The following is a 57,671-nucleotide window of genomic DNA, read 5'->3' as shown; positions in this document are numbered from 1 at the left end:
TTTACGCGAGTTGCTGACGGACTTTCATGCGCGTGCAGCGGCGTCCAAGATGCGCACGGTGATCGCCACCACGCCGATGCTCGCCGCCGTCGTACTGCCGCAACTCATCCAGTCGTTCCGCCAGGCGTATCCGTCGATCCAGATCCAGGTTCGCGACCTGCAATACGAGGCCGTGCTCGCGACGCTCGAAGCCGGACAGGCGGACCTGGCCGTCAGCGCGTTCGATGGCGATTCCAGCAAGCTGCACTTCGAACCGCTCGCCCGCGAACCGATGCTCGTCGTGCTGCCCAAGGCGCATCCGCTGGCGGGCGCGCAGGACATCACGCTGGAGCAACTCGCCGATCTGCCGCTGATGCTGCTCGACCGTTACGCGTTGCTCCAGACGCGTCTCTCGGCCGAACTCGCCCGACGCGGCCTCACGCTCTCGACCATCCAGCACGCGACCAATGTCGGCACGGTGCTGGGGCTCGTCGATGCCGGGCTCGGCGCGACCTTCCTGCCGCGCTACATGGCGCAGCGCTACTCGCTCGAATCTCGTGCGACGCTGAACGTGCCGGAGATCGACCTGTCGCGCAACTTCGGCATTCTGGTGCGCGAGAAAGCCGATCTCAACCTGGCCTCGACGCTGTTCCTCGATCATCTGCGCGCCCACTTCGCCACGACGCTGCACGCCGGACAGACGTGACTACCTCGCGCCGGCCTTCGACTTCTTCGGCGCGCGCGGCGGCTCGGTCATCGACGTCATCGCCTCGGGCACGGGAAGGCCCAGCGAGCGAAAAGTCGTGTCGGTGATGATGCTGCGGAAGGTCTGCTCGGCGAAGTCGGGATCGCCGGACTTGAGCGCTTCGACGAACTCGTGATGATGATGCACGACGCTTTCGCTGCGCACCTCGTAGCTCGTATTGCCCTGCTGATAGAGCCGCACGAGCGAACTGATGGAATGCCAGGTGGTTTGCAGCAGATCGTTGTCGGCGAGCGTGCAGACGAGTTCGTGAAACTCCCAGTCCACCGCACGCAGCACGGCGGCATCATGGCCCGCTTCCGCGCGCTCCAGTTCCGCGAGCGACTGCTCCAGCTGCACGACGACATCCGGCTCATGACGGCAACGCGCCGCCACGAGCCGCGCGGCGAAGCCTTCGAGCACGGCGCGAATGCCGGTCATGCGCACGAAGTCGTCGTGCGAGACCTCGGCCACGTAGGTGCCCTTGCCGCGCACGGTGAAGACCAGCCCGTTGGCTTCGAGCGACTTGAGCGCCTCGCGCAACGGCCCGCGGCTCACGTTGAGCTGCCGGGCCAATTGCGTTTCGACGATGCGCTCACCCGCCTTGAGATCGCCTGAACGGATGGCGCTGACCAGCCGCGCCTCGACGAGTTGCGGCAACGAATGCTGCGGCGGCAGGGCCCATTTCTGATCGTCTGCGCTCATGGCGGTGGGCTGTTTCGTGATGACCCGAAGCGCGGCGCGAGGCTCGTCTGTCAACACGCCAGGGCCGCCGAAAAAGGATGCGCGATCATATCAGATGGCCCCTTCTTCCCTGAGCGTCGCGAGCTGCTCGGTATCGAGTCCGAGCAAGCCGCGATAGATGTCGTCGTTATGTTGGCCGAGGTCCGGTCCGAGCCAGTCGATGCCGCCCGGCGTCGCAGAGAGACGCGGCACGACATTCGGCACCGCCAGTTCGCCGATGCGCGCGTCCTGCATGGTCTTGATGTTCTCGCGCGCCGCGTATTGCGGATCTTCGAAGATCTCGTCGATGCCGTACACCGGCCCGCACGGCACCTGGAACTGTTCGCAGCGCGCGAGCACTTCGTCGCGCGTGAACTGCGTGGTCCATTCGCCGACAGTGCGGTCCACGTCGGCACGATCGCGCTCGCGACCCGAAATGTGCCCCCACTTGCCTTCGCCCGCGAGTTCCGGCGTGCCCATCGCTTCAGCGAGACGCGCGAAGATCTTGTCGCTGGTGCAGGCAATGGCGATCCAGCGGCCGTCGCTGGTCGGATAGTGGCTGTGCGGCACCACGTTCACCGTGCCCGGACCCATGCGCTGCCGCACGAAGCCGTTCTTCTGGAACGACGGCGCGAGTTCATCGAGGATGCGGAAGATCGGTTCGTACAAGCCGATATCGACGAACTGCCCTTCACCCGTGCGTTCGCGCGCCTGAATGGCCAGCAGCGCGCCGAGCGCGCCGTAGAGGCCCGCCATGTAGTCGGGAATGGTCGCGGAGCCGGGCGTGACCGGCGGCCGGTCCGGATAGCCCGCGAGGAACGACAGCCCGCCGAACGCATTGCCGATGCGCCCGAAGCCCGGCCGGTCGCGATACGGCCCGGTCTGGCCGAAGCCCGAGATGCGCACCATGATGAGCCGCGGATTCACTTCATGCAGCACGTCCCAGCCGAGGCCCCACTTTTCGAGCGTGCCCGGCTGAAAGTTCTCGACAAGGATGTCGGCGTCCGCGACCAGCTTCTTCAGCAACTCGGCGCCACCGGGCTTGCGCAAGTCGAGCGTGATCGACTTCTTGTTGCGGCATTCGGACAGCCACGGCAGCGTGACGCCCGCCTCCGTCATCGAGCCGAAGCGGCGCAATGCATCGCCCACGTCGGGCAGCTCCGCCTTGATGACCTCGGCGCCGAATTCGCCGAGCTGCGTCGAGCAGAACGGTCCCGCCAGGAAACTCGACACGTCGATCACGCGAATGCCGTCGAGCGGACGAACGTTGCGGGTGTCAGCCGATGTTGCAGTCATTGCCGTTTCTCCGATGGATGAAATGTTCTCAGCGCGCGTCGATCTGCGCGGCGAAGTCGAGCACGCGTTGCGCGCGATACGCGACCGGGTAATCGATGAAGGCGCCGTCGAGCCGGATCGACGCAACGCCTTCCGCTTCGGCGCGCTTGAACGCCTCGACGACGGCGCGCGCCTGAGTGATCTCGGCTTCGGTCGGCGAGAACGCGCGGTTCACCGCGTCGCATTGCGCCGGGTGGATGCACAACTTGCCCTGGAAGCCCATGCCGCGCGCACGGACCGCCGAGCGCGCGAGACCGTCGGCGTCGTCGAGGCGCACCCATACGGTATCGACGGGCGCCTGCAGTCCTGCCGCGCGCGACGCCAGCACCAGCGCGCTGCGGTACGCATGCAGTTCCGACTCGTCGCCGCTCCATATGAGGTTCATGTCGAGGCAGAAGTCGCCTGCACCAAAAGCGAAGCGCTTGAGACGCCGCACACGCTGCGCCGCCGACGTGCACAGCGCCTGAATCGCCGCGAAGCCCGCGCCGGTTTCGATGATCGGCATCAGCTCGATGGAATCCGCGTCAAGGCCACGCTCGCGCTCGAGCTGGCTCATGATCCAGTCGGCGGTATGCAGCTGTTCCACCGACTCGAGTTTCGGCAGCACGATGCCGTCCACGCCGCGCGCGATCACCGCGTGCAGGTCGCCGAACGCGTACTCCGTGTCCAATGCGTTGATGCGGATATAGCCGCGCGCGCGATGCGGTGCTTGCAACGCTTCGACGACCGCCGCGCGCGTCGCAACCTTTTCGCTGGCCGCGACGGCGTCTTCGAGATCGAGGATTGCCGCATCGACATCGGCGTTCAGCGCCTTCTCGACGCGGCGCGCATGATTGCCGGGGACGAACAGAAAGGTGCGGGACAGCGCCATCGAACATCTCCTCAAGGTTTGGGGTCCAGTCCGGATTCGAGACTTTCGAGCGTCCGGCCGCGCACGTTCGGACCGAGCACGGCGAGCAGCAGCGCCATCACGACATAGGCGACGCCGACGGACGACACGACATAGAACGGGTTCTTCAACGTGAGCAACGCGGCCGCGACGGCGAACGGCGTGGCCGCCGACGCCAGCCGGCCGATCAGCGCGGCAGTGCCGAGGCCGCGCAGCCGCACGCCGGTCGGCAGGATCTCGGGGATATAGGTCGCAAAGCCGACCGACGATATAAAAAATATCGCCGTGACGAGGATCAGGCCGGTGATCATCAGTCCCTGCGGCGATGTCTGTCCCGCATAGGCGACGCCCGCGCACGCAGCGACCAGCGCGGCCGCCACCAGCGACCAGCGCCGCTCGATGCGGTCCGCCACCACGATGCCCAGCAGCGGCCCGAGGAAGCCGCCCATGAAGCTCACCGCAGCGAACGTGAAGGTGGAGCCGAGCGTGAGGCCGCGCGAGACGAACAGCGTCGGCAGCCAGCTGATGAGCACGAACAGGCCCGTCAGATGACAGATGTTGAACACGACGGCCAGCGCGAACCGTCCGCGCACGAGCGGCGAGAACAGCGCATCCCAGCCGAGATGCCGCGCCGGTTCGCGGGCGAGTTCGGCATCGGGCAACGTCTTGCCTTCGCGCTGCACGATGCCGGCCTCGATCGAATCGACCACGCGAGCCGCTTCCTCGTCGCGACCGACCGACGCAAGCCAGCGCGGCGACTCCGGCAACAGGCGCTTGTTTGCGAAGACCAGCAGCGCCGGAATCACCGACAGCAGGAACAGCACGCGCCAGCCGACGTTCACGTCGGTGTTCGGCACGATGAGCCGTGCCATCAGGGCGCCGAACGGCAGGCCGCCGTTCAGCAGCAACGCCACCGCCGACTGGAAGCGCCCGCGATAACGCCGCGGCGTGAACTCGTTCAGATACGCATACCCGGTGACGGTGACCGTGCCGATCGCGAAGAGGTTGATCGTGCGGAACGTGAGCAGCATGCCGTAGCTCGTCGCGAAGCCGCAGCCGAGGCTCGACAGGCTGTAGACCAGCACCGTCGCCTGGAACAGACGTCGGCGGCCGATGCGGTCACCGAGCAGTCCCGCCGCGATCGAGCCGAATGCGGCAGCGATGAGCGGCACCGAGATGAAGGTGGCCGTGGTCGCCGGCGTGAGCCAGCCGTGCTTGTGCAACGCCGGGATGACGAAGCCGGTGACGGTGAGATCGTAGCCGTCGAAGAACATCGCGACGCCCAGGATCGCGAACAAGGTCCAGTGAAAGCGCGACAGCGGCAGGCGCTCCATGCGCCCGGCGATGTTCAGCGCGGAGACATGCGCGTCGGTCCGCGCACGCACGTCGGCATCGTCGTACGAGGTCAGCGTGGCCTGCTTCATGACGTTCTCCCTTGCGCGTAGGCGGCGATGTCGAGCAGCCGCTGCATGCGCGGCACCAGATCGATGGCGACGAATTCGCCGTCGACGATGGCCGTGCCCTCGCCGCTCGCCTTCACCGCCTCGAACGCGTCGACGATGCGTCGGGCTCGCGCGGTTTGCGCTTCGGTCGGCGTGAACGCGCCGTTGACCGCATCTACCTGAGCGGGATGGAACACCACCTTGCCGCTGAAGCCCAGTTCCAGCGCGCGCAACGCGTCTTCATGCGTGCCTTGCGGATCGCGCAGGCCGTGCAGATAAGGCGCGTCGATGGCGTCGCAAGCAGCGGCGCCCGCTGCCGCGACGATCGTCGAACGCGCCCACAACAAGGCGGTCGGCGTGATCTCGGCGCCGGTTTCCATCGTGTAGTCGCCCGAGCCGAAGAAGAACGCGCAAAGGCGCGGCGAGGCGTCGGCGATGCTCAGTGCGTTCAGCACGCCGCGCGGCGTCTCCAGCGTGGCGATCAGCCTGACCGGCGCATCGCGACGTGTGAGTTCGGTGTCGAGCCAGCGCAGTTGCTCGGCGGATTCGACCTTGGGCACGAGCAAGGCGTCGCAGTGCGTCAGCGGCACGGCGTCGAGATCGCGCACGCAATCCGCCGTGCCCACCGCGTTGATCCGCACCACGCGCTCGCGGCCGCCGAAGTCCAGCGTCGGCATCAGCTTCGCGAGATTGGCGCGCGCTTCGTCACGGCGCACGGGCGGCACGCCGTCTTCGAGATCGAAGACAAAGGAATCGACTGCCAGCTTCATCGCGCCCGCCATGCGGTCGGGGCGATGCGCGGGCGTGATGAGCATCGAGCGGCGGATACGCATCATTGCGGCCTCCGCGTCGAAGCTCGATGAAACAGCGCCGGAAGGCGCGGAGAGAGCATGCACGTACGCATTCGGTCGTCTCCTGAAGAAGCCCGCCGGGTCACTGCCGGCGGGTCTGCAATTCATTCTGTCAAGCTGTCGACAGTCGGACGATAGGGGTAAACGCGCCGCATCCTGCTTTTCCCGCAGTACGGCACGTTTCGCTGCAAGCCTTGCACCACAAGGGTTTGCGCGCCATGAACACCCGTGCGCTATGCGGATCCTGCATAACAGGTATTCGAGCGTTTGCGTCGGGCTATCAATACGCTCCACCGAAACAACCCGCCATTGACGAACCATCCGGGAGGAGATACCCATGAGCATCGACGCAATCGACGGCGCCGCCGCGCAGTCCGTCGACGAAGGCAAGCTGTACAAGAAGCTGTTGTGGCGCATCGCGCCGATCCTGTTCCTCTGCCACACGTTTTCGTTTCTCGACCGCGTCAACATCGGCTTCGCGAAGCTGCAGATGCTCGGCGATCTCAAGATCGGCGACTCGGCCTTCGCATTGGGCGCGAGCATGTTCTTCATCGGCTATATCGCGCTGGAGATTCCGAGCAATATCGTGCTGCACCGCGTGGGCGCGCGACGCTGGATCGCGCGCATCATGCTGACCTGGGGCCTGATTTCCGCCGCCACGATGTTCACCGCCGAACTCGCGAAACTGTTCGGCGTCGAGAACGCGACGATGTTCTACATCCTGCGGCTGCTGCTCGGCTGTTGCGAAGCGGGCTTCTATCCCGGCGTGCTGCTGTACATCAATTACTGGTTCCCCTCCGACCGTCAGACCAAGGTGACCTTCGGCCTGTTGCTCGCGCTGCCTACCAGCCTCGTGCTCGGCGGCCCGCTGTCCGGCTGGCTGATGCAGCATTCGCACGGCTGGATGGGTTATAGCGGCTGGCAATGGATGCTGCTGATCGAAGGCGTCCCGGCGATGGCGCTCGCGTTCCTCGTCTACTTCGGTCTCGCCGACAAGATCCATCAGGCCAAGTGGCTCACCGATGCCGAGAAGCGTCTGCTCGACAAGAACGTCGTCACCGAGAACGCGCACAAGGAATACAAGTTCGGTCCCGCGCTGCGTGACTATCGCGTGTGGCTCTGCGCGGGGATCATCTTCACCTACGCGACCGGCTGGTACGGGCTGTCGTTCTGGCTGCCGTCCATCGTGCGCGAGTCGGGCGTGAAGGACACGTTCCACATCGGCCTGCTCACGGCGCTGCCCTTCGTCTGCGCCGCCGCGACGATGCTCTTCAACGCATGGCATTCGAGCAAGACCGGCGAGCGCCGCTGGCACGCCGCGATTCCCGCGTTCGTCGGCGGCACGGCGCTCATCTTGAGCGCGGCGTTCGCGAGCAATCTGCCGGTTGCGATGATCTGCCTGTGTGTCGCTGCATCGGGCGTGCTCGGACTCACGCCGGTCGTGTGGACCTATCCGGGCAGTCTGCTGTCCGGCACGGCGGCCGCCGCCGGCTTCGCGATGATCAATTCGTTCGGCAGCCTCTCGGGCATCGCGGGATCGTGGATCACCAGCCTCATGAAGCAGGTGACCGGCAACATCAACAACGGCACCTATGCGCTCGGCTGCGTGCTCCTCTGCACCGGCGTCCTCGTGCTGTGCATGCCCGCGGCGACCTTCGTGCGCGGCGGGGCCAGGAAAGCGCCTGCCGGGCCGAATGTCGCGAACGATGCCCTGACCGATTCGCCGGCCTGAGGTGCACTAAGCCCGTTCGTCGATCGCGCGCCAGACGCCGTTTCGCACCAGCGACTCGGTTTCCTGGCGCACGATGCGATACAGCGCCTTCATCGCGAGCGTGGCTTCCTTCTTCGGCGAGAACGCAATCGACAGCACGCCGGACAGCGACGGCTCGCGAAGGCGCCGTGCCTTCAGCGTGCCGCGTTCGAGGCGTTTCTCGATGGCGGCGAACGGCGCGATGCTGAAGCCCAGCCCTGCTTGGACGAGATCGAAGATGCCCGCCATCGCGTCCAGTTCGACAACGATGTTCAGCTGCAATCCCTGCGCGGTCGCGGCATCCTCGGCGAGCGTGCGCAGGCCATGCGGACGCGGCGGCAGGACCCATTGCAGGTCCACGGTTTCAGCCAGCGCGATGGAGTCCGCCGAGGCATTCAGCACCTCGGCATCGGGCGGGCCGATCAGCAGCATCTCGTCCGACAGCAACGGCTCCACGCCGATCGTATTCAGCGACGTCACGTTGTACAGCACGCCGATATCGAGCTTCCCGGTCATCAGCCATTCGAGCAGATAGCCGCTCACGCTTTCGCGCAGCTTGAGCCGCACGTCAGGAAACTCCGCGCGGAAGCGCCTGGTGAGCGGCACCAGCAGGAATTCGCCGAGCATCGGCGGAATACCGATCGTCACCGTGCCGCCCGGGTTCGAGCGCAGCGCCTGCATCTGGTTCAGGGCGCTGTCGGTGCGCATCAGGATGTCGCTGGCCGAGGCGAGGAAGGTCTTGCCGCCGTCGGTCAGCGACATGCCATGACCGTTACGGTAGAGCAGCGCCAGGCCGAACTCCTGTTCGAGACTCTGGATATGGCGTGTCAGCAGCGACTGGCTCACGCCGAGCAGTGTCGCGGCGCGCGAGAGACTGCCTTCACGCGCGACGACCTCGAAATACCGCAACTGTTTCAGTTCCACTTGCGCACCCTCCGGACTTGCCGGTATTGTCAGCGGCGACGGATTTCAGGTTTTGCATAACTGGTATGCAAGCGGCGCGGATGTCGCGTCGCTACGCTTGCCTCGTTCCATTCGATCAAGATCAGGAGAGTGCATGCTGCCGAAAGCACCGGGCTTTTCATTGCATGGCAAGACAGCGTTGATCACCGGCGGCGGACGCGGCATCGGCCTCGCGGCGGCGGCGGCGCTGGCTCAGGCGGGCGCGCGCGTGACGCTGGTCGCGCGTTCCGCCGATGAACTCGAACGCGCGTCCGGCCAGATCAACGAGGAAGGCGGCCAGAGCGACTTCATCGCGCTCGACATCACCGATTCGGCCGCCGTCAGCGCCGCCATCGAGGCGCGCGAGCCCTACGACATCCTCGTGAACTGCGCGGGCACCAATCGCCCGAAGCCGCTTGTGGAGGTGACCGATGACGATATCAACGCGATCATCGACCTCAATGTAAAGTCGGTCTTCCATGTGTCGCGCGCGGTCGCGAAGGGCATGCTGCGCGCCGGGAACGGCGGCTCGATCATCAACGTGTCGTCGCAGATGGGGCACGTGGGCAGCCCGGGCCGCACGGTGTACTGCGCATCGAAGCATGCGCTCGAAGGCATGACCAAGGCGCTGGCATGGGAGCTCGGGCCGCACGCCATTCGCGTGAACACGGTGTGCCCCACGTTCATCGAGACCGTGCTCACGGCAAGCATGTTCGATGCGCCCGGCTTTCGTGACTGGGTCACGCAGCGCATCGCGCTGGGCCGCGTGGGACGCGTCGAGGAAGTGATGGGCGCCATCGTGTTCCTCGCCAGCGATGCCTCCACGCTCGTGACCGGCAGCGCGCTCATGCTCGACGGCGGCTGGACGGCTGCGTGATATAGACCATAACTCAAGCGAGACAATTGATGAACGTAGCGAAGATGAAGCTGGACAAGCCCGTTGCCATCATCGGCGCGGGGCTCGTGGGCGCGGGCTGGGCGATTGCCTTCGCGCGCGCCGGGCTGAACGTGCGCGTGTACGACGCGAATCCGCGCACCGCCGAGAACGCCATTCCGTGGGCCGCGAACCAGTTGGCGGCGTTGCACAGGCACGGTCTCATCGACGAAGCGCCGGAAACCATCGCCGCCCGCCTGACGCTCGCCGATTCGCTCGCGCAAGCCATCGACGGTGCTGCGTACGTGCAGGAGTCGGTGCTCGAGCGCGTCGATGTGAAGCGCCAGCTGATGCTGGATCTCGACAAGGTGGCGGACGCCGATGTGATCATCGGCAGTTCGAGTTCGGGCATCAAGGCCTCCGACTTCGCCTGCGACCTCGCCATCTCGCCGCGCGTGCTGATCGCGCATCCGGTCAATCCGCCGTACCTCGTGCCGGTCGTCGAACTCGTGCCGTCGACGCAGACATCGTCGGCGACGGTCGAGTTCACCGATGCCCTGATGCGCGGCATCGGGCAAAGCGTCGTGCATGTGCGCAAGGAGATCGAGGGCTTCGTGCTGAACCGTCTGCAGGCGGCGCTGCTGCGCGAAGCGTGGGCGTTGCAGCGCGACGGCATTGCGAGTTGCGAGGATATCGACAAGACCGTGCGCGACGGCCTCGGCTGGCGCTGGTCGTTCATGGGCCCGTTCGAGACGATCGACCTGAACGCGCCGGGCGGCGTGGCCGATTATGCGAACCGGCTCGGACCGCTGTACCACTCGATCGTCAAGTCGCGCGTCGATGACGGTCCGTGGGATGAAGCGCTGATAGCACAGGTCGAGAAGGACCGTCGCCAGCATCTCTCCGCCGATGACCTCGCCGCGCGCCGCGACTGGCGCGACGAACGGCTGATGCAGTTCGCGGCGCAGCGGGCGAAGGAAGACGGCGAGCGTTAAGCGGCTTTAACGGCGGGCTTCGGTCGCCATTCTGAGCGCGAGGCCCGCGAGCACGGTGCCCATCAGCCAGCGCTGGATGAGCAGCCACGCGGGCTTGCGCGCGAGAAACACGGCGATGGAGCCCGCGGTCATCGCCACCGACGCATTCACGGCGATGCTCAGCGCGATCTGCACGAGGCCGAGCATCATCGATTGCGCGAGCACGCTGCCGTGTTGCGGATCGATGAACTGCGGCAGCAGCGACAGATACAGCACGGCAATCTTCGGATTCAACAGGTTGGTCACGAAGCCCATCGTGAAGAGCTTGCGCGGGCTGTCGACGGGGAGATCGCGCACCTGGAACGGCGAGCGGCCGCCGGGCTTCACGGCTTGCCACGCGAGCCAGAGCAGATACAGCGCGCCGCCGAAGCGCAGCGCGTCATAGGCGAACGGAATGGCGATCAGCAGCGCGGTGATGCCGAAGGCCGCGCACAGCATGTAGAACACGAAGCCCAGCGCGACGCCGCCGAGCGAGATCAGGCCGGCCGTGCGGCCCTGGCAGATGGAGCGGGAAATCAGGTAGACCATGTTGGGCCCGGGCGTCAGGGCCATGCCGAGCGCGACCAGCGCGAAGGCGATGAGGTGGGATGTCTGGGGCATGAGGGCGGGCTCCGGTGGGACGGGTGGAACATTGTCCCGGGCCAGGAGGTGGCGGGACAGGGACACATGCTGTGCGTGCCTTCGATACACTTGCCCACGGGTTTCAGCGCTTCAAGTCCGTGAAATGAGTTCCTGCACCAGCTTGCCGAGCCGCTGGCCCGTGTCCGCGAGCGCGGCTTCCTCCACCGGCGCGCCGGACGCCAGCAGCTTGCGCAAGGGCGTCACGTCGCCCCCGCTGTTGAGCGCGACCGCCGCCACTGGGCGCGCATCCCGCAGTCCGACCCACACCGCGCGAGCGCTGTTCTGCGTCGAGCCATCGCGCACGATCCAGCGCATGTCCGGCGCGAGCGGATCTTCCAGTCCCAGAAACTGCATGTTCCAGTCGGCCTGATCGGTCCAGAACCACGGCAGCAGCGTATAAGGCGTCTCGATACCGAGCGCGTTGGCCGCCGCCGCGCGGCTCTGCTGCTCGGCGTTCTGCCAGGACTCGACGCGCACGCGCCGCCCGGTCTCGCCAAACGGAAAGCTCACGCAATCGCCAGCCGCATACACGTGCGGCGCCGACGTGCGGCAAAGCCGGTCCACCGCGATGCCCGTATCAGTGACGAGCCCCGCCTGCGCCGCGAGTTCGACGTTCGGCAACTGGCCAATGGCGATCAGGCAAAGATCCGCGTCACAGGTCTCGCCGTCACGCAGTGAGACGCGCAACGGCTTTCCCGGTTCGTCGACGATCTGCTTGATCTGCCCGCCGAAGCGAAAGCGGATGCCGCGCGCCTCATGACGCTTCAGCAATTGCGCGGAGAGCGCGGCGGGCAGCTTGTCGGGCAACAACGAATGGCGCGATTCGATCACCGTGACGTCGATGCCCTGCGCACGTGCGGCGTCGGCACATTCGAGCCCGAGAAAGCCGCCGCCGATCACGATCAGCGAGCGCGCCTGTTGCAGGCGTTCGCGCAGCACGCGTGCATGCGCGAGGCTGCGCAACGTGAGCAAACGGGCGCCGTCGCCGCGGATGCGTCCCGGCCACGGGCGCGCGCGGCCACCGGTCGCGAGAATGCAGCGGTCATAGCGGAGCGTGCGGCCGTCGTCGAGATCGATGGCGTGTTCATCCGCACGCAGCTGCAGCGCGCGCGTGCCGAGCAGCAGGTCGATCCGCGCGTCGTCGTAACGAGCGGCTTCGTAGAGGTGTACGCGCGTGGCGCCGGCCTGCGCGCCGAGCATCGCCTTGGAGAGCGGCGGGCGTTCATAGGGCGCGTCGGGCTCGTCGCCCACCAGCGATACCGCGCCGTCGTAGCCGAACTCGCGCAGCGCATGCGCGCACCGCGCGCCCGCCTGCCCGGCGCCGACGATCACGACATGCGCCGGCGCGTTCATGCCGCGTCGCCGAGTTCGACCAGCACCGCGCCCGCCTCCAGCGCCACCCGATACACGCGCAGTCCGCGATCGACCGGGCCGCATTGCGCCGCGCCGGTGCGCACGTCGAAACGCGCCTGATGCAGCGGACACTCGATGCAGCCGTCCTCGAGATAGCCCTCGCTCATCAGCGCGTATTGATGTGGGCAGACGTTCTCCGTCGCGAAGTATTCCTCGTCGATGCGGTAGATCGCCACCTGCCGGCCGTCGATCTCCACGCCAAGCGGTTCGTCGTCCGGTACGTCGGCGGCATTCACCGCGTATACAAAGCCTTGCTCCATCCATTCACCTCGCGTGAGACGTTATTCATGTCCGCGTGTTTCAGCTTGTGCTTCAGCGCCTGCCCGCCGACGGCACCAGCAAGCTCAATCCGATCCAGCGCTGCATCACCAGGATGCCGGCCGCCGACAGCACCACGACGAGCGTCGAAAGCGCCAGGATCACCGGCTCGAAATCGAACTGCAACGACTGGAAGACCTGGACCGGGAACGTCACGTTGCCGTCGCTCGCGAGAAAGACGGTGACCGGCACGTCGCCGAAGGACACGATGAAGGCATAGAAGAAGCCCGCCACCACGCCGGGTTTCATCGCCGGAAAAACCACGCGCCAGAAGATGGTCCAGCGGGTCGCGCCCAGGCTCTGCGCCGCCTCTTCCAGCGCAGGATTCAGGCGCGTCAGCACGGCGGCGACCGTGCCCACCGCGTAGGGGATCGTGAAGAACACATGCGCGATGATGAGGCCGGTGAGCGTATCGATGAGATTCACGCCGCTGTCGGACAGACGGTAATAGAACTGCAGGAACACCACGCCCGTGACGACCGAAGGCACTTGCAGCGGCAGCCGGAAGAAGCTCTGCAACGCGCCCTTGCCGCGATACGTGCCGCGCACGATGCCGAGCGCCGCCATGCTGCCGATGACCGTCGAGATGAGCGCCGCGCTCAGGCCCACGATCAGGCTCGTCTGCAACGAATGCAGATACTTGACGGGCAGATGCCGGTACCAGTGCAGCGAGAACTGCTGCGGCGGGAAGCGAAAATAGAACGTCTGGCTGCCGTCGAACGACGCAATGGCCACGGCCAGGATCGGCGCGAGCATGAACGCGTAGACGAGCGCGGTGATCGTGGTCAGGACGACGCGACGCGACGTGCGCCAGTGACGGTCGGCCAGCCGCGCGAGCGGAAGAGGCATGGACAGGTTCATCGCGGCTCCCTGCGGCGGGCACGGAAGAAGAAGGCGAACGCAGCGTTCAACGCCAGCACGAAGACGAGCAGGATGGTCGACAGCGTCGCGCCGGTGCCGTAGCTCACGTCCTGCACGATCTTCTGCTGGATCAGCAACGGCAAGGTCAGCACCTTGCCGCCGCCCAGCAGGACCGCGGACGTGAAGGCGCCCATGTTCATGTTGAACGTGATCAGCGCGCCGTTGATGATGCCCGGCGCGGCGATCGGCAGGACCACGCGGCGCAGCGTGCCGAGCCAGCTCGCACCGTGGATCTCGGCGGCTTCCTCGAGGCTTTCGGGAATCGTCTGGATCACGCTCAGCAGGATCATCACGAGCAGCGGCAGCGTGTACTGCACGAGCCCGATCACCACGCCCACGCCGTTGCTCGTCAGCTGCAAGGGCTCGTCGATCAGGCCGATACCGCGCAGCGCCGCGTTGATCAGCCCTTCGCGGTTGATCAGCAGCGACAGGCCCAGCACCTTCACGACCAGCGTGATGAACGACGCCATCAGCAGCAGCGCCAGCAGATGCGAAGCCCAGCGCGCCTTCATGCGCGCGAGAAGATACGCGCACGGCAGCGCGAGCAGCAGGCCCACGACCGTACCCATCACTGAAAGATAGAAGGTCACCCAGATGGTCTTCAGGTAGAAGACATCGGTGAGCACGCGCGCGTAATTGCCGAACGTGAACGCGGTCCCGGTCTGCCCCATGCCGAGATCGCGATGGAAGCTCAGCCAGACATAGAAGGCCTGCGGCACGACCAGCAGGAGCGTGGCGATCACGAGCGGCGGCCACAGCAGCGTCGACCAGCCGGACGCGCGCGACAATCCGGCGGGCCGTCCGCGCGTTGCGGTCTCGGCACTCATGGGCGGAGGCGGCGTAAGCGGTGCGCGGCGCTCGGCGTTCGGCGGCGAGTCGACGGCGTTCATGCGCGCGCGCCTTGTGCTGAAACATGCGCTGGATCATGCGGGCGCGCGTCGAGGGCGAAACAGCGCTCCTGTCCGGGCGGCCACGCAAGCCCGATCCTTTCGCCGACCTGCGCGAGAATCTCATCCCCGCTCCGCTCCACGACAATTTCCCCGCCCGCGCCGAGATCGACGTGATAATGCACCGCGTTGCCCAGGAAGCGCCGCTGCGTCACCACGCCATCGAGACGGTTGCCCGTGGGCGGCGCATCGGGCGGCAGCGCGCGCAAGGTCTCCGGACGCAGCGCGAGCGCGACGCGCGCACCCAGAACCATGTCCCCGTGCCGCGCCGCGGCAATCCGTGCACCGCCGACATCGATCATGCAGCCGTCCCCCGCCACATGCATGACCGTGCCCTCTATCAAGTTGACCTTGCCGATGAACCCCGCCACGAACGGATTCGCCGGCCGCAAGTAGATGTCCTCGGGCGTGCCGGTCTGCTGCACGCGGCCGCCGTTCATCACGACGATGCGATCCGCCAGGCTCATCGCTTCCTGTTGATCGTGCGTCACCATGACCGTGGTGATGCCCAGTTCGCGTTGCAGGCGCGCCAGTTCCGCCTGCATCGCCTCGCGCAGCTTCAGGTCGAGCGCGCCGAGCGGCTCGTCCATCAGGAGCACGCGCGGACGCGTGGCGAGCGCGCGGGCCAGCGCGACACGCTGCTTCTGGCCGCCCGAGAGTTCGTCCGGATAACGCTGCGCCAGATCGGGCAGCCGGATCATGTCGAGACATTCGCCGACGCGCCGCGCAATCTCGCGCGAGGGCACCTTGCGCTGCTCGAGCCCGAACGCGACGTTCTTCCATACCGTCATGTTCGGGAACAGTGAATAGTCCTGGAACACCATGCCGACATCGCGCTTGCGAGGCGGCATCCAGGTAACGTCCTGACCATCGATGCGAATTTCGCCCGAGGTCGGTTCGACGAAACCGGCGATCATGCGGAGGGTCGTCGTCTTGCCGCAGCCGGACGGACCGAGCAGCACGAGGAACTCGCCCTCCGCGATGGAAATGTCCACGTCCGACACGACCGGCCCGGATGAATAGCTCTTGCACACACGCTGCAACGAAACGTTCGCCATGCTTCTGCTCCGACTTTCATCGCGGCCCGGCGGATGATCCGGGCCGAAGTTCAGACGCCAAACACTCAGGACGTACTACATACGCCGGATAAGCCCTAGCGCGTGATGTCGCGTGCCCAGCGGTCGTGCCAGGCGGCCAGATCGATCTTCGAGTAATCGACTTCCTTCATCGCGTTGATGTCGGCGTCCGAGAACTTGAGGATGTCCTTCACCGACGCTTCCTTCGACATCCGCTCGCGCGCCTGCGGGTTCATCGGCAGATCGCCGACGGCCATGCCGAAGCTGAACTGCGTGTCGGGCGCGAGGTACTGGTTCAGGAAGGCCTCGGCTGCGGCCGTGTTGGCCGTGCCCTTGACGATGTGGTACAGGTTCGGCCAGATACAGCCGCGCATCGTGTCGCCGAACTGCATGTAGGACACGGCGATCGGCAGGCCGGAGCGCTTCAGGCGCAGCGCCCACGCCGCCGACCATGGCGCGGCCCAGATCTCGCCGGAGCCGAAGCGCGTCGCCAGTTCGGTGGAGGCCGCGAAGTAGTAGGCGGGCTTGATCTTGTTGACGAGCGGAATGGCGCGCGCGATGGAAGATTCGTCGCCGCCCGCGTCATAGGCCAGGCCGACGATCGCGCCGAGGTGCTCGGTGTGATCGACGTCCGGGAAGGCCACGCGGCCCGCGAGCTTCGGATTGGCCAGATCCGAGTAATGCGTGGGCGGTGCGATGCCCGCTTCCTTGAACTTGTCGGCGTTGTAGACCACCACGTCGAGCAGCGCGAATGTGGTCACCGCGTACGGCTTCACGGCGATGGCCGGCAGCGGCTTCATGTTGGGCACGTTGGCGGCATCGATCTTTTCGATAAGACCCGCGCTGACCATCCGGTTGACGAGTTCCGGCGCGCCTTCCATCGCGTCGAACGGACGGGCGCGGCCGCGTGCCGCGATCAGCTTGGCGAGATTGCCGGTCGGCGAATCGATCACATAGCCGACATTCGCGCCGCGCGCCGCCACAGGCTGGCCGACGAACTTGTCGAGGTTGTCGCGCCACGATCCGCCGTAGGTGCCGACCTTGAACGCTCCGTCGAGCTGTTCCGCGGCGCGCGCCGACGGCGTGAAAGCCGGCAGCAGCGACGACGCCGCGCCCGCCAGCGCGGTCTTGAGCAGACTTCTTCTACCTTTGCTGAACGAACCCGTCGCATCCATCGGCTTTCTCCCCTTCGCTGCGCGCGTGAAAAGTAGTGAGAACTTGTCAGGGCGTCTTCGGACGCGGTGTCCTCAGATCGCACAAACGTTCATCTATGTGAACGTCCATTTCCAATTATGTACATCCAAAAAATTCAAAACACAAACTTTTCAATAATCTGTTCTCGCGCAGGATGAGGCGTTATAAAGGTTTGCGAGAAGAATGGACAGGAACGCACGGATTGTTTGACAATCCAAATTTGTTTGAATAGATTGATAACACGGAACGTTCATTCACATATGTGAACGGATTTACCAAGGAGATGACTTGAGCAAGATTCCGTATCAGGCCACGCCCATCGACGCCGCTGACCCCGCAGCGTCGCGCGCCAGCGAGGACACCCGGGCCAAGGCCGCCGACAGTGCGGCAGAGCCGGGCCGCGGTGCGGGCGTGAAGAGCGCATTGCGGGTGCTGACCATCCTCGAATTCTTCGCGACCACGCGGCGCCCCGCCACGCTGGCGCAGATCGCGCGTCAGCTGGAGTGGCCGAAGTCGAGCCTGCTGGCGCTGCTCGAAACCTTGCGCCAGGAAGGCTATCTGTACTGGCTCGGCCGTGACGACGGGTATTACCCGACGCGGCGCTGTCTCGACCTTGGTCAGGCCATCACCGGCCACGACCCCATCCTCGCCGCTGCGCGGCCGTTCCTCGCGCGCATCTGCGAGGAGACCGACGAAACCGCCATCCTCGCCAAGCGCGAAGGGCTCGAAGTGCTGTATCTCGAAGTGGTGGAGCCGTCGCGCGCGCTGCGCTACAGCGCGCGTCCCGGCCAGCTGAAGCCGATCCACAGCGGCGCGTCGGGCCGCGCGCTGCTCGCGCTGATGTCGGCGGAAACGCGCGGCGAGCTGATCCAGCGGCTCGAGCGGCGGCGCTTCTCGGACCAGACGCTGGTGGATCCGCAGGACATCGCGAACGCGGTAGAGATCGGCTCGGCGCGCGGCTGGCACGTGGCGGTCAATGAGTATCAGGCGGAAACCACCTCGATCGCGGCGGGCTTCCGCTTCGGCGCCGAAGACTATGCGTTCATCGTCGCCGCGCCGAATGCGCGCGTGCTGGAACGCGAAGAGGAGATCGGCGCGATCGTCGCGGCGCAGGCCGCCGACATGTACCGGAGATATGCACGATGAGTCTTTCCACCCGGCTGGTCGACGCCTGGACCCAGCTCTTCGCGCTGTGCAAGCTCCAGTCCGAAGAGAGCGTGCTGATCCTGATCGGCGACATCACGGACCCGGAACATCACGCGGCGGCGCGCTTCGCGCTCGCCCGGCTGGGCAATCCGATGATGAGCGTGGAACTGGGCGCGTCCGTGGCGGTCAAGGTGGGCGGCGACAGCACCGCGCACTACGGACCCACCGCGCTGTCCGGCAACCGGCTCGCCATCGAGGCGATGAAGCGCACGGATCTCATCGTCGATTTGATGGGCATGTATCGCGGCTCCGAACAGGAAGAGATTCTCGAGTCCGGCGCGCGCATCATCCTCGTCAAGGAACCGCCCGAGATCTTCATGCGCCTGCTGCCCACGGAGACGGACCGGCTGCGCGTCAAGCGCGCCGAAACGCGCATGCGCGCGGCGCGCCGGCTGGACGTCACGTCGGCGGCCGGCACGCGCTTCAGCGCGCGCTTCGGCGAGTATCCGCCGCTGGTCCAGTACGGTTTCGCCGACGAACCCGGCCGCTGGGATCACGCGCCGAGCGCGTTCATCGCGCGCTGGCCGGACGAGGCGTCGAGCAACGGCATCGTCGTGCTCGACGAAGGCGACACCATCCTGCCGTTCAAGGACTACGTGCGCACGCCCATCCGCCTCACCATCGAGAACGGCTTCGTGACGGGCATCGAAGGCGGCCTCGACGCCCGCTACCTGCGCGATTACATCGCCTCCTTCAACGATCCCGACGGCTACGCGGTCTCGCATCTGGGTTGGGGCCTGCTCGACCGCGCGCACTGGACCATGCTCGGCATGTACGACAAGCGCCAAACCAACGGCATGGACGCCCGTTCCTACGCCGGCAATTTCATGTTCTCCACCGGACCGAACGCGGAAGCGGGCGGCACGCGCCACACGCCCTGCCACCTGGACATTCCGATGTCCGGCTGCAGCGTGCAGATCGACGGCGTGCCGGTGGTGATCGACGGACAAGTGATCGAAACCGCGCCGGATACCGTCCGCGCCTGACGCAACCAAGCACGTTCAAAACAAAGGAATCGCACCATGAATTCAATCATGCAGACGTTCGACGACGAACCGGCGCACCGTACGCTGCATCCTTGGGACGGTGTGATTCCCGACGCGGATCTCGCTGCGTTCGACGCCGCCGGCTTCGACGGCCGCAGCGGCACCGGCCAGCGTCCGGCGCTGCTTGTCATCGACATGCAATACCGCTCCTTCGGCGAGACGCCGCGCCCGCTGCTCGACGCCATCGCCGAATATCCGACGAGCTGCGGCGAATACGCCTGGTCGTGCGTGCCGCACATGGTGCGTCTGCTGGCCGCGTTCCGCCGCAATCGCTTCCCGGTGATCTTCCCGCACGTCGCGCCGAAGGGCGTCCACGACGCCGGACGCTTCGGCGACAAGGTGCCCGGCATCATGGATATCGACCGGCGCGGCTATGACTTCGTCGAGGAAGTGGCCCCGGCGGCGGCCGAACTGCGCATTCCCAAGTACCACGCAAGCGCCTTCTTCGGCACCGCGTTGACGAGCTATCTGATCGACCAGCGCATCGACACGCTGTTCGTCACCGGTGGCACGACGAGCGGTTGCGTGCGGGCCTCGGTGGTCGATGCGTCGTCGCTCGGCTTCAAGGTGGTGGTGCCGCACGAGTGCGTCTTCGACCGCTCGCGCATCTCGCACGCCGTGAACCTGTTCGACATGCACAAGAAGTATGCGGACGTCGTCGATACGGACCATGCGCTCGCGTTGCTGAGCGAGGCGAACGCGCTCGCGCAGCGCGGCGTGTGAAGGCTTTGTCAGACCCATTCGGCGCGCGGGGCGAACGCCCGCGCCAGACGGTATTCCGGAGATCCCCATGAACGCCAATGTGCCGCTGCAATTCATCGACCTGCAAGACCGCTTCGCCCGGACCCGCGAGCAGCTCGCCGCCGCGCGTCATCTGCCCGGCGAGGTCTACGCCAAGACTGACGTGCTCGCCCTTGAAAAGCAGAAGATCTTCCTCGACACCTGGCTGTGCGTGGGCCGCGAGGAAGAACTGCCGAACGTGGGCGATTACCTCACCGCCAGCATCTGCGACGAACCGTATGTGCTGACGCGCACTACGTCGGGCGAGATCAGCGCGTTCATGAACATGTGCCTGCATCGCGGCGTCGCGATCGCGGAAGGCTGCGGCAATGCGCGCGACTTCAGTTGCCCGTATCACGCCTGGCTTTACGATCTCGAAGGCAAGCTGCTGGTCGCGCCAGGCATGGGCAAGACGCCGCTCGACATCGCCGGCAAGCGCCTCAAGCCGCTCGAAGTGCGCACCTGGCGGGGCTGGATCTTCATGAGCTTCAACCGCGAGCCAATGCCGTTCGAGGAATTCATCGGCGAATTCGCGGAAAACACGCCTTGGTTCCGCACCGACGAATGCCGGATGGCCGAGAAGATGCAGATCGAAGTGGCCTGCAACTGGAAGCTGCTGGTCGAGAATCTGGTCGACATCTATCACGTTCCGGTGCTGCATACCGGCACATTCGGGCGCTTCAACGACTACCGCAACCTCGATGTGAAGCTGCATGCGCGCGGCAGCTGGACCTACGACCAGAAGGCGCGTTCCCACTCGAAGACGGGCAAGAGTCTCTTCCCCACATTGCCCTGGCTCGAAGGCCTGCCGGACGACACCTCCTCGCGCGGCGGCCTGTTCCCGAACGTGACGCTCTCCATGCGCAGCGACAGCCTGCGGCTGTGGCAGGTGTGGCCCATCGACGCCGAACGCACGCGGCTCGACATCTACCTGATGTTCCCGCCGGTCGCGTTCGAGCAGCCCGATTTCGAAGCCAATCTCGCCGAATACAAGGCCTTCGTCGCGAAGCTCGTGGCGGAAGATGCGTCGATGGTGGTTTCGTTGCAGAACGCCATGAAATCGCCCTTCTACGAGCCGGGTCCGATGTCGTCGATGGAAGTCGCCGTGCATCACCTGATGAAAGCCTATCTCGACGCAATCGAACGCTGAGCCGTCATGTCCACCGCACGTCTGCCTCAAGGAACCTCTCAAGTGAGCCGTCCCGTTATCGAAACTTCGGTGCTGATCGTCGGCGCCGGTCCCGCTGGTCTTTCTCTCGCGCTCGACCTCGGCTGGCGCGGCATCGACTGTCTGCTGATCGACCAGCAGCCGTCCGCCGACGTGGTCCTCCCGCGCGCATCCGGACTAAGTTCGCGCACGATGGAGTTCTTCCGCCGCTGGGGCATTGTCGAGGATGTCGCGCGCGCGGGCTTCCCGCAGGACTATGCGCTCGACATCGTTTACTGCACGAGCCTCGCCGGACACGAACTGGCGCGCGAGCCCTATGCGCCGCTCGGCGGCCGGGAAGCGCCCGACTTCACGCCGCAGGACCGGCATCGCTGCCCGCAGAAACTGCTTGATCCAGTTCTTGAAAAAGCGCTCGCACGCTTTCCTTCCGTCACGCTGATGCGCAGTCTGCGGCTCGCCAGTTTCGTTGATGACGGCCAGGGCGTGCGCGCGTTCGTCGACCGTCTGCCGGGCGGCAAGCGGCATCAGTTCACGGGCGAGAACATCGACCGTGTGTTCATCGGCGAACGGGCGGAGCCGCCGCAATCCGGTGTGGAGACGCTCGAGATCCGCGCGAAGTACATGGTGGCGTGCGACGGCGTGGACAGCGGTATCCGCAACGCGCTGGAGATTCCGCTCGAAGGCACGCCGGTCCTGAACTACACGATGAGCCTGCTGGTCGACGCCGAGCACCTGCAGGACAAGCACAAGATGGGCGCCGCCGAGCGCTACATGATGATCGGGCCGGAAGGCGTGTGGGGCAATCTGACCGTGGTGGACGGCCATACGGAATGGCGGCTGTCGCTCTCGGGTTCGGCGCAGAAGCTCGATCTCGCCAATCTCGACACGGACGCGCTCGTGCGCCGCTGCTTCGGCGACGACACCATTCCGTTCAAGGTCCGCGCAATGTCGCCGTGGCGGCGCCGCGAAGTGGTGTCGTCAAAGGTGCGCGCGGGGCGCGTGTTCATCGCCGGCGATGCGGCGCACGCGATGTCGCCGACGGGCGGCTTCGGCATGAACACGTGCATCGGCGATTCCGTCGATCTCGGCTGGAAACTGGAAGCCGTGCTGAAGGGCTGGGGGGGCGAGGCGCTGCTCGATACCTACGAATGCGAGCGCAAGCCGGTCATGACCCGCTTCGTCAAGGCCGCCGCCGATCTCTTCAAGCCGTGGATGCTCAAGCTCGACTACAGCGCCGTGCTCGACGAAACGCCGGAAGGGGAAGCCGCGCGTCGGCATGTCGGCGCGACGCTCAAGGACGCGATGCTCGCGGAATGGGAGATCGCGGGGACCTCGATGGGGTATCGCTATGACCGCTCGCCGATTGTCATCGGCGACGGCACCGAGCCGGTGCCCGACGAACCGATGGTATATATCCAGAACGCGCGGCCTGGCTCGCGCGCGCCGCACGCCTGGCTCGACGACGGCCGCTCCACGCTCGACCTGTTCGGCGAGGGATTCACCCTGCTGTCGTTCGCCGGCGATGCGCCGTCCACGCAGGCGCTCGAACGGGCGGCGAGCGAGCGCGGCATGCCGCTTTCGGTGGTGCAACTCGACCGCCCGGATATTGCGGCGCTGTACGAGCGGCGTTTCGTGCTGGTGCGTCCGGACGGTCACGTGGCGTGGCGCGGCGACGCGCTCGACGCACCGGACGAACTGCTCGACACCGTGCGCGGTGCACGCTGCGTGGCGCAGGCCCAGGCCGCGGCATGACTCACACGCCACCGGCGACGCCCATGTCCAGCACCTTCCAGTACGGCGCGCATGTCAGCGCGAACGGCATCCGCCAGCATTACCTCCGCTTCGGCGGACGCGGGCCGGCGCTCGTTATCGTGCCCGGCATCACGAGTCCGGCAGCCACATGGGATTTCGTCGGCGAGGCGCTGGGCGAACAGTTTGATACTTACATCCTCGACGTGCGCGGACGCGGCCTGTCTGAAGCGGGTCCGCATCTCGAGCACGGCACTGCGGTCTATGCGGCCGATGTCGCCGCGTTCGCCGGCGCCATGCGCTTCACGCGCTTTCACGTGCTGGGACATTCGCTCGGCGCGCGCGTCGCGGCTCGTCTTGCAGCCAGCGCTCCGGGCGCGCTGGAGCGGCTGATTCTCGCCGATCCGCCGGTCAGCGGACCGGGGCGCCGGCCGTATGTGAAGTCGCTGCCGTTCTATCTGGATGCGATTCGCGAAGCGCAATGCGGCGGTCTCGATCACGAGGCCATGCGCAAGACCTACCCGACGTGGTCGGATGCGCAACTGCGGCGCCGCGCCGAATGGCTACATACGTGCGATGAAACCGCGATCGCCGCGAGTTACGCGAGCTTCCAGGACGACGATTTCCATGCCGACCTGCCGCGTATTCAGGCGCAGACGCTGCTGATGGTCGCGGGAAGGGGCGACGTGATTCGCGAGGAAGAGCTGCTCGAGATCGAGGATCAGGTGCTGGATCTCAAGGTGGCGCGCTTCCCGCATGCCGGACACATGATTCCATTCGACGATGCCCGCGGGTTCACGTCATGCGTGCTCGAATTTCTGGGCACGGACTGAAGGTGTCATCCGGCGGCGCTGTCGAGACCCAACGCCGAAGCCAGCCCGCGCGACTCGCGCCAGGCGATTTTCACGAACGGATCGGTGGCGTCGTAACGTCCTTTACCCGTCGACATCACCAGATTCGCATCGGTGAGCGCCAGTAGTGCGTTCTGGATCGAACTCTGCGAGACCGGCATGCCAATCTCAACAGTGAGCGCCTGATTGGTTTCAGAGGAATAGAACCCCCCGGTGGGTCCGTCGCTCAGGCAGATTCGATTGAACAGGGTCGTGGCAAGATCGCCCAGGCTCTCGGCTCGCGAGATCTCGGCATCGGCCGCGGCATGGCGCAACGCCTGCACGATGATCGGCAACTGGGCGTCGGGCGCGAGGTCGGAGGGGCTGTCGCGCAGAGCAATCAGAGCCTTCAACAATTCTTCTGGCCGGCTGCCCAGCTGCTGGAAGGCGTTGACCGCAGCAGGCAAGGTGGGCAAGCGTTCGCCGAGCTGCTCACGCGTCAGGTCCAGCACATACATCACGTAGTCCTGGCCCAGCAGCGGGAACGCCTGCGACCATGCACCCTGAAACGCCTGATTGCCGCGCATCACCATTTCCTGCACCTGCGCCCGGTGCGACCCGGTGCCGATGATGAACAGCCGCCCGGGCATGCCGGGCTCCAGATTGACCGCGTCCCGGGCCGCCTTCAGGGCCAGCAGCAGTTCGTTGCCGGCGACGCTGCCCATTGCGTGCTGAATTTCGTCGATGATCAATACGACATTGGCACGTGTTTTCTCCACGACCTCAGTGAACACGTCCGCCAGAGTCGGTCCGGTTTTCTTGCCCAACTGATCCAGCCTGAAGCCGAATTCGAAGCCGGCGCCCCCTATGTCGATTTCTGAAACACGCTTGAGCTGCCGGGAAATTCGGCCGAACAGGTCGGATGCCGGCGTCTGCAGGTCCGCCAAGGTTTGTTCCATGGCGCCCGTGACCAGATCCGCAGGATCGGCCTGTACCTGACTCCACAAATCGGCATACATGACGATGGCGTCCTGACGCTGCAGCGCCGGCATCAGATCCTGCCGGATGAAAGTCGTCTTGCCGATGCGCCGCGGCCCGGACAGAAACACGCCGGCCTCGAAGTGCGGATCGAGCGCTCGGGGATGAAAGATCTGCCAAACCATTTCTTCAGCCAGCTCCGTGCGGTGGTAGGCCATGGCAATTATGAAAATTATTTACTTGGGGTAATTACCCCATCCAAATAATTTTGGTTAAAGGCCGCCCGCGCCTCTTCGCTGTCAAAGAAAGTGCCCTCCTCAACCCCGCAAGGCCAGCCCGATATAATCGCCGGACCATTCCACGAGGATCCGCGCATGAAAATTCTTGTCGCCCTGAGCACTGCCCTGGCCCTGTCGAGCACCGCGTTCGCCGCCAACACCACCGAGAAGCTGCCCTCCGGCGTCGTGGTCGAGCACCTGAAGCAAGGCACCGGCGCACAGCCGACGGCCAGCGACGTCGTCCGCGTCAACTATCGCGGCACACTCGCCGACGGCACCGAATTTGACAGTTCCGCGAAACACGGCGGCCCCGCCACCTTTCCGCTCGGCCGCGTGATTCCGTGCTGGACGCAAGGCGTACAGAAAATGAAAGTGGGCGGCAAGGCCAAGCTGACCTGCCCGTCCGCCACCGCCTACGGCAGCCAGGGCGTTGGCCCCATTCCGCCGAACAGCGATCTGACCTTCGAAATCGAACTGCTCGGCATCGGTCAGTAAGCCATCGCGCAGTAACCATCGCGCAATGAAAAAGGGCGCCGCAGGAGTTCATCCTGCGGCGCCCTTTCTTTCGCGCCGTGGCGCGTCAGCGAATTACATCGTCACGGTGTCGGCCACTTGCTTGAAGTCGTCGATACGGTCGAAGTTCAGGTACTGATAGATCTTGTCGCCATTGGCGTTGATCACGCCGATATCGCCCATGTACTCGTCCTTGGTCGGAATCCGGCCCAGACGCGAGCAGATGGCCGCCAGTTCCGCCGAGCCGAGATACACGTTCGTGTTCTTGCCCAGACGGTTCGGGAAGTTGCGCGTGGACGTGGACATGACCGTGGCGCCCTCGCGCACCTGCGCCTGGTTGCCCATGCACAGCGAGCAGCCCGGCATTTCGGTACGCGCGCCGGCCGTGCCGAACACGCCGTAATGGCCTTCTTCGGTCAGCTGCTTCTGGTCCATCTTGGTCGGCGGCGCGACCCACAGCTTGACCGGAATGTCGCGCTTGCCTTCCAGCAGCTTCGACGCCGCACGGAAGTGGCCGATGTTCGTCATGCACGAACCAATGAACACTTCGTCGATCTTCGCACCGGCAACATCCGACAGCGTCTTCACGTCGTCCGGGTCGTTCGGGCAGGCCACGATGGGCTCATGCACGTCGGCCAGATCGATCTCGATGACCGCCGCATACTCGGCGTCCGCATCCGGCGCGAGCAATTGCGGATTGGCGAGCCATTCTTCCATCGCCTTGATGCGGCGCTGGAGACTGCGCGGGTCCTGGTAGCCCTCGGCGATCATCCACTTCAGCAGCGTGATGTTGCTGTTGAGGTATTCGATGATCGGTTCCTTGTTCAGGTGCACCGAGCAGCCTGCCGCCGAACGCTCGGCCGAGGCATCCGACAGTTCGAACGCCTGCTCCACCTTCAGATCCGGCAGCCCTTCGATTTCGAGGATGCGGCCCGAGAAGATGTTCTTCTTGCCTTGCTTGGCGACCGTCAGCATGCCCTGCTTGATGGCGTACAGCGGAATGGCATTGACGAGGTCACGCAGCGTGACGCCCGGCTGCATCTTGCCCTTGAAGCGCACCAGCACCGATTCCGGCATGTCCAGCGGCATGGTGCCGGTAGCGGCCGCGAAGGCCACCAGTCCCGAACCCGCCGGGAAGCTGATGCCGATGGGGAAACGCGTGTGCGAGTCGCCGCCGGTGCCGACGGTGTCGGGCAGCAGCATGCGGTTCAGCCACGAGTGGATCACGCCGTCGCCGGGACGCAGCGCGATGCCGCCACGGTTGCTGATGAAGTTCGGCAGGGTCTGGTGCGTCTTGACGTCGACCGGCTTCGGATACGCGGCGGTGTGGCAGAACGACTGCATCACCAGATCGGCCGAGAAGCCGAGGCACGCCAGGTCCTTCAGTTCGTCGCGGGTCATGGGGCCCGTGGTGTCCTGCGAGCCGACCGAGGTCATCTTGGGTTCGCAGTACGTGCCCGGACGCATGCCCTGGCCTTCCGGCAGGCCGCAGGCGCGGCCGACCATCTTCTGCGCCAGCGAGAAGCCCTTGGCCGTGCCGGCCGGCTGTTGCGGCAGACGGAACAGGTCCGACGGCGCCAGGCCCAGCGCTTCACGCGCCTTGGCCGTCAGCCCGCGGCCGATGATCAGCGGAATGCGGCCGCCGGCGCGCACTTCGTCGAACAACACTTCCGACTTGACCTGGAATTCCGCGATGACCGCGCCGTTCTTCAGCGCCTTGCCTTCGTACGGACGCAGCTCGACGACGTCGCCCATTTCCATCTGCGACACATCGAGTTCGATGGGCAGCGCGCCCGCGTCTTCCATCGTGTTGTAGAAGATCGGCGCGATTTTCGAGCCGAGGCACACGCCGCCGAAACGCTTGTTCGGGATGAAGGGAATGTCTTCGCCCGTGAACCACAGCACCGAGTTGGTGGCCGACTTGCGCGAGGAACCCGTGCCGACGACGTCGCCCACATAGGCGACCAGGTGGCCCTTCTCCTTCAGCGACTCGATGAAGCGCACCGGGCCGCGCTTGCCGTCTTCTTCCGGCGTGATGCCGGGACGCGCGTTCTTCAGCATGGCCAGCGCGTGCAGCGGAATGTCCGGGCGCGTGGTGGCGTCCGGCGCCGGCGACAGGTCGTCCGTGTTGGTTTCGCCCGTCACCTTGAAGACGGTCACGGTCAGGCTGTCAGGCACTTCCGGACGGCTCGTGAACCATTCGGCGTCCGCCCAGCTCTGCAGCACGGCGCGCGCGTGGGCGTTGCCCTTGTCTGCGAGTTCCTTGACGTCGTGGAACTGGTCGAACATCAGCAGGGTTTTCTTCAGCGCGTCCGCGGCGACGGCGGCCACTTCGGCGTCAGAGAGCAGTTCGATCAGCGGCGCGATGTTGTAGCCGCCCAGCATCGTGCCGAGCAGTTCGGTGGCGCGCTGGCGCGAGATCAGCGGGCAGGCGGTTTCGCCCTTGGCCACGGCGGCCAGGAAGCCCGCCTTGACGCGTGCAGCCTCGTCCACGCCGGCCGGCACGCGGTTCGTGATGAGGTCGAGCAGGATCTGCTCTTCGCCTGCGGGCGGATTGGTCAGCAACTCCACCAGCTCGGCGGTCTGCTGAGCAGTCAGGGGCAGAGGCGGAATGCCGAGCGCGGCGCGTTCGGCGACATGAGCGCGAAAATTTTCAAGCATGAGGGGACCGTTCGTTTGCGTTTCAAAGGACGACTTTCCAGTCGCGCCGAGGCTGCTCCCGGCATTGCTTCGAGCGCAATTTTAGCGTTTTGACCGTGTCGCGTCAATTATCTTATGTCTTATGTCTTATACAAGACTCAGGCTCAAAGCCTGTTGCGACTGTCGGTTTTCATGGTTCGACGGCATGCCTGACTGGCGCCCCGCGCTCACGCCGAAGCCGACGGCCACGAAGCTTCGATCGCCTGCAACGCACTCGTCACGATGGAACGGTTCAGTGCCGCCGCCAGGACGCCGTCGCGTTCCTCATAGGCCTCGCACAGGCGTTGATGATCGGAGCACGAGCGTTGCAGGCGTCCGGGCAGCGACGTACTCAGGCGGCGCAGTCTATTGATACGCATGCGCATGGATTCCAGCACCTCCTTGAAGATGCCGTTGCCGCACACGCGCAACTCTTCATCGCGGAACGCGACGTTAGCCCAGAAGTAGGCATCGACGTCGCCGCGCGCGGCGGCCTCGGCAAGGTGCCGATGCGCGTGCCAGAGCCGCTCGATGTCCTGCGGCGTCGCCCGCTCGACCACGCCCAGCGAGATCTGCGCGTACAGCAGCGCGCGCAGCTGATACAGCTCGCGCGCGTCTTCGATCCTGATGGCCGAGACCCTCGGACGCTTGCGCGGCGGCCAGTCAACTAGTCCTTCGCGGCTCAGGACGAACAGCGCTTCGCGCACCGGCGTGCGGCTGACCTCGAAGCGCCGTGCGAGTTCGACGGAGTTCAGATCGTCGCCGGGTGCGAGCCGCCCTTCGATGATCCCGCGCGCGACCCAGTCGATGATCTCTGCGGTTGCGGGATTGAATGTGTCGACACTTTCGCTCATGACGGTCATTTCGGATGTCTGGTAAGGTGCAATAAGACGCCAATAATTCTACCTTCGCGCGATGGAGTTCGGCATGAGATACTCCATCTGTCGACACTTAAAAGAATTTCCACTAAGAGGAGACAATGCATGTCCGAGCGCCATCGGCCTCAACGTCGCAGGCTGTTGCAATCCGCCGGCGCACTCGCCGCGCTGTCGCTGGGCGGTTCGCGCCTCGTCTTCGCTGCGGACGAAAGCGCGAGCGAAGCAGCGAGCACCGGCGCAGACAGCGAGCACATCACCGCGCAACTCGCGCGCTACATGGCGCAGGCCCGCACGATGCCGCTCCCCGCTCCCGTCGTCCTTGCCTGCAAGCACCGGATTCTGGACACCTTCGGCGCAATGGTCTCCGGATCGCGCATGCGGCCCGGCATGCTCGCGGCGAAATACGTCGGCACGCTCGGCGGCGCGCCGCAGGCGACGGTCATCGGCACGCACGTGCGCACGAGCATCGTCAATGCGGCGCTGGCCAACGCCATGTGCGCCCATTCCGATGAAACCGACGACTTCGAACCGGTGACGAAGGCGCATCCCGGCAGTTCGGTGGTGCCGTCGGCGCTGGCCATGGCCGAGCACGGCGCGCAAAGCGGCGAAACGATGATCCGCGCGGTCACGCTCGGCTATGACCTCGCCTGCCGCCTGCTGATGGCGCTCGGTCCCGATCTCGTGCGCGGCTCGCATCGCAGCGCGGAAGGCACGGCCTCGACCTTCGGCGCGCTCGGCGCGGCGTCCGCCCTTGCGGGCCTCGACGAAACCGCGATGCGCTATGCGATCTCCTATTCGGCACAGCAGGTGTCGGGACTGTGGAGCTGGGTCAAGGACAAGGACCACATCGAGAAAGCCTTCGACTTCGCCGGCATGGGCGCGCGCAACGGCGTCATGGCGGTGAGCATGGTGCAGTCCGGCATGACGGGCGTGCGCGACGTGCTCGACGGCACGCACAACCTGTTCATCGCGCTTTCCACTCAGCCTGATCCGCACGCGATGATCGACGGGCTCGGCTCGCGTTTCTACGTGACCGAGACGGCGATCAAGACATACTCGGTGGGTTATCCGATCCAGTCTCCGCTCGACGCGCTGCTCGCCCTGCGCAAGCAATACGGCCTGACGCCGGACAACGTGAGCCGCATCGTCGTGCGGATTCCGCCGGATGCGGAAGGCATCGTCGGCGATAGCGCGATGCCCGACGTCAACTGCCAGCATCTCGTGGCGCTCGCGCTGGCGAAGGGCGCGGTGTCGTTCCGCGACAGCCACGATGTCGCCCTGATGCGCGATCCCGCCATTCTCAAGGAACGCGCGAAAGTGACGGTGCAGCCGGACCCCGCGTTGCACGATCCCGCCGCGCCGCGCGGTGCGAAAGTGCAGGTCACGCTGACGGATGGCCGCACGGTCGAGCACTTCACGCGCTTTGCACCCGGCACGAAGGAGAACCCGCTGTCGAGCGAAGCGGTCGCGGCCAAGGCGCGCGACCTGATGGCGCCCGTGCTGGGCGCCGCGCGCACGGCCGCGCTCATCGAGAAGATCGAGCATCTGGAAACGCTCAGGGATGTGCGCGAACTGCGCCCGCTGCTTACCGCCTGACGCCCGACACACTACAAGGAGACGAACACATGGCCAACATCGACCGGCGCTACTTCCTGAAGACCGGCGCGGCGGGCGCACTCGCGTCCGCCACCGTGGGCACGAGCGCGCTGGCGCAAGGCAACAGTGCGGCATCGCAGCCCGGCGCCACGAATGCGCGCCCGCCGAAGGTCACGCGCATCCTTGCCGAATTCATCGGCAAGACGCGCTACGAAGACCTGCCCGCACCGGTGCGCCGCGAAGGCGTGCGCACGCTGATGAACTGGGTCGGCGTGGCGGTGGGCGGTTCGCACGACACGACAGTCGATCGCGCCGTGGCCGCGCTCACGCCTTTCTCGGGGCCGCCGCAAGCGAACCTGCTTGGACGCACGGAGCGCTTCGACATCATGAACGCGGCGTTCATCAATGGCGTCAGCAGTCATATCTTCGATTACGACGACACGCACCTGAAGACCATCATTCATCCGGCCGGTCCAGTGGTGTCCGCGATTCTCGCGTATGCGCAATACCAACCCGTGTCGGGCAAGGACTTCCTCAATGCGCTGGTGCTGGGCGTGGAGACCGAGTTGCGCATCGGCAATGCGGTGTACCCGAATCATTACGATGTCGGCTGGCACATCACCGGTACCTGCGGCGTGTTCGGTTCGGCGGCGGCGATGTCGAAGCTCATGGGCCTCACCGTGCAACAGACGGTCTGGGCGCTGGGACTGGCGGCGTCGCAGCCGGTCGGCTTGCGCGAGTCGTTCGGGTCGATGAACAAGAGCTTCAATCCCGGCCGCGCCGCTGCCAACGGCATGTTCGCGGCGATCCTGGCGAGCAAGGACTACACGAGCTCGGACGGCATGATCGAGGCAAAGCGCGGCTGGGCGAACACGATCAGCACCAAGCAGGATTACCGCGAGATCACCGACGGGCTCGGCACGCACTACGAGTCCACGCTCAACACGTACAAGCCGTTTGCGTGCGGCATCGTGATTCATCCGGCGCTGGACGCCGCCATCCAGTTGCGCGACCAGAACCATCTCAGCGCCGATCAGATCGAGCGCATCGACTTGCGCGTGCATCCGCTCGTCATCGAACTGACGGGCAAGAAGACGCCGCAGATCGGCCTCGAAGGCAAGTTCAGCATCTATCACGCGGTGGCGATCGCGATCATCGACGGCGCCGCCGGCGAGAAGCAGTTCAGCGACGCCAAGGTGCGCGATCCGCAGACCGTCGCGCTACGCGAGAAGGTGAATACGATCGTCGATCCTTCGATCAAGCCGGAACAGGTGGACATGACCATCACGCTGAAGGATGGCCGCAAGCTGCACAAGTTCATCGAGCATGCGATCGGCAGTACGGAGGTGCCGATGAGCGATCAGCAGCTGGAGAAGAAATTCTCTGGTCTCGCCGACGGTATTCTGCCGGCGGATCAGACGCGGAAGCTGATCGACACGTGCTGGCATGTCGAGGCGCTGGAGAATGCGGGGGATATTGCGGTGGGGGCGGTGAGGCGTTAGCGCATCCCGCCACTCGCAATCAGACTCTCACCCGTCAACCACCGCGCATCGTCCGACGCAAGAAACACCGCAACGGCCGCAATATCATCCGGCCGCCCAACCCTGCCGAGCGGCGTTTGCGCCAGCGCCGCCGTTTCGAATTCCGAACCGATGACGCCCGCCGTATGCGTGCCTTCCGTCACCACGACGCCCGGATTGATCGAGTTCACACGGATCTTCCTCGGACCGAGTTCGCGCGCCAGCGAACCGGTGATGGCATCCACAGCGCCTTTGGTGCCGCTATAAACGGCAGTAGTCGCCGGCGTGATGCGGCTCACGACCGAACTCACATTGACGATGCTCGCGCCTTCGCCCATATGCTTGACGGCGGCCTGCGCGGTCAGCAGCGTGCCCAGCACGTTGACATTGAACTGCTTGTGGAAGTGCTCTTCGGTGATCTCTTCCAGCGCCGCGAATTCATAGACGCCGGAATTGTTCACGAGAATATCGAGGCGGCCGTAGGTTTCGATTGCCGCGTTCACGATGCCTTGCGCATCCGCCGCCTTCGATACATCTCCGCCCACTGCAACCGCACGGCCGTTCGCCGCGGTGATCGCAGCGACGACGGCATCGGCGCCTTCCTTGCTGCTGGCATAGTTGACGACCACCGCCGCGCCTTCGGCTGCGAGCGCCTTGGCGATGCCTGCTCCGATGCCCTTCGATGCACCCGTGACCACCGCGACCTTGCCTGCAAGTTTGCTCATGATGTCTTCCCTGAAAAGTTGACTGGACGGTAGAGGACCGGCTGCTTTGTTGTTTCGCTGGGTCGGCCCTGCCATGGTGACAATGTAGTTGGGCTGTCACCACCGATAAAGCGGACTAAAGTGAATTGACATGCAGGCAAACGCGAATAATGAACCGGCGCCATGGAGGCAGACCGCATGAGCATGCTTCGAAGCGATGCGAACTTCGCTGGACCGATCGCCGGGCTGTATGAACAATTACTCGTGCCGATGCTCTTCGCGCATTACGCCGATGACCTCGTCCGCCGTATCGCCGCACTTGATCCATCGCGGGTACTGGAAACCGCTGCGGGAACCGGCGCATTGACGCGTGCGATGTCGCGCAGGCTGCGTCCGCAGGTTGCCATCGTCGCGACGGACCTGAACCAGGCCATGCTCGACCACGCAGACGCAGTAGGGACGCCCGCGAACGTCACGTGGCAACAGGCTGATGCGCAAATCCTGCCGTTCGCCGATGCAGGCTTCGATGCCGTCGCCTGCCAGTTCGGCGCGATGTTCTTTCCCGACAAGCCGGCTGCCTTCGCGGAGGCGGGTCGCGTGCTGCGGCCGGGCGGGACACTGTTGTTCAACGTGTGGGACTGCATCGAAGAAAATGCTTTCGCCGATACGATCACCACCGCGCTCGGCCACGTGTTCCCCGATGATCCGCCGCTGTTCATGAAACGCACGCCGCACGGCTATTTCGATGCGCACACGATCTCGACGGACCTCGCCCGCGCAGGCTTCGATGCAACATCGCGCATCGAAACGGTAACCGCGCAAAGTCATGCGCCATCCGCGCGGGCCGTCGCCGTCGCGTACTGCCAGGGAACGCCTTTGCGCAATGAGATAGAAGCACGCAAAGGCGCGACGCTCGACGAAGCCACGGCCGTCTGCGAAGCTGCAATCGCGGATCGCTTCGGCACCGGACCCGTGCACGCGAAGATGCAGGCGCACATGATCGTCGTGCGCCGCTGAAGCCTCACGCGCGATCCAGCACCCGCGTGAGCCATGCGATGAGCGCCTGCCCATCGCAAGACGCGCTGCGGTAGCCCAGATGACCATCGGGCCGCACCGCCCACACCATCCCGTTGCGCGCGCCGAACTGCGCCGCGAACTCGCCCTGGAAATCGCTCAGCGTGCGATAACGTTCGTTCGCGCCGTTCATGATCGAAGGGGACATGATCAGCACCACGCCGCCCGTGAGGCCGAGCGCGGCGCGCCATGCATCGACGGCTTCATCGAACGCGGCGCCGCGCGCGCCATCCTCGTCATCGTCGATATAGCCGAGCAGCGTATGCCGGCCACGCCCGATGTGATCCTGCAAACGCTGCACCTGGCCGACGAACGCCTGCGCCAGACCGCCCACTTGCGGCACGCGGTCGCCGGGCGCGGGCAGTTCGGATGCCATGTCCCGGCATTCGTCGACGACAGCGGGACTGCCGCGATAGCCCACCAGCAACTGCGTCTCGCGCATGCCGGGCCGCATCTCGCCATGCGCGAGCACGGTATGCATGGCGCGGCTCGTCGACTCGACCACATCGAGCCCGACGGGCCGCCGTTCCGCTTCATAACTGTCGAGCAGTTTCGGGCCAGCCATCCCGCGCGCCGTCAGGCCGATCTTCCAGGCGAGATTGTGCGCATCCTGCAAGCCCGTGTTCATGCCCTGCCCACCGACCGGCGGATGGATATGCGCGGCATCGCCGGCAAGGAACACGCGGCCCCGCGCATAGTGCTGTGCAATGCGATGACTCACGCGATACACCGACGACCAGCGCATCGACGACAAGCGCGTGTTGCGCGGCAGGATCGGCAGCATGATGCGCTCGACTTCATCGAACCCGGGCGCCGAGTTCAACGCGTGCAGCGCGGCATCGTCGGGAAGCAGCACCATCGACAGGCGATAGCGGCGCTTCGACCCGCGCACCGGCAACGCGGCAAGCGTGGTGGATTGGGGCGCGGCGCCTTCTTCCGTGCCCTGAACCTTGCCGGAGAGATTGAAGCGGTACATCGGTCCACGCGGCAGATTCCAGTCCACGTCGACATCGGCGAGCATGAAGGTCTGCGGGTATTGATCGCCTTCGAAAGGCACGTTCAACTGATGCCGCACGCTGCTGCGCGCGCCGTCGCAACCCACCAGCCAGCGGCAGCGAACCGTGCGGATCTCGCCGTCCGCCATCTGCACGCGGGCATCGACGGCGTCGCCCGAGTCGGTGAAGTCCACCAGCGTCGCACCATAGTCGACGTGCCCGCCATGCACCGCGAGCGCCGTCTCCAGCAGGCGCTCGGTTTCGAACTGCGCCAGCGAAAGTGCGCCGTAGGGCATGCCTTCGCGCGGAAACTGCGCGCTGAACACGGGATCGCCGTCCTGGAAGGTCTCGGCGCCCGTGAGCCAGACGCCCGTGTCGATCGCATCGCGCGCGATGCCCAGGTCTTCGAAGATTTCCAGCGTGCGCGCTGTCACGCCCAGCGCCTTGACGAAGAAAGCACGCGTTTCGTGCGCATCGATCAGGCACACATCCAGCCCGTCGCGCTTCAGTTCCGCGGCGAGCAGCAGGCCAACGGGGCCGGCGCCGGCTATCAACACATCGGTCGTATCGTTCATGATGCGATTTCTCCCGAGGAATGCGATGCGTGCGCGTGTGACGCGCGAGATCGTCGTCCGGCGAAAGGGAGAATAACCGTTGTGCCTATGCTTGTGCCGCCATTCGATCGCCCGATCCGTCAGCCGGCGAGCGGACCGAGCCGCACGCCGAGCACGCAGCCGGCCGCGATCACGGCGAGCACGGCGGTGGCGAGCGCGGCGTAGAGCATGTTGCGCTGCCGGGCGAACACCGCGAGCAGCAGCGCGACGCGCATGACGGGAAGCAAGACGAACAGTGCAACGCCCGCCGTCATGGCCTGCGCGGCCCACAGCACGGGCCACGCCTGAAGCACCAGACCCGCGCCGATCAAGCCGCACGCGATCCACGTTCCGGCCTGAAGAAACACGGCGAGCAGGCGGTCGAGCGAAACATGCGCGGGCGACTTTGTCATCCGGCGAGCTCCGTGAGGTTGATGCCCATGCCTTGCAGCACCATCTGGCCCGCGACGATGACGAGCACGGAAAGAAACAGCACGCGCAGGCGTTCGCTGCGCACCTTCATCAGCACCCGTGCGCCGAGCACGGCGCCGAGCACCGAACCGAGCGCGACCGGCGCGGCCAGCGCGCTGACGATCTCCCCGCGCAGGAAGTACGCGCATCCGCTGGCGGCAGCCGTTACGCCGATCATGAAGTTGGAAGTGGCCGTTGAAACCTTGATGGGCAGCCGCAACGCATTGTCCATGGCGGGAATCTTGAGGATGCCGCTGCCGATCCCAAGCAACGCCGACACCATCCCGGCCACCACCATCAACGTGAGACCCAGCGGCACACGCTGCACGCGATAAGCGACGTCGCGATGCAGCCGATGATCCGGATAGCTCGAATGCAGTTCGAGCGCGGCGGCGAGCCCATGCGAAGGCGCGGTGGAGGTAGCCGACGCCGGATCTTCGCGCCGCACGAACATCTGCCATGCCGACACGAGCAGCACGCCTGCGAACAGGAAGTCCAGCGCCGATACCGGCACGACGCCCGCCAGCAGCACGCCGCAGAGCGCGCCGAGCGTCGTGCCGGTTTCGAGCACGAGGGCCAGCCGTACATTGGTCAGCCCGCCGCGCAGGAACGCGGCCGCGCCGCCGCACGAACAGGCGATGACCGACACGATGCTGGTGCCGATGGCCGCATGCATGTCGACGTGAAAGAACATGGTCAGGATGGGCACGATGAACAGGCCGCTCGCCATGCCGAGCATGCCGCCTGCAGCACTTGCGCCGAGGCCTGCACAGAACAGCCACAGCGTTGTCTGCAAGCTCATTGGATCCGCTCTGAGGAGATCAGTGAGCTTGAACTATAACATGTCATAACAAGCATGAAAATGCATGACGGACAGCCCGTCATGCATCCGGCTACACCAACTTCACTGGAACTTCACCGGCACCGGCCGCGTGAGCAGATCGACATAGAACGCGAAGAAGCGGTTGTTGTCATAGCGCGTCACATACGTGATCTTCTGCGGCGAAGCGCCGGCCGCAGGCGCATCGGGATAGACCATCACATGCCCCTGATCTTCTCCAGGCGTCGTGTCGATGTCGAGATACGCGCTCTGCGTCTGCGTCGCATAAGTGGGATCAAGAAAGTATCCGATCGTCAGCGTGTCGTAGATGTCGGTGTTGTTGGCGAACGCGCCCGCATTCTCGATGGCATATACCTTCGTCACGGCGGTCTGTCCCGTCGGCGGATTGACGATCTGGTTATAGACGGTCTCGGTCAGCGGGACGGTATTGGTGACGTCGAGCGGAATCACCTTCTGCGGGATCGTGGTCTGCAACAGCGTGCGCACTGCGACGGGATCGAACCACCAGTTCAGTTCGCCCACTGCGTTCGCGTTACCCGGCACGTTCATCGCACCGCCCATGTAGACGATCTGCTTGATGAGCGGCACGATCTCCGGCGCCTTCTGCACGGCGGTCGCGAGATTGGTGGGCGGCCCTACTTCGATGATCGTCACCTGGTTCGGATAACGCTTGATGGTGTCGATCATGAAGTCCGCGGCGGCCTGCGCTTGCAGCTTCGTCGAAGTTGCGAAGCCGTCGGGCGGCGCGGTCAGTTGCGATTGCTGAGTGGGTTCGGGACGCATCCACGCGCCGAAATAGCCATTGGGATTGGCGGCCTGCTGCGCGCGAATGCTTGCGACGTCATATTGCAGCGGATAATTCGCGCCCGCATAAACGCCTACCTTGTCCTGCACGCCCATGCGCTCGACGGCCTTCAGCGCATCGGCCTCTTCTTGCAACAGCCAGTCGTTGCCGGTCACGACACACAGGCCGAGCAGATTGACCTTGCCCTGCCCCATCAACTGCGTGGTCATCGCGAAGAGCTGGCCGTCGTCGCCCATCGTGTTGAAGTCCGAGTCGATGATGATCTTCGGTGCATTCGAATAGGCAGGCTGATTATTGTCGGACCCGCCGCACGCGGCGAGCGCGACGACACACGGAATGATCAGGATTACCGCTTTGCAACGCTGCATGGTCGTGTCTCCCGAATCGATATAAGTAGAGTGGGCGCACCGCCGCAATGCAGGCAAGGCGCCACTCATTCTACGTTCGATCCGGGAACCGCATGGACCGCGTACTCACTCGTTCCAGTGCCCCGCGCTGCCCGCGAAAGCCGGCACGCCGAGCTGGTCGCGCTGTTGTTGCGCTTCACGCGCCTCGTCGGCCTCGACGGTCTTGCTCGTATCGATGAACAGCGCCGCGACCGCACCCACGCCGAGCAATGCCGCCGAGATCGTGAACGGCACGTTGTAGCTGCCGGTCTGCTGGATCAGATAGCCGAACACGACGGGCGAAGTCATCCCCGCAATGCCGAAGCCCGTGTTCATCATGCCGCCGGCCGTACCCGCATACTTGCCCGCGATGTCGAGCGGCAGCGTCCACAGGACCGGATTCGTGATCTCGAGGAAGAAGAACGAGCCGGTCAGGAACCACACGGCGGCCACGGGACTGGGGGCGTTGACCATCGGCAGGAGGAAGGCCAGCGAGCCGCCCATGCCCACCACGAGGATGCTGCAGCGCGCGAGCCGCAGACGGCCGGTCAGTTTGTAGATGCGGTCCGAGATGACGCCGCCGAGCGTGTCGCCGACGACGCCCGCCAGCAAGGGCAACGCGGTGAAGAGCGCGAGATGCTTGAGGTCGAAGCCGCGCGACTCCTTGAGATACGACGGCAGCCAGGTCAGATAGACCCACAGCAGCCAGCCATAGCAAAAGTCGACGAAGGTCACGAGCCACATGCGATGAATCAGCTTGCGCCAGGGCGTCACGCTCTTTCGGGCACGCGCACAATCGCCCGCGCGATAGCCGATCTCCGCGGTCTCCTCCGGCGTGATGCGGCGATTCTCATCGGGCGAATTGGTGAACACGAAGAAGTACAGCACCGTCCAAGCAAGGCTCGCGATGCCCAGCAGGATGAACGCCTCGCGCCAGCCGCTCGCGGCTACCACGGCCAGCACGAGCGGCGGCGTGAGCGCACCGCCCAGCCGCGAGAAGCTGTGCGTGATGCCTTGCGCAAAGCCCCGTTCATGCACCGGCATCCAGTACGTGAAGGCGCGCGTGGCGGTCGGGAACGCGCCGCCCTCGCCGATGCCGAGCGCCAGGCGCAGCACCACGAGCATGCCGATGCTGCCCGCGAAGCCCGTCGCCAGCGTGGCCGCGCCCCAGATCAGCGAGAGCACGATCAACACGAGCTTCGGACCGAACTTGTCGGCGAGCCATCCGCCGACGACCTGCATGACCGCATACGGATACGCGAACGCCGAGAACACGAGTCCGAGCTGCACGGAGCTCAATCCCATCTCCTGACGGATCAGCGGACCCGCTACCGCAATGTTCACCCGGTCGATGTACGAGATGAAGTACATCAGGCACATCACGCCGAGGATGATATGGCGCGTCTTCACGCGCTGACGATGCTGGTTCATTGTGTCTCCCATGTCCATCTGATGTGGAATGTGCAAGTCCTGCCGTGAAGCGCGCGCCCGCTTATCCCGCCGGCGGCGGCTTCTCGACGAGCTTCAGGCGCTGCACCTTGCCCGAGGGGCCGCGTGGCAAGGCATCGGTGAAGCGGAATTCGCGCGGTGTCTTGTAGCGGCCGAGTTCGCGCAGGCAGTGCTCGCGCAGATCGGCGGGATCGGGAGGAGGCGCGCCGACATGCGGCACGATGAACGCGACGATGTCCTGCCCGTAGGCCGGGTCCGGCACGCCCACGGCAGCCGCTTCCAGCACGCCCGGATGGCGCAGCAGCGCTTCGTCGATCTCGCGCGGCGCGATGTTCTCGCCGCCCTTGATGATCAGTTCCTTCGCGCGGCCGTTGATGTAGAAGAAGCCGGCTTCGTCGCGATAGCCGAGGTCGCCGCTGTGCAGCCAGCCATCGGCGGTGAAGGCGTTACGGGTCTCCTCGGGCCGCTTGTAGTAGCCGCTCATCAGTTGCCCGCCGCGCAGCACGAGTTCGCCGGTCTCATTGGCCGCGCATTCGCGGCCTTCGGGATCGACGATCTTCGCCTCGCCGCCCGACGGCAGACCGATGCTGCCGATCCTGCGCAGCGCCGGGTCATACGGGTTGCTGAAGGCGGGCGCGGCGGTCTCGGTCATGCCCATCGTCTCGATCACGCCGATGCCGAAGCGCGCCTCGAACGCGCGATGATGATCGGCAGGCAGCGCCGCCGACGCACTGCGGCAGAACTTGAGCGCCGACAGATCGAAGCCTTGCGCGCTTTCGCCGTTGAGCAGATAGGCGACGATGGTCGGCACCACGTTGATCCAGGTGCAGCCGTGCTGCGACGCTTCGCGCCAGAACGTGCGCGCGGAAAAGCGCGGCGTCATCACGGCCGAGCCGCCGTGTTGCAGCGGCGTGAGCAATGCGACGACGAGGCCGTTGATGTGATACAGCGGCAGCGACACGAGCACGCGGTCGTCCTCGCACAGGCGATGTTCGGCGCTGATGTTGCGCATGTTCGCCAGCAGGCTGCGATGGCTCAGCAGCACGCCCTTGGGTGCGCCGGTCGTGCCCGAGGTGTACATGAGCAGCGCGGTGTCGGCGGGGTCGGCGCCTTTCGCGACGATCTGCGTGGCATCGTCGCCAGGCGGCGGCATGGTGCTCGAGGCAAGCACGGGTATCGCGGGCAAATCCGCTGCATCGGGCGATGTGCGCACTACCGCGATATCGCGCGCCACGCTCTTGAGCGCTTCCGCGACGGTCTCGTGCGTATCGTCGGCCACGAAGATCAGGCGGGTATCCGAATGCTCGACGATGTAACGCACCTGCGACGGCTGGCACAGCAGGTTCAGCGGATTGGCGACGAGCCCGCTGTACATCGCAGCGAGCAACAGCCGCGCGGTCTGGATGCCGTTGCCCATGAACACCGAGACCACATCGCCAGGCTTCAGTCCCGCCGCTTCGAACCGCGTTGCGAGCGCACGGCAGTCGTCACGCAACGCGCGGAACGAGAGTACGTTGCCGCCCTCGGCATCGAGCAGGAACGGCTTGTCGGGAGCATGTTCAGCGCGCGCGTCGATCAATGCGCGCAAGGTCGTTGCATCGAGCGGCGCGTGCCCGGAAGATGCAATGCGATCAGCGAGCGTGCTCATCGTCCGATCCTCCGGAAGTAGTCGCCGAGCAACGCGTCGACTTCCGGCACGCGTTCCGCAATCGGGTACGCGACGCGCGTCACGTTCATGTATTGCCGGTAGCCGAGGTTCGCCGAGAAGTTGTTGCCGCCCCAGGTGCCGCAGCCCATCGAGAGCGAGAACGGCAGGCCGTTGTCGAAGTTGCCGCCGGTCGCAAGGCAATGCGCCTGATTCACGATCACGCGCGCCACCGGCAACTGCGTGCCGAGCAGAACGGCCAGCGCATCGTCCGCGCCATGCACGCCCACCGAATGTCCCGCACCCATGTAGCCGTAGATGCCGCGCACGATGTCCATCGCGTGTCCGGTATCACGCGCGCGATACACGGTCAGCACCGGCGAGAGCTTCTCTCCCGAGAAAGGATGGTCCTTCCCATAGCCGGTTTCCTCGACCATCAGGAACCTCGGCTCGCGCGCGGCGATGTCATCGAGGCCGGCTTCACGGGCAATCGCCGCAGCGGAGCGCGCCGTGCAGCGCGCCGACAGCTTGCCGTCCTGCCACAGCACTGCCTGCAAGCTTGCCTTCTGCGCGGCGTCCAGCAACACGCCGCCCTGCTTGCGCAGCGCATCGAGCATGCGGGCATGAATCGCGTCCTCGATCACGACGCTGTTCTCCGACGAGCAACTGGTCGCGTTGTCGAAGGTCTTGGAGATGGCGATCTTGCGCGCCGCGTCATCGGCATCGGCCTGCGCGGTCACGATGGACGCCACGTTGCCTGCGCCCACGCCGAAGGCCGGCGTGCCGCTCGTATAGGCCATCCGCACATTGGCCTGCGAACCGGTGGCGACGACCAGATCGGCGAGGCGCATCAATGCGGCCGTCGCGGCCTTGCTGGCGGGCGGCGGCAGCATCTGCACGAGATCGGGATCGAGACCGGCCTTGGCGAACTCGGCGTGAATGAAGCCGATCAGCAACGCGCACGACGAATAACCCTTCGGCGAAGGCGCGACGATGATCGCGTTGCCGCACTTGAGCGCATTGATGATCTTGTTGGCGGGCGTCGCGCCGGGATTGGTCGAGGGCGTGATGGCCGCCACCACGCCCACCGCGCGCGCGATCTCGACGATGCCATGTTCCTCGTCCCGCGCGATCACGCCCGTCGTCGCGACGCCATGCAGGTCGCGCAACAGGCCCAGCGTCTTGCGATGGTTCTTGCGGAACTTGTCGTCGGCGTTGCCGAGTCCCGTGTCGCGCACGGACAGGTCCGCCAGTTGCCGGTTGCGCGCGGGCTCCATGATGGCCCACGCGGCGGCGGCCACGGCCGTATCGAGCGTGTCCTGCCCCGCGTGTTCGAAGCGTTGCTGCGCCGCGCGCGCCCGCTCGACGAGCGCGCCGACCGCGCGTTCCGCTTCCGCCTGCTGCGCGGCCTGATTGGAGTCCGGCGTGGAGTCCGGCGCGTGTGCGCGTGAACGCACGAGTGTTGCGCCGCTTGCCATGTCATTCATGCGATGAACCTCGGCTGATGATGGATGGGAGGTGCTATCCAATCTAGTCAGCTCTGTTCGTCGCGCGGTCCCGTTTTCCGGAGTAACGCATGCAGCGACGGCGCGTGCGTCGGAAAGTGTCGATTTCGGGACTTTCCAGAGTCCCGAAAAACAATGTTTTCGACGCACAATGAAATAAAAACGCAAGCGACACATATAAAGCAGGAGACAGCGTGACATCGAATCAATCGAATGCCGCCGCCGTGCGCGCGTTCCGCGTGCTGGAAACCCTGGCGGAAGCGAACCGTCCTCTATCGATGACCGAACTGGTCGATGCGCTTGGCCTGCCGAAGCAGACCGTGCACCGCATCCTCGTGCAACTGATGGATGCGTGGCTCGTCACGCGCGGCGCCAGCGACAGGCTCTATGAATGCTCGCCACGGGTGCGCACGCTCGCCATCAACGTGCTGATGCACGCAGGGCCTGCTGCGGCGCGGCATGCGTTGCTCGAACAACTCGTCACGCGGGTCGGCGAGACCTGCAATCTGACGATGCTCGCGGGCAACGACGTCGTGTATGTGGATCGCGTGGAAACGGGCTGGCCGTTGCGCATGCATTTGCAGCCGGGTTCACATGTACCGCTGCATTGCTCGGCGAGCGGCAAGCTGCTGCTGAGCTTCCTGCCGAAGGAGCGGCGCGAGCGCATGATCGAGCGCCTGCCGCTACGGTCTTACTCGGAACGCACCATCACCGACCGCGACGTGCTGCGCCGTGAGCTCGCCTTGACGCGCCGCCGCATGCTGGCCATCAACAATCAGGAGCATCTGCAGGGGCTCGTTGCGATTGCGGTGCCGGTGATGCTGGACCGCAATCGCGCATGCGCCGCGATCGCGATCCAGGCGCCGGTGGGACGCGTCGCGCTCGATCAACTGCTTGCCTTCGAGCCCGACCTGCGCCGCACGGCTGAAGAAACCGCGCGGACTTTCAGGGAAGGATGAAGCGGTTCAACGTTCGGCGGTTTGCAGATGCTGCGCTGCGTGCTCGTCGGCGTGCACCTCGACCTCGTTGCGGCCGCGCTTGAACACGAAGTACGCGACGATCAGGATGCCCAGACTCACGACGCCGAGCCACAGCGGCTTGCGTTGATCCGGGATGAACGCCATGGCGATGAGAATCGCGAGCATGCCGACGATGGCGAGCCAGGTGAGATAGGGAAATCCCCACATGCGCACGCGCAGGTCGTTCGCCTCGAAGCTCGTCATGCGGCTGCGCAGGCGCAGTTGCGAGAACGCGATCAGCAGGTACACGAAGATCGCGACCGTGCCATACGAGTTGACGAGGAACGCGAACACCGTATCCGGCGATACATACGACATCACCACCGATACATAGCCGAACACCGTGCCCAGCAGGATGGCGCGCGTCGGCACGCCGCGCTTGTTGACCTTCGCGAGTCCGAGCGGCGCATCGCCATGACGCGTCAGTGCGAACAGCATGCGCGACGCTGCGTACAGACCCGAATTCAGCGCCGACAGCACCGCCGTCAGCACGATGGCGTTCATCACGTTCGCGGCAGCGGGCATGCCCATGACCTCGAGCGCGCTGACATAGGGCGTGGCCATCTGATGCGAATTCCACGGCACCAGCGCGACCACCAGCGCCACCGACCCCACATAGAACACGAGCACACGCGTGATGACCGAATTGGTTGCCTTCGCAACTGCCTTGGCCGGCTCCTTCGCTTCCGCGGCTGCGATTGTCACGATCTCCGCGCCGAAGTAGAAGCCTGTCGCGGCCACCGCACCTGTCAGCACCGGTCCGATACCCTTCGGCATGAAGCCGCCGTGCCCGAGGAAGGTCGTGGCGACGTCGGTCGTATGCATCGAGGCGGGCCACAGGCCGCACACATAGAGGCCGCCGAGGAACAGGAACACGATGATCGCGCCGACCTTGATCGACGAGAACCAGAACTCGAACTCGCCATAGCTGCCGACCGAGATGAGATTGGTCAGCGTGAGCACGACCAGCAGCACGAGACTGATGATCCACGCGGGCACGTCGGGGATCCAGAACTGCACGAGCTTGGCCCCGGCCACCGCTTCCAGCGCGATCACGATGACCCAGAAGTACCAGTACATCCAGCCGGTAAGGAAGCCGGCCATCTTGCCGGGCCCGCGCTGCGTCCTGAAGGCGAGCCGCGCGTATTCATAGAACGAGCCGACGGCTGGCATCGCGCAGGCCATCTCGCCCAGCATGCGCATCACGAGCACCACGAGCACGCCCGTGATGAGAAAAGAAAGAATCGCGGCGGGTCCGGCCTGCTGGATCACCACGCCGCTGCCGACGAAAAGTCCGGCGCCAATGACGCCTCCCAACGCGATCATCGTCATGTGGCGCTGCTTGAGGCCACATTTGAGATCGCCCTTGTCCGTGCTCGATTGCATCTCGTCTCCTGATTTGCTGTGTTCTGCCTGAGTCAAATCCCGCCTCGCCGGCCGATACGTTGCCGGACGGTCGAGGCGTTTCCCTGCGTCACGCGATGCCGGTTTCCCTCATGCGTCAGAGGGCGGGGCGGTCCTTGCGGAAAGCGTTCTTGACCGCGATCTTGCCGCCGCTGAAGGTGAAGACATCCACCATGCGCGCCTCGATGCGCGAGCCGTCCGCCTTCGTGCCGCGAAACGTCGATTCCGACACGCCGCGCTCGCCGCTGACGATATGCTCGCCTTCCTTCCACGAGGCATCGGGGCAGGTTTCCCAGGCGAGCGTGAAGCCCTTGCGCACTTCGTCGCGACCGCTGAAGGTGCGGCCCAGCACGTCGGGGCCGGCCACGCCGTGAAACTCGCAGCGCTCGGCCATGCAGTCCATCAGCGCGTCGATGTCGTGGCGGTTCCAGGCATCGTTGAAGGTCTCCAGCAGGCGAAGATAGTCGTGATTCGTCTCAGTGCTCATGTATCGCTCTTGTCCATAGGTTCGAAAGGGTTAGCGCTTCTCGTCCTGCGCCAGGTACTTGTGATACAGAAAGCGTTGCCCGACCCGGCGGAACGGCGCAAAGCCCTTCCAGCGCACCATGTTCAGCACGTTCGGGTATTCGAGCGCGGATTCGTAGATCGGCAGGGAATCGCGGCTGTGCTGCCACTTGCCGGCCACGCGCTCCGCGAGGCGGCGGCCCGCGTGCGCCGAGAACGACACGCCGTTGCCGCCATAGCCGACCGCATAGAACAGGCTCTGCTGCGGATCGGGCTGCGCGACGCGCGGCATCATGTCGTGGCTCACGTCCACCCAGCCCCACCACGAATAATCGACACGTATGCCGCGCAAGGCCGGAAACTTGCGATGCAGCCCTTCCACGAGCACCTCCATGTGCCGGGGATTGGCGGCGTCGGCGCCGGTGATGGCGCTGCGGCTGCCGATCTGCAAACGGTCGTCCGGCAACAGACGGTAGTAGAAGCGCAGGGTGCGGGTATCGGTGATGACTTCGCGCGTCCTGAAGCGGGTTGCCTCGAGTTCCTGCCTCGTCAGCGGGCGCGTGACCAGCGAGTTCGACAGGATCGGCATGATCTTCGCGTTCAACGCGCGATGCATGTCGTTGCGCGTATAGCCGCCGGTCGCGAACGCCACGGCCTTGGCGCGGATCACACCGCGCGGCGTGCGCACGTGATGCACGCCGCGAATCGTTTGAACATCCAGCACCGGCGTGCCCGGATGCACCTTCACGCCCAGCGAGCGCGCCATGCGCAGGTAACCGAACGCCAGTTTGAGCGGATGCACGCCGATGCCGTCCGGTTCATGCAGCGCACCGCAGCTTTCCTGGTCGTCGACGTAGGATTGCGCCACTTCCTGTGCGTTGAGCATGCGTGCGTCGTAGCCGAAGACATCGCGCATCACCTTGCATTCGTTGCTGAGAAACTCCAGCTTGCGCTCGCGATGCGCGATATACAGATGGCCGCCCGGCTGCGGATCGCACGCGAATTCGCTCACCAGCTTGCGGAAGGTGTCGAAGCCTTCGCGGATCTCCGCATCGAGCTTCAGCGCTGTCTGCTTGCCCCAGCGCTCGATCCACTGCGAACGGTAGAGCCGCCCGCTCGCGTTCTGGCCTTGCCCGCCATTGCGGCTCGTGCAGCCCCACGCGGTGCGGTTCGCATCGACGACGGTGGCGCGGATGCCATGCTCACGCGCAAGGAACAGCGCCGTGGACAGTCCGGTGAAGCCGGCGCCGACGATCAGCACGTCCACGTCTGCATCGCCGGGCAAGGGTCCGTCGTCCTCGGGCGGCGTGCCCGCCGTGGCGACCCAGTAGGTGGGCGCATAGTCCATGGCCTCGCGCTTCATCGGCGAGACGAGCGGGTCGTAGAGTGGATCGTATGGGGCGCACGCGCCACCCTGGGCCGGCGCAACGAATTCGAGAGTAGCCACCGATAACTCCTTGGAAAGTGGCTTCATGTTGCCCCGAACCCCGTGCGCGGCTTAGTGCCAGCCAAAAACCTTCGTTGGTGCCAGGGGACGGGCCGGACAGCGGGCTTGCTGGACCTAGCGATTGCCCTGCTCTGGCACTACGGCCAGCCATTTTTGTCTGGTCATACTGCACCGAATTCCTTTCTCTTCCGCGCGATGCAAGCCCTGCGCGGGCCAATGATCATACGGAGTGGACCATGCTCAAAGTCTTGATCGGACTCGGTTTGCCGTTTGTCGGCGTGATCGGCATGCTGCCGTGGGCGGCATCGAACGATATTTATGTGTTCGGCATTCCGTTTATTTATGCGTGGATTTTCGGCTGGTTCATAGCCACCTCGGTCTGCCTGCAACTATGCTGGGTCCTGTTCGACAAAAAAACGGAACGGCGCGAAGCGCGCGGCGCATAAGGAGAAAACCGACATGGCTTCCACCGTATTTCTCGGCTTCATCGCGCTCTCCATCTGGCTCGCCTTGCGTGCAGGCAAGGGACGCGGCGGGCAAAGCGTGCATGACTTCTTCGTCGCGTCACGGCAGTTCGGCGCGTGGCTGGTGTTCTTTCTCGCTGCGGGCGAGATCTACAGCATCGGCACGATGGTGGGCTTTCCCGGCGGCATCTACGCCAAGGGACCGACTTATGGCGTCTGGTTTCTGGGCTACATCCTGCTTGCCTACCCGATCGGCTATTTCATCGGCCCGAAGATCTGGGAAGCGGGCCAGCGCCACAACGCCATCACGCTGCCCGATCTCTTCAAGGGCCACTTCAGCAGCCGTGCGCTCGAACTGATCGTCGCCGTTTCATCGCTCGTGTTCCTGCTGCCCTGGGGACAGCTGCAATTCACGGGTCTCGTCGCGGCATTGAAAGGGCTGGGATGGAACCTGAACCCGGTCTTTCTCATCATGATCTCGGCGCTGCTCGCGTTCACGTACATCGCCATCGCGGGCGTGCGGGCGTCGGCGTACATTGCGATTCTCAAAGACCTGCTGATGGTGGCCGCCATCGTCATCACGGGTCTGGCCGTGGCATGGGAAGCCGGCGTCGAACCCGTGTTCAGGGCCGCCAGCCAGCATGTGTCGAATGCGATGAACGCGCATCAGCTGACCTTCTCCATGAGCACCATGCTGTTCCAGTCGCTCGGCTTCTATGTCATGCCCTTCGCGATTCAGAACTTCTTCACCGCGAAGAGCAGCAACACCATTCGCCGCTCGCAAGTGGTCATGCCCCTGTACATGCTGATGTACCCGTTTCTCGTGGTGGCGTCGTACTACGCGATTGCGCAGAACGTGCCGCTCGGCTCGCCGAACGAAGCGTTCTTCACCGCGGTCGTGCATCTGCTGCCGTCGTGGCTCGTCGGACTGGTTGCGGCGGGCGCTTCTCTGTCGGGCCTGCTCGTGCTCGCGGGCATCTGTCTCGCCATCGGCCCGGTGGTCACGCGCAATCTGCTGCCCAACATGCCCGAGACGCGCCAGAAGGCGAGCGCCAAGGTGGTGATCGGTTTGTATCTGCTGCTGTCCATCGGCATGACGCTCGCAACGCCGAACCTGATGCTCACGCTGATCAACATGACCTACTACGGCGTCACGCAGTTCTTTCCCGGCGTGATCGCGATCATCTTCGGCCTGCGGGTCGGCGCGCGCGCGATTGCGTCAGGCATGCTCGTGGGACAGGTGCTCGCGGTCGTCCTGTATGTGCTGCATGTCGATATCGCGGGCCTGAATCTCGGCCTCATCTGCCTGGCCGTCAACGTGCTGGTCGTGTTCCTCGCGAATCCGAGCGCAGGCCGCAAGCACGTCCACGCCGATCTGATCCACTCGAACGACTCATGACCCAAAACTCAATCGATAGCCAGGCGGTGAAGGTGTTCGCCGCCCGCAAGATCCTGACCATGAATCCGCGCCAGCCGGTCGCGACGCACGTTGCGATCCGCGAGGGCAGGATTCTCTCGGTCGGCACGCTGGACGAGATCCGCCAGTGGACCGACGCCGAACCCGACACGACCTTCGCCGACAAGGTGCTCATGCCAGGTCTCGTCGAAGGCCATTCGCACCTGATGGAAGGCGCGATGTGGAGCGCTGTCTATGTCGGCTACTACGAGCGGCGCGGTCCCGACGGCACGCGCTGGCCGGGCCTGCAATCGCTCGATGCGGTGATCGCGCGCTTGCAGGAAGCGGAGCGCGCGCTGGACAGCACGGACGCGCCGCTGCTCGCCTGGGGCTTCGATCCGATCTTCTTCGGCAGCAAGCGGCTGACCGTGACGCAGCTCGACAGGGTATCGGCCACGCGGCCCGTCGCTGTCCTGCATGCAAGCGTGCATCTGATGAACGTGAATTCGCCGATGCTCGCACTCGCGGGCATCGACGAAGACACCGATGTCGACGGCATCGTGAAGGACGGCGAAGGCCGACCGACCGGCGAACTGCAGGAGTTCGCGGCCATGTTCCCGGTGTATCGCGTGATCGGGCCGAAGCTCTCGATCTCCGCGAGCGACAATCCTGAAGCGATCCGCGCCTTCGGCAAGGTCGCGCAGCTCGCGGGCGTGACCACCGCCACCGACCTGCTCAACGACCTCTCCGACACGGGCATGCGCAATCTCGTCGAAGTGACGCGCGACGCGCGCTTCCCGATCCGCCTGGTGCCCGCGTTCGGTCCGCAGCGTAATCCGGAAGGCGGCCCGGACCGTGTGCTCGAAGCGATCAGGCTCAATGCGGACAAGCTGCGTTTCGGGCCGGTGAAATTCATCGTCGATGGTTCGATACAAGGCTATACCGCGCGCCTGCGCTGGCCGGGTTATGTGAACGGCCATGCCAACGGCCTGTGGCTGATTCCGCCCGAGCAGTTTGTCGAGACCTTCCTGCCCTATCATCTCGCCGGCCTGCAACTGCATATCCACACGAACGGCGACGAGGCCACCGAGCTCGTGCTCGATGCCATCGAGACCATTCTCGCGCGGCATCCGCGCCCGGATCATCGGCATACGCTGCAGCATTGCCAGATGGCCGATGCGCGGCAACTCGCGCGCGCCGCGCGTCTCGGCATGTGCGTGAATTTTTTCTCGAACCATATCTACTACTGGGGCGACGCGCATTACGCGCAGACCATGGGCGCCGATCGTGCGAACCGCATGAACGCGGCCGCCACGGCTCAATCGCTCGGCATCACGTTCGGCATGCATTCAGATGCCCCGATCACGCAGCTCAACCCGCTCTTCACGGCGTGGTGCGCAGTGCAGCGCAAGACCGCCTCGGGCCGCGTGCTGGGCGAGACGGAATGCTTGAGCGTGCCTGACGCGTTGCGCGCGATCACGCTCAGCGCGGCGCATACCATCGGCATGGATGATGCGATCGGCAGCATCGAGGTGGGCAAGTTCGCGGACTTCGCGGTGCTCGATGAAGATCCGCACGAGGTGCCTGCCGAACGTCTCGGTCAGTTGCGTGTGTGGGGCACGATTCTCGGCGGACGTGTGTTCGAGGCGCCGGCATGAAGCCGCCCATTCCGCTGGCCGTCATCGGCGGCTATCTCGGCGCGGGCAAGACCACGATGATCAACGCGCTGCTGACCAACACCGAAGGCCGCCGCGTCACGGTGCTGGTCAACGATTTCGGCGCGATCAATATCGACGCCGCTTTGATCCGCGAGCGCAGCGACGACGTCATCGGACTGGAGAACGGCTGCATATGCTGTTCGATCGGCGGCAAGCTGATGGAGACCTTGATCGAGATCAGCGCGCGCGAGACGCGGCCTGATCTGCTCGTGATCGAAGCGAGCGGCGTGTCGGACCCGTTGCGCATCGCGCAGGTCGGCATGCTGGATCGTGCGTTTCGTCTGCAAGGCATCGTGGTGGCCGTGGATGCGCAGCGTATCGATGAAACGCTGGCCAATGCGTATGTGGGCGAGATGGCGCGGCGGCAGATCGAGACGGCGACGGCCATCGTGCTGACCAAGACCGATCTGCTCGACGATGATAACGCGCGACGAGCGCGAGCACGGGTGCAGGAGATAGCGCACACGCGCATCGTGTTCGACGGCGATCAGGGCAAGGTACCGGGCACGCTGTTTTTCAGCGATACGGCGGCGTCGGCTCCGCTTGGACTTTCGCGATCCATCGTGCCGCTGCATCAACTTCCGGCTGGCTTGCGGAACGTGACCTTCCGTTCGAACGAGCGCTTCGACAAGCGCAAGCTCAAGGCCGCGTGCCTGTCTTTCTCAAACAAGCTATTGCGCGCCAAGGGCTTCGCCCGCCTCGACGACGGCTCGTGCATCGAGCTTCATGTCGTCGGCGCGCGCTGGCATGCCACGCCATGCCGCGACGTTCCGCATACGGCGATCGTCTTCATCGGCATGATCGACGACAATGACATACAGCGCGCGCTAGCTGCTGCTCCTGCGGCGCGCGCCGAGCCAGCCTGCGAGCTTCGCGAAGAGTGTCATGTCGGGCGGCACGGATAGATCCACGCCGAAGCTGTGCCGATAGTACGGGCTCAGATCGAGTCCGACACCGAGCCCCAGCACCTCCACACCCTGAAACGCCTCATGACGCTCGACCACTTCGCGCAGGTGCTGGTCGAGATAGTGGGCGTCGTTCGCTTGCGCGGTCGCGCTGTCCATCGGGCTGCCATCCGACACGACGACCAGGATGCGCCGCGGCTCGTTACGCGCGAGCAAGCGCCCGCACGCCCAGTCCACCGCTTCTCCGTCGATGCCTTCGCGAAACAGATCCGCCTTGAACAGCGCGGCGATGTCACCGCGCGCGGCACGCCATCCCGCATCGGCTTCCTTGAAGATCATGTGGCACGCTTCGTTGAGCCGTCCCGGCGTGGGTGGACGTCCTTGCGCCAGCCAGTCCAGCTTCGCGCGCCCGCCGTTCCATGCGCCCGTGGTGAAGCCCAGCACTTCAGTGGTGACGCCTGCCATGCCGAGCGCACGCACGAGCACGTCGATCATCACCGCGACCGGTTCGATACTCGCCTTCATCGAACCCGAGCAGTCGATCAGGAAGCTCACCGCGCAATCCGCCGTGGGCGTGTCGCGTTCGCGCCTGAACACGCGTCGCTCAGCCGGTGACGCGATCACCTGCGCCAGACGCCTTCCGTCGATGCGCCCTTCCTCTTCGCCGAACGACCAGCCGTCGCGATGCGGCACGGCAACGGCCGCCTGCAACATGCGCGCGAGGCGTGCAACGTTGATGTGGCGTGCGGCGATGAGGTCGTCGAGACGCTCGCGGTATTCGCGCAGCAACGCGGCGCGGATCAGCGCGGCGGGATGGATGGTCTTGTCGTAACGCGTCGTGAAGATGCGATAGCCGTCGCCCGACGCATCGCGCGCGCTGCTGGCGCCGCTCGCGGCCAGCGCGAGCCGTTCCGCCTCGCCCTCTTCGTCGTCGATGTCGAACCAGGTGCCGAGCATCGTGCGCGCGGCGTCTTCCTCGGTGTCGTCGGTTGAAGCGTGATTCTCGACGAAGGCGTGACGCACGTCGCGCACCATCTCGCCGATGCGGTTCGCAATGGCAAGCGCATGGTTCGCATAGGCGCGCTGATCGGCGCAGTCACGCCGCAATCCCGCCAATGCCACGCCGAGCAGGGGCGCGAGCGCCGCACGCGTCGCCTCTATCAGCCCTTCGGTCTGTTCGACCACCGCTTGGCCTGAGAGACGCGACTCGGCAATTTGCGCGACCGTATAGATCAGCAGACCGATATCGCTGTCCAGCAAGCCGCCCTTGTAGCACGCCAGCGACCACGTTTCGAAGCGATGCCGCACGTTGCGCCGCACGCCCGCCATGCCGTCCGGCACGCGCGCTTCACAGCGCAGTTGTTCGAGCAGGTCGAAGACCATGCGGGCGACCGGTTCTTCCGGTGCGAGGCTGTCGTGCAACGCCGCATCCGAATACACGATGCGCAGCGCCGATGCATCCGCCGCGCCGCGCGTGGAATCGAGATCGTCCGCTTCCCTGCCTTCGCCACGCAGATGCGGTGCGTGCAGCGCCACCGGCCGCAGATGCCTGAACAGACGTCCGCCGCGATAGTGCAGCATGCCGTCGCCGGTCAGCGCGCGCACGGTCGCCGCGCACAGCGCGTCGCGCCGCGCAAGTTCGCGAGCGTCGTTTCGCACGGCGTTCATTTGCTGCGCTCGTCGTGCCACTGCGACGGCGTTTCCAGTTCCTCGCCGAACGCGCGCTGAAAATATTCCGCGACAACCGGCCGTTCCGCTTCGTCGCATTTGTTCAGGAAAGTGAGACGCAACGCGAGCTTCACGTCGTGAAACAGCTCGCAGTTCTCCGCCCAGTTGATGACGGTGCGCGGCGACATCAGCGTGGACAGGTCGCCGGCCTGGAAGCCGCGCCGCGTCAGCCCCGCCATGCTCACCATCGATGCGACGAGCGCGCGCCCACGGTCATTTTCGAGTTGCGGCACGCGCGCGAGCACGATGCGCGTTTCTTCCTCGCGCGACAGATAGTCGAGCGTCGCGACCACGTTCCAGCGGTCGATCTGCGCATGGTTGAGCATCTGGGTGCCGTGATACATCCCGTTCAGGTTTCCGAGACCCACGGTATTCGTTGTCGCGAACAGACGAAAAAAAGGATGCGGCTGGATCACGCGATTCTGATCGAGCAGCGTGAAGCTGCCCTCGCGTTCCAGAATTCGCTGGATCACGAACATCACGTCGGGACGGCCCGCGTCGTATTCGTCGAAGACCAGCGCCACGGGCCGCTGCAACGCCCAGGGCACGATGCCTTCCTGAAACTCGGTGACCTGCACGTCATCGCGGACCACGATTGCATCCTTGCCGACCAGATCGAGCCGGCTTACGTGACCGTCGAGATTGACGCGCATGCACGGCCAGTTGAGGCGCGCCGCGACTTGTTCGATATGCGTGGACTTGCCCGTGCCGTGCAGGCCTTGCACCATCACGCGCCGGTTGAACGCGAATCCCGCAAGAATCGCAAGCGTGACCTCGGGATTGAACCGGTACGCATGATCGATTTCCGGAACATGCGGATCACGGCCGCTGAACGCGGGCACCCGCAGGTCCGAATCGATGCCGAACAGCGCGCGCACCGGCACGCGCTGATCCGGTTCTTCCATCCACGTGTCGCGCATCATGATGCCTGCCTCCGTGCTTGCCGCCGTTTTCGAGCGACCATCTTAGCTGTAATTGTTTTTCGGAACAAATCATTTCGTTTATTTGTAGACATTCGGCCGATGGCGGCGGGACTGAGGCCCCATTTACAATAATGTCGAACGAAATCAAACGGAAAACGCCGATGGACAAGCCCGACACGCCTACGCTGCGCGCCTTCGCGCTGCTCGAATATCTCGTGCAGGCGGGCAATCCCGTGTCGCTCACGGACATGGCCGAGGACATGGGCATGCCCAAGCCTTCGCTGCATCGCATGCTGGCTTCGCTGGAGGCGGGCGGTCTGGTGATCCGCGAGCCGGGCGACCGCAATGCCTATGTCGTGGGCCCGCGTCTGGCGCAGCTGGGTCTGAGCGTGATGACGCACGCGGGCGCACGGCGGCTGCGCCACGCCATTCTCACGCGGCTCGTTGCCGATCTCGGCGAAACCTGCAATCTCACGATGCTGCACGAGAACGAGGTGCTGTATCTGGACCGCGTCGAGGCCCCCTGGCCGCTGCGGCTGGACCTCAGGCCGGGATCGCACGTGCCGGTGTGGTGCAGCGCCAGCGGCAAGCTGCTGCTCGCCATGCTGCCGCGCGAGGAGCGCAACGCGCTGGTGCGTGCGATGAAACTCGAGCGCTTCACGGCCAACACCATCACGGATACCGAGATGCTCGAAGCGGAACTCGATCGCACCGCAAGGAAGGGCGTCGCAATCGACAACGAGGAATTCGTGCAGGGCATCGTGTGCGCGGCGGCGCCCATCGTCGACACATATGGCTCGTGTATCGCGGCTATCGCGGTCCATGCGCCGGTCTCGCGCTCGCCGCTTTCGCGTGTGCTGGAGATGCTGCCGCGCCTGAAGGAAGCCGCCGAGGACCTGAAGAAGACGTTCTGATAGCGTCGAAGTTCAAAATAAAAACGCAACCATACGTTCCGAAAAATGTAGCGCGCGACGCCGGAACCCGCGTAGAGTACCCGTAATCCGAAACCATTCGTTCCGATTCCGGTTCATGCGCGACGTCACTCATCTCGATCCCGCCGACCTCGCCGGCGACGAAGCACGGACGCTTCGTCCGCTTGCGGTGCTCGAACAACTCGCCTCCGCTGGCCAGCCATACACGCTGTCCCAGCTTGCCGCCCGCGTGCGGATTCCCAAAGCCACGCTGCTGCGCCTCGTCGAGGCGCTGGAATCGCAGGGCTACGTGACCCACATGCCCGATTCGCGCGGCACCGACCGCGGCATCGCGCTCGGTCCGCGCGCCGCCCAGCTCGCATTGGCGACGCTCGCCAACAACTCGTTCACGCGCGGGTGCCGTTCGCTGCTGCGCTCGCTCGTCGACGTGATCGGCGAGAGTTGCAACCTCACCGCGCTGGACGGGGATACCGTGCTCTATATCGAGCGCGTCGAAACGCCCGAGCCGCTGCGTCTGCACATGCAGGCCGGCATGCGCGTGCCGCTGCATTGCACGGCCAGCGGCAAGCTGTTCCTGTCGCACATGACGCTTGCCGAACGCCGCCAGATACTCAGCCGCCTCACGCTGACACGAAGAACGCATCGCACGCTCACGGACCCGGCGTTGCTCGAGGCCGAACTCGACCGGCTCGCCGCGCGGGGCCTCGGTATCGACAACGAGGAATTCGTGCTTGGCATGGTGGCCGTGGCGGTGCCCATCACGGACGCTGCCACGGGTCGCGTATTGGCGTGCCTCGCCGCCCATGCGCCGACCGCGCGCGCCAATCTCAACGATCTGCTGAAAGCCGTGCCGCAACTCCGCGTGACGGCCAAGAAGCTGGCGACGCTGATCGATACGTCCGAAGGTCTGACGCTCATGGCGCGGCAGCGCCAGGCTGCGCGCTAGCCGATTCCGCGCCCTGCAGATCCCCGCCGCACAACGCGCGCGGCGCCGGATGCATTTATTCGTCGCAACGCGTTAAAATTTTTTTAGAGACGACTCATTCCATTTATTTGAAAAACCGGTTGACGTCCTGATCGACCAGTCCTACGATGTCTCCACGATACACATTCCGGAACCAAACGTTCCGTTTTTCATTCGGAGACATCTCATGAGCGAGCACGACCAAGCCCGTCCTTCCAAGACCACCGCCGCAGCAACCGCGGCCCCGAGCGGTCCGCAGGCGATGACCCCCTCGGAAGCCTTCGTCGAAACGCTCGCTGCCAACGGCGTGACGGAAATGTTCGGCATCATGGGATCGGCCTTCATGGACGCGATGGACATCTTCGCGCCGGCCGGCATCCGCCTGATTCCGGTCGTGCACGAGCAAGGCGCCGGTCACATGGCCGATGGCTATTCCCGCGTGTCGGGCCGCCACGGCGTCGTGATCGGCCAGAACGGGCCGGGCATCAGCAACTGCGTGACGGCCATCGCGGCGGCCTACTGGGCGCACAGCCCGGTCGTGATCGTTACGCCGGAAGCCGGAACGATGGGTATCGGTCTCGGCGGCTTCCAGGAAGCCAAGCAACTGCCGATGTTCCAGGAATTCACCAAGTACCAGGGCCACGTGACGCATCCGGCACGCATGGCCGAATACACCGCGCGCTGCTTCGATCGCGCGATGTCCGAGATGGGACCGACCCAGCTCAACATTCCGCGTGACTACTTCTATGGCGAGGTCAAGGTCGAGATTCCGAAGCCGCAGCGCCTCGATCGCGGTCCCGGCGGCGACCAGAGCCTCAACGAAGCGGCGGATCTGCTCGCCGAAGCCAAGTTCCCGGTCATCATCTCGGGCGGCGGCGTGGTGATGTCCGACGCCATCGAGGAATGCAAGGCGCTCGCGGAACGCCTCGGCGCACCGGTGGTGAACAGCTACCTGCACAACGACTCGTTCCCCGCGAAGCATCCGCTGTGGTGCGGCCCGCTCGGCTATCAAGGATCGAAGGCCGCGATGAAGCTGCTGAGCCAGGCCGATGTCGTGATCGCGCTGGGCTCGCGACTGGGACCGTTCGGCACGCTGCCGCAGCACGGTCTCGATTACTGGCCGAAGGAAGCGAAGGTCATCCAGATCGATGCGGACCACAAGATGCTCGGCCTCGTGAAGAAGATTTCGGTCGGCATCTGCGGCGATGCCAAGGCCAGCGCCATCGCGCTCACGCAGCGCCTCGCGGACCGCAAGCTCGCCTCGGACGCGACGAAGGAAGCCCGCGCGAAGACCATCGCCGATGAAAAGGCCGCCTGGGAGAAGGAACTCGACGAGTGGACCCATGAACGCGACGCCTACAGCCTCGACATGATCGAGGAGCAGAAGGGCGAGAAGCCGTTCAGCGGCGGCCAGTTCCTGCATCCGCGCCAGGTGCTGCGCGAACTCGAGAAGGCGATGCCGGATGACGTGATGGTCTCGACCGACATCGGCAACATCAACTCGGTGGCCAACAGCTATCTGCGCTT

At 65.0% G+C, this 57,671-nt stretch carries 51 protein-coding genes (2 of these 51 cut by a window edge); 22 read left to right on the top strand and 29 right to left on the bottom strand.

The genetic code is table 11. From position 1 onward, the window contains the following. Positions 1-685, top strand: partial view of a LysR family transcriptional regulator gene (locus tag QCE64_RS13880; protein WP_309931819.1) — the 3' portion only. The gene continues 278 nt to the left of window position 1, outside the view; only the last 685 of its 963 coding nucleotides appear in the window; the start codon falls outside the window, past its left edge; it ends in the stop codon at positions 683-685. On the opposite strand, the gene QCE64_RS13875 is transcribed toward QCE64_RS13880, so the two are convergent. The 5 genes from QCE64_RS13875 to QCE64_RS13855 form a co-directional block, all read right to left on the bottom strand. Next, the gene (locus QCE64_RS13875) at positions 686-1,426 is read right to left on the bottom strand and encodes a GntR family transcriptional regulator (RefSeq protein WP_309920237.1); all 741 of its coding nucleotides are present in this window, start codon (positions 1,424-1,426) and stop codon (positions 686-688) included. Between the two features lie 90 nt (positions 1,427-1,516). Then, positions 1,517-2,740: a CoA transferase gene (locus QCE64_RS13870; RefSeq protein WP_309931817.1), complete on the bottom strand. Its 1,224-nt coding sequence runs from the start codon at positions 2,738-2,740 to the stop codon at positions 1,517-1,519. A 28-nt stretch (positions 2,741-2,768) separates the two neighbouring features. After that, entirely contained in the window at positions 2,769-3,650 is an 882-nt protein-coding gene (locus tag QCE64_RS13865; protein WP_310004346.1) for a CoA ester lyase, read from the bottom strand. Positions 3,651-3,661: 11 nt separating this feature from the next. Further along, positions 3,662-5,092, bottom strand: a complete 1,431-nt coding sequence (locus QCE64_RS13860; RefSeq protein WP_309920228.1) for an MFS transporter — start codon at positions 5,090-5,092, stop codon at positions 3,662-3,664. Then, entirely contained in the window at positions 5,089-5,946 is an 858-nt protein-coding gene (locus tag QCE64_RS13855; RefSeq protein WP_310004344.1) for a CoA ester lyase, read from the bottom strand. Before QCE64_RS13855 ends, QCE64_RS13860 begins: the two co-directional genes overlap by 4 nt. A gap of 352 nt (positions 5,947-6,298) precedes the next feature. Here QCE64_RS13855 and QCE64_RS13850 point away from each other — a divergent pair, with 352 nt between their 5' ends. Continuing rightward, positions 6,299-7,693, top strand: coding sequence for an MFS transporter (locus QCE64_RS13850; protein WP_309812004.1), 1,395 nt, complete (start codon positions 6,299-6,301; stop codon positions 7,691-7,693). Positions 7,694-7,699: 6 nt separating this feature from the next. Here the strand turns inward: QCE64_RS13850 and QCE64_RS13845 are convergent, their stop codons facing one another. Beyond that, on the bottom strand, positions 7,700-8,635 hold the full coding sequence (locus tag QCE64_RS13845; protein ID WP_310004342.1) for a LysR family transcriptional regulator: 936 nt from the start codon (positions 8,633-8,635) through the stop codon (positions 7,700-7,702). 133 nt (positions 8,636-8,768) lie between these two features. On the opposite strand from QCE64_RS13845, the gene QCE64_RS13840 reads away from it, so the two are divergent. Both QCE64_RS13840 and QCE64_RS13835 read left to right on the top strand, forming a co-directional pair. After that, entirely contained in the window at positions 8,769-9,530 is a 762-nt protein-coding gene (locus tag QCE64_RS13840) for a glucose 1-dehydrogenase (protein ID WP_310004340.1), read from the top strand. Between the two features lie 29 nt (positions 9,531-9,559). Beyond that, a complete protein-coding gene (locus QCE64_RS13835; protein ID WP_309931807.1) occupies positions 9,560-10,522 on the top strand; it encodes a 3-hydroxyacyl-CoA dehydrogenase in 963 nt (320 codons plus the stop codon). A gap of 6 nt (positions 10,523-10,528) precedes the next feature. Here QCE64_RS13835 and QCE64_RS13830 read toward each other — a convergent pair whose 3' ends face one another. The 7 genes from QCE64_RS13830 to QCE64_RS13800 all read right to left on the bottom strand — a co-directional run bounded on the left by QCE64_RS13830 (position 10,529) and on the right by QCE64_RS13800 (position 17,032). Beyond that, positions 10,529-11,161: a LysE family translocator gene (locus tag QCE64_RS13830; protein ID WP_309811988.1), complete on the bottom strand. Its 633-nt coding sequence runs from the start codon at positions 11,159-11,161 to the stop codon at positions 10,529-10,531. A 111-nt stretch (positions 11,162-11,272) separates the two neighbouring features. Beyond that, positions 11,273-12,535: an FAD-dependent oxidoreductase gene (locus QCE64_RS13825; protein ID WP_310004338.1), complete on the bottom strand. Its 1,263-nt coding sequence runs from the start codon at positions 12,533-12,535 to the stop codon at positions 11,273-11,275. Next, positions 12,532-12,855, bottom strand: coding sequence for a non-heme iron oxygenase ferredoxin subunit (locus QCE64_RS13820; protein ID WP_309920204.1), 324 nt, complete (start codon positions 12,853-12,855; stop codon positions 12,532-12,534). The genes QCE64_RS13825 and QCE64_RS13820 overlap by 4 nt, the downstream gene beginning before the upstream one ends. Before the next feature lie 52 nt (positions 12,856-12,907). Next, a complete protein-coding gene (locus tag QCE64_RS13815; protein ID WP_310004336.1) occupies positions 12,908-13,774 on the bottom strand; it encodes an ABC transporter permease in 867 nt (288 codons plus the stop codon). Beyond that, on the bottom strand, positions 13,771-14,724 hold the full coding sequence (locus tag QCE64_RS13810) for an ABC transporter permease (RefSeq protein ID WP_309920198.1): 954 nt from the start codon (positions 14,722-14,724) through the stop codon (positions 13,771-13,773). The genes QCE64_RS13815 and QCE64_RS13810 overlap by 4 nt, the downstream gene beginning before the upstream one ends. Beyond that, on the bottom strand, positions 14,721-15,839 hold the full coding sequence (locus QCE64_RS13805; protein ID WP_309920196.1) for an ABC transporter ATP-binding protein: 1,119 nt from the start codon (positions 15,837-15,839) through the stop codon (positions 14,721-14,723). The genes QCE64_RS13810 and QCE64_RS13805 overlap by 4 nt, the downstream gene beginning before the upstream one ends. A 95-nt stretch (positions 15,840-15,934) precedes the next feature. Beyond that, positions 15,935-17,032, bottom strand: a complete 1,098-nt coding sequence (locus QCE64_RS13800; protein WP_309920195.1) for an extracellular solute-binding protein — start codon at positions 17,030-17,032, stop codon at positions 15,935-15,937. Between the two features lie 307 nt (positions 17,033-17,339). Between QCE64_RS13800 and QCE64_RS13795 the strand changes: the two genes are divergently transcribed. The 6 genes from QCE64_RS13795 to QCE64_RS13770 all read left to right on the top strand — a co-directional run bounded on the left by QCE64_RS13795 (position 17,340) and on the right by QCE64_RS13770 (position 23,833). Then, positions 17,340-18,197 (top strand): IclR family transcriptional regulator, encoded by an 858-nt coding sequence (locus tag QCE64_RS13795; protein WP_310004334.1) that lies wholly within the window; start codon positions 17,340-17,342, stop codon positions 18,195-18,197. Beyond that, positions 18,194-19,243 (top strand): 2,5-dihydroxypyridine 5,6-dioxygenase, encoded by a 1,050-nt coding sequence (locus QCE64_RS13790; RefSeq protein ID WP_310004331.1) that lies wholly within the window; start codon positions 18,194-18,196, stop codon positions 19,241-19,243. Before QCE64_RS13795 ends, QCE64_RS13790 begins: the two co-directional genes overlap by 4 nt. 36 nt (positions 19,244-19,279) lie before the next feature. Continuing rightward, complete coding sequence (locus tag QCE64_RS13785; RefSeq protein WP_310004329.1) at positions 19,280-20,026, top strand: isochorismatase family protein; 747 nt, start codon at positions 19,280-19,282, stop codon at positions 20,024-20,026. Positions 20,027-20,093: 67 nt separating this feature from the next. Then, positions 20,094-21,233: an aromatic ring-hydroxylating dioxygenase subunit alpha gene (locus QCE64_RS13780; RefSeq protein WP_310004326.1), complete on the top strand. Its 1,140-nt coding sequence runs from the start codon at positions 20,094-20,096 to the stop codon at positions 21,231-21,233. 42 nt (positions 21,234-21,275) lie between these two features. Next, a complete protein-coding gene (locus QCE64_RS13775; protein WP_310004324.1) occupies positions 21,276-23,003 on the top strand; it encodes an FAD-dependent monooxygenase in 1,728 nt (575 codons plus the stop codon). Positions 23,004-23,026: 23 nt separating this feature from the next. Beyond that, a complete protein-coding gene (locus QCE64_RS13770; RefSeq protein ID WP_309920177.1) occupies positions 23,027-23,833 on the top strand; it encodes an alpha/beta hydrolase in 807 nt (268 codons plus the stop codon). Positions 23,834-23,838: 5 nt separating this feature from the next. Here QCE64_RS13770 and QCE64_RS13765 read toward each other — a convergent pair whose 3' ends face one another. Continuing rightward, entirely contained in the window at positions 23,839-25,026 is a 1,188-nt protein-coding gene (locus QCE64_RS13765; protein WP_310004322.1) for an AAA family ATPase, read from the bottom strand. 156 nt (positions 25,027-25,182) lie between these two features. Between QCE64_RS13765 and QCE64_RS13760 the strand changes: the two genes are divergently transcribed. Continuing rightward, entirely contained in the window at positions 25,183-25,581 is a 399-nt protein-coding gene (locus QCE64_RS13760) for an FKBP-type peptidyl-prolyl cis-trans isomerase (protein WP_309811983.1), read from the top strand. 93 nt (positions 25,582-25,674) lie between these two features. On the opposite strand, the gene acnB is transcribed toward QCE64_RS13760, so the two are convergent. Further along, positions 25,675-28,260 carry a bifunctional aconitate hydratase 2/2-methylisocitrate dehydratase gene (gene acnB / locus QCE64_RS13755; RefSeq protein ID WP_310004320.1) on the bottom strand — a complete coding sequence of 862 codons (2,586 nt, stop codon included), beginning with the start codon at positions 28,258-28,260 and terminating at the stop codon, positions 25,675-25,677. Between the two features lie 206 nt (positions 28,261-28,466). Continuing rightward, positions 28,467-29,132 (bottom strand): GntR family transcriptional regulator, encoded by a 666-nt coding sequence (locus QCE64_RS13750; protein ID WP_309931790.1) that lies wholly within the window; start codon positions 29,130-29,132, stop codon positions 28,467-28,469. Positions 29,133-29,261: 129 nt separating this feature from the next. Between QCE64_RS13750 and QCE64_RS13745 the strand changes: the two genes are divergently transcribed. After that, positions 29,262-30,752, top strand: a complete 1,491-nt coding sequence (locus tag QCE64_RS13745; RefSeq protein WP_310004318.1) for an MmgE/PrpD family protein — start codon at positions 29,262-29,264, stop codon at positions 30,750-30,752. 29 nt (positions 30,753-30,781) lie between these two features. Then, positions 30,782-32,254 (top strand): MmgE/PrpD family protein, encoded by a 1,473-nt coding sequence (locus QCE64_RS13740; protein WP_310004316.1) that lies wholly within the window; start codon positions 30,782-30,784, stop codon positions 32,252-32,254. Here the strand turns inward: QCE64_RS13740 and QCE64_RS13735 are convergent. After that, a complete protein-coding gene (locus tag QCE64_RS13735) occupies positions 32,251-32,997 on the bottom strand; it encodes a glucose 1-dehydrogenase (RefSeq protein ID WP_309920153.1) in 747 nt (248 codons plus the stop codon). The two genes, QCE64_RS13740 and QCE64_RS13735, sit on opposite strands and share 4 nt — an antisense overlap. Before the next feature lie 177 nt (positions 32,998-33,174). Here QCE64_RS13735 and QCE64_RS13730 point away from each other — a divergent pair, with 177 nt between their 5' ends. After that, entirely contained in the window at positions 33,175-33,993 is an 819-nt protein-coding gene (locus QCE64_RS13730) for a methyltransferase domain-containing protein (protein WP_310004313.1), read from the top strand. Positions 33,994-33,997: 4 nt separating this feature from the next. Here the strand turns inward: QCE64_RS13730 and QCE64_RS13725 are convergent, their stop codons facing one another. From QCE64_RS13725 to sauS, 7 genes are all read right to left on the bottom strand, one after another. Further along, a complete protein-coding gene (locus QCE64_RS13725; protein WP_309931783.1) occupies positions 33,998-35,620 on the bottom strand; it encodes an FAD-dependent monooxygenase in 1,623 nt (540 codons plus the stop codon). A 119-nt stretch (positions 35,621-35,739) separates the two neighbouring features. Further along, positions 35,740-36,051: a DUF1634 domain-containing protein gene (locus tag QCE64_RS13720; RefSeq protein ID WP_310004311.1), complete on the bottom strand. Its 312-nt coding sequence runs from the start codon at positions 36,049-36,051 to the stop codon at positions 35,740-35,742. Further along, positions 36,048-36,911 (bottom strand): sulfite exporter TauE/SafE family protein, encoded by an 864-nt coding sequence (locus tag QCE64_RS13715; RefSeq protein ID WP_310004309.1) that lies wholly within the window; start codon positions 36,909-36,911, stop codon positions 36,048-36,050. The genes QCE64_RS13720 and QCE64_RS13715 overlap by 4 nt, the downstream gene beginning before the upstream one ends. A 102-nt stretch (positions 36,912-37,013) precedes the next feature. Continuing rightward, entirely contained in the window at positions 37,014-38,123 is a 1,110-nt protein-coding gene (locus QCE64_RS13710; RefSeq protein WP_309811964.1) for a nucleoside hydrolase, read from the bottom strand. Between the two features lie 105 nt (positions 38,124-38,228). Further along, a complete protein-coding gene (locus QCE64_RS13705; RefSeq protein ID WP_309920140.1) occupies positions 38,229-39,572 on the bottom strand; it encodes an MFS transporter in 1,344 nt (447 codons plus the stop codon). Between the two features lie 61 nt (positions 39,573-39,633). Beyond that, positions 39,634-41,238 (bottom strand): AMP-binding protein, encoded by a 1,605-nt coding sequence (locus tag QCE64_RS13700; protein ID WP_310004307.1) that lies wholly within the window; start codon positions 41,236-41,238, stop codon positions 39,634-39,636. Further along, entirely contained in the window at positions 41,235-42,722 is a 1,488-nt protein-coding gene (gene sauS / locus QCE64_RS13695) for an acylating sulfoacetaldehyde dehydrogenase (RefSeq protein WP_404987369.1), read from the bottom strand. The genes QCE64_RS13700 and sauS overlap by 4 nt, the downstream gene beginning before the upstream one ends. A gap of 212 nt (positions 42,723-42,934) precedes the next feature. Here sauS and QCE64_RS13690 point away from each other — a divergent pair, with 212 nt between their 5' ends. After that, entirely contained in the window at positions 42,935-43,699 is a 765-nt protein-coding gene (locus QCE64_RS13690; RefSeq protein ID WP_310004305.1) for an IclR family transcriptional regulator, read from the top strand. A gap of 6 nt (positions 43,700-43,705) precedes the next feature. On the opposite strand, the gene QCE64_RS13685 is transcribed toward QCE64_RS13690, so the two are convergent. From QCE64_RS13685 to QCE64_RS13675, 3 genes are all read right to left on the bottom strand, one after another. Then, positions 43,706-45,145 (bottom strand): amino acid permease, encoded by a 1,440-nt coding sequence (locus QCE64_RS13685; protein WP_310004303.1) that lies wholly within the window; start codon positions 45,143-45,145, stop codon positions 43,706-43,708. Between the two features lie 115 nt (positions 45,146-45,260). Further along, on the bottom strand, positions 45,261-45,650 hold the full coding sequence (locus QCE64_RS13680) for a nuclear transport factor 2 family protein (RefSeq protein WP_310004299.1): 390 nt from the start codon (positions 45,648-45,650) through the stop codon (positions 45,261-45,263). Positions 45,651-45,680: 30 nt separating this feature from the next. Continuing rightward, positions 45,681-47,030 (bottom strand): FAD-binding oxidoreductase, encoded by a 1,350-nt coding sequence (locus QCE64_RS13675; RefSeq protein WP_309932805.1) that lies wholly within the window; start codon positions 47,028-47,030, stop codon positions 45,681-45,683. A 320-nt stretch (positions 47,031-47,350) separates the two neighbouring features. Here QCE64_RS13675 and QCE64_RS13670 point away from each other — a divergent pair, with 320 nt between their 5' ends. The 4 genes from QCE64_RS13670 to QCE64_RS13655 are packed head-to-tail and all read left to right on the top strand — an operon-like array spanning position 47,351 to position 51,597. Further along, on the top strand, positions 47,351-47,560 hold the full coding sequence (locus tag QCE64_RS13670; RefSeq protein WP_309811950.1) for a DUF3311 domain-containing protein: 210 nt from the start codon (positions 47,351-47,353) through the stop codon (positions 47,558-47,560). 13 nt (positions 47,561-47,573) lie between these two features. Then, positions 47,574-48,977, top strand: coding sequence for a sodium:solute symporter family protein (locus QCE64_RS13665; protein WP_309920127.1), 1,404 nt, complete (start codon positions 47,574-47,576; stop codon positions 48,975-48,977). Then, positions 48,974-50,632 carry an amidohydrolase gene (locus QCE64_RS13660; RefSeq protein ID WP_310004296.1) on the top strand — a complete coding sequence of 553 codons (1,659 nt, stop codon included), beginning with the start codon at positions 48,974-48,976 and terminating at the stop codon, positions 50,630-50,632. The genes QCE64_RS13665 and QCE64_RS13660 overlap by 4 nt, the downstream gene beginning before the upstream one ends. Next, the gene (locus tag QCE64_RS13655; protein ID WP_310004294.1) at positions 50,629-51,597 is read left to right on the top strand and encodes a GTP-binding protein; all 969 of its coding nucleotides are present in this window, start codon (positions 50,629-50,631) and stop codon (positions 51,595-51,597) included. Before QCE64_RS13660 ends, QCE64_RS13655 begins: the two co-directional genes overlap by 4 nt. Here QCE64_RS13655 and QCE64_RS13650 read toward each other — a convergent pair. Continuing rightward, complete coding sequence (locus QCE64_RS13650; protein ID WP_310004292.1) at positions 51,520-53,265, bottom strand: cobaltochelatase CobT-related protein; 1,746 nt, start codon at positions 53,263-53,265, stop codon at positions 51,520-51,522. The genes QCE64_RS13655 and QCE64_RS13650 overlap by 78 nt on opposite strands. Next, entirely contained in the window at positions 53,262-54,248 is a 987-nt protein-coding gene (locus tag QCE64_RS13645) for an AAA family ATPase (RefSeq protein WP_310004290.1), read from the bottom strand. Before QCE64_RS13645 ends, QCE64_RS13650 begins: the two co-directional genes overlap by 4 nt. Before the next feature lie 161 nt (positions 54,249-54,409). Here QCE64_RS13645 and QCE64_RS13640 point away from each other — a divergent pair, with 161 nt between their 5' ends. The 3 genes from QCE64_RS13640 to xsc all read left to right on the top strand — a co-directional run. Then, entirely contained in the window at positions 54,410-55,162 is a 753-nt protein-coding gene (locus tag QCE64_RS13640) for an IclR family transcriptional regulator (protein WP_309811938.1), read from the top strand. 115 nt (positions 55,163-55,277) lie between these two features. Then, the gene (locus QCE64_RS13635; protein ID WP_310004287.1) at positions 55,278-56,126 is read left to right on the top strand and encodes an IclR family transcriptional regulator; all 849 of its coding nucleotides are present in this window, start codon (positions 55,278-55,280) and stop codon (positions 56,124-56,126) included. 205 nt (positions 56,127-56,331) lie between these two features. Further along, on the top strand, positions 56,332-57,671 hold the 5' portion of the coding sequence (xsc, locus tag QCE64_RS13630) for a sulfoacetaldehyde acetyltransferase (protein WP_309920112.1). 502 nt of this gene lie beyond the right edge of the window; 1,340 of the gene's 1,842 nt are visible here — the first part of the coding sequence; it begins with the start codon at positions 56,332-56,334; its stop codon lies off the right edge, out of view.

The organism is Caballeronia sp. LZ043 (assembly GCF_031451075.1).
Classification (GTDB): Bacteria; Pseudomonadota; Gammaproteobacteria; order Burkholderiales; family Burkholderiaceae; genus Caballeronia.
This window is presented reverse-complemented; position numbering and strand designations above follow the sequence as displayed.

Bases quoted from the DNA above. Each gene is read 5' to 3' on its own strand.
- QCE64_RS13730 (WP_310004313.1), top strand. From the start codon at position 33,175: ATGAGCATGCTTCGAAGCGATGCGAACTTCGCTGGACCGATCGCCGGG.
- QCE64_RS13830 (WP_309811988.1), bottom strand. From the start codon at position 11,161: ATGCCCCAGACATCCCACCTCATCGCCTTCGCGCTGGTCGCGCTCGGC.
- QCE64_RS13675 (WP_309932805.1), bottom strand. From the start codon at position 47,030: ATGAAGCGCGAGGCCATGGACTATGCGCCCACCTACTGGGTCGCCACG.
- QCE64_RS13770 (WP_309920177.1), top strand. From the start codon at position 23,027: ATGTCCAGCACCTTCCAGTACGGCGCGCATGTCAGCGCGAACGGCATC.
- QCE64_RS13715 (WP_310004309.1), bottom strand. From the start codon at position 36,911: ATGAGCTTGCAGACAACGCTGTGGCTGTTCTGTGCAGGCCTCGGCGCA.
- QCE64_RS13840 (WP_310004340.1), top strand. From the start codon at position 8,769: ATGCTGCCGAAAGCACCGGGCTTTTCATTGCATGGCAAGACAGCGTTG.
- QCE64_RS13665 (WP_309920127.1), top strand. From the start codon at position 47,574: ATGGCTTCCACCGTATTTCTCGGCTTCATCGCGCTCTCCATCTGGCTC.
- QCE64_RS13870 (WP_309931817.1), bottom strand. From the start codon at position 2,740: ATGACTGCAACATCGGCTGACACCCGCAACGTTCGTCCGCTCGACGGC.
- QCE64_RS13760 (WP_309811983.1), top strand. From the start codon at position 25,183: ATGAAAATTCTTGTCGCCCTGAGCACTGCCCTGGCCCTGTCGAGCACC.
- QCE64_RS13850 (WP_309812004.1), top strand. From the start codon at position 6,299: ATGAGCATCGACGCAATCGACGGCGCCGCCGCGCAGTCCGTCGACGAA.
- QCE64_RS13800 (WP_309920195.1), bottom strand. From the start codon at position 17,032: ATGGATGCGACGGGTTCGTTCAGCAAAGGTAGAAGAAGTCTGCTCAAG.
- QCE64_RS13655 (WP_310004294.1), top strand. From the start codon at position 50,629: ATGAAGCCGCCCATTCCGCTGGCCGTCATCGGCGGCTATCTCGGCGCG.
- QCE64_RS13805 (WP_309920196.1), bottom strand. From the start codon at position 15,839: ATGGCGAACGTTTCGTTGCAGCGTGTGTGCAAGAGCTATTCATCCGGG.
- QCE64_RS13720 (WP_310004311.1), bottom strand. From the start codon at position 36,051: ATGACAAAGTCGCCCGCGCATGTTTCGCTCGACCGCCTGCTCGCCGTG.
- QCE64_RS13635 (WP_310004287.1), top strand. From the start codon at position 55,278: ATGCGCGACGTCACTCATCTCGATCCCGCCGACCTCGCCGGCGACGAA.
- QCE64_RS13685 (WP_310004303.1), bottom strand. From the start codon at position 45,145: ATGCAATCGAGCACGGACAAGGGCGATCTCAAATGTGGCCTCAAGCAG.
- QCE64_RS13855 (WP_310004344.1), bottom strand. From the start codon at position 5,946: ATGATGCGTATCCGCCGCTCGATGCTCATCACGCCCGCGCATCGCCCC.
- QCE64_RS13875 (WP_309920237.1), bottom strand. From the start codon at position 1,426: ATGAGCGCAGACGATCAGAAATGGGCCCTGCCGCCGCAGCATTCGTTG.
- QCE64_RS13735 (WP_309920153.1), bottom strand. From the start codon at position 32,997: ATGAGCAAACTTGCAGGCAAGGTCGCGGTGGTCACGGGTGCATCGAAG.
- QCE64_RS13815 (WP_310004336.1), bottom strand. From the start codon at position 13,774: ATGAACCTGTCCATGCCTCTTCCGCTCGCGCGGCTGGCCGACCGTCAC.
- QCE64_RS13660 (WP_310004296.1), top strand. From the start codon at position 48,974: ATGACCCAAAACTCAATCGATAGCCAGGCGGTGAAGGTGTTCGCCGCC.
- QCE64_RS13670 (WP_309811950.1), top strand. From the start codon at position 47,351: ATGCTCAAAGTCTTGATCGGACTCGGTTTGCCGTTTGTCGGCGTGATC.
- QCE64_RS13825 (WP_310004338.1), bottom strand. From the start codon at position 12,535: ATGAACGCGCCGGCGCATGTCGTGATCGTCGGCGCCGGGCAGGCGGGC.
- QCE64_RS13785 (WP_310004329.1), top strand. From the start codon at position 19,280: ATGAATTCAATCATGCAGACGTTCGACGACGAACCGGCGCACCGTACG.
- QCE64_RS13765 (WP_310004322.1), bottom strand. From the start codon at position 25,026: ATGGCCTACCACCGCACGGAGCTGGCTGAAGAAATGGTTTGGCAGATC.
- QCE64_RS13680 (WP_310004299.1), bottom strand. From the start codon at position 45,650: ATGAGCACTGAGACGAATCACGACTATCTTCGCCTGCTGGAGACCTTC.
- QCE64_RS13705 (WP_309920140.1), bottom strand. From the start codon at position 39,572: ATGAACCAGCATCGTCAGCGCGTGAAGACGCGCCATATCATCCTCGGC.
- QCE64_RS13745 (WP_310004318.1), top strand. From the start codon at position 29,262: ATGTCCGAGCGCCATCGGCCTCAACGTCGCAGGCTGTTGCAATCCGCC.
- QCE64_RS13810 (WP_309920198.1), bottom strand. From the start codon at position 14,724: ATGAACGCCGTCGACTCGCCGCCGAACGCCGAGCGCCGCGCACCGCTT.
- QCE64_RS13865 (WP_310004346.1), bottom strand. From the start codon at position 3,650: ATGGCGCTGTCCCGCACCTTTCTGTTCGTCCCCGGCAATCATGCGCGC.
- QCE64_RS13780 (WP_310004326.1), top strand. From the start codon at position 20,094: ATGAACGCCAATGTGCCGCTGCAATTCATCGACCTGCAAGACCGCTTC.
- QCE64_RS13700 (WP_310004307.1), bottom strand. From the start codon at position 41,238: ATGAGCACGCTCGCTGATCGCATTGCATCTTCCGGGCACGCGCCGCTC.
- QCE64_RS13790 (WP_310004331.1), top strand. From the start codon at position 18,194: ATGAGTCTTTCCACCCGGCTGGTCGACGCCTGGACCCAGCTCTTCGCG.
- QCE64_RS13820 (WP_309920204.1), bottom strand. From the start codon at position 12,855: ATGGAGCAAGGCTTTGTATACGCGGTGAATGCCGCCGACGTACCGGAC.
- QCE64_RS13645 (WP_310004290.1), bottom strand. From the start codon at position 54,248: ATGATGCGCGACACGTGGATGGAAGAACCGGATCAGCGCGTGCCGGTG.
- QCE64_RS13740 (WP_310004316.1), top strand. From the start codon at position 30,782: ATGGCCAACATCGACCGGCGCTACTTCCTGAAGACCGGCGCGGCGGGC.
- QCE64_RS13860 (WP_309920228.1), bottom strand. From the start codon at position 5,092: ATGAAGCAGGCCACGCTGACCTCGTACGACGATGCCGACGTGCGTGCG.
- QCE64_RS13725 (WP_309931783.1), bottom strand. From the start codon at position 35,620: ATGAACGATACGACCGATGTGTTGATAGCCGGCGCCGGCCCCGTTGGC.
- acnB (WP_310004320.1), bottom strand. From the start codon at position 28,260: ATGCTTGAAAATTTTCGCGCTCATGTCGCCGAACGCGCCGCGCTCGGC.
- QCE64_RS13835 (WP_309931807.1), top strand. From the start codon at position 9,560: ATGAACGTAGCGAAGATGAAGCTGGACAAGCCCGTTGCCATCATCGGC.
- sauS (WP_404987369.1), bottom strand. From the start codon at position 42,722: ATGAATGACATGGCAAGCGGCGCAACACTCGTGCGTTCACGCGCACAC.
- QCE64_RS13750 (WP_309931790.1), bottom strand. From the start codon at position 29,132: ATGAGCGAAAGTGTCGACACATTCAATCCCGCAACCGCAGAGATCATC.
- QCE64_RS13650 (WP_310004292.1), bottom strand. From the start codon at position 53,265: ATGAACGCCGTGCGAAACGACGCTCGCGAACTTGCGCGGCGCGACGCG.
- QCE64_RS13640 (WP_309811938.1), top strand. From the start codon at position 54,410: ATGGACAAGCCCGACACGCCTACGCTGCGCGCCTTCGCGCTGCTCGAA.
- QCE64_RS13710 (WP_309811964.1), bottom strand. From the start codon at position 38,123: ATGCAGCGTTGCAAAGCGGTAATCCTGATCATTCCGTGTGTCGTCGCG.